This is a genomic window from Gracilimonas sp. (assembly GCF_031581265.1).
Classification (GTDB): Bacteria; Bacteroidota; Rhodothermia; order Balneolales; family Balneolaceae; genus Gracilimonas.
In genome coordinates this window covers 1-55,233 of the sequence record NZ_JAVLBQ010000019.1, presented here as the reverse complement: position 1 = coordinate 55,233, position 55,233 = coordinate 1, and the positions used below count along the sequence as shown (strand labels likewise).

The 55,233-nt window shown below is 38.1% G+C and carries 42 protein-coding genes and 1 pseudogene; 26 read left to right on the top strand and 17 right to left on the bottom strand.

Annotated elements, in window-relative coordinates:
• Positions 1-75 precede the first annotated feature (75 nt).
• Positions 76-1,434 (bottom strand): carboxypeptidase regulatory-like domain-containing protein, encoded by a 1,359-nt coding sequence (locus RI561_RS08385; protein ID WP_395079780.1) that lies wholly within the window; start codon positions 1,432-1,434, stop codon positions 76-78.
• Here RI561_RS08385 and RI561_RS08380 point away from each other — a divergent pair.
• From RI561_RS08380 to RI561_RS08355, 6 genes are all read left to right on the top strand, one after another.
• The gene (locus tag RI561_RS08380) at positions 1,421-2,185 is read left to right on the top strand and encodes a type IV pilus twitching motility protein PilT (protein ID WP_395079783.1); all 765 of its coding nucleotides are present in this window, start codon (positions 1,421-1,423) and stop codon (positions 2,183-2,185) included. The two genes, RI561_RS08385 and RI561_RS08380, sit on opposite strands and share 14 nt — an antisense overlap.
• A 10-nt stretch (positions 2,186-2,195) precedes the next feature.
• Positions 2,196-2,492: a hypothetical protein gene (locus RI561_RS08375; protein WP_395079779.1), complete on the top strand. Its 297-nt coding sequence runs from the start codon at positions 2,196-2,198 to the stop codon at positions 2,490-2,492.
• Between the two features lie 68 nt (positions 2,493-2,560).
• Positions 2,561-3,952, top strand: a complete 1,392-nt coding sequence (locus RI561_RS08370; RefSeq protein ID WP_395079778.1) for a PilN domain-containing protein — start codon at positions 2,561-2,563, stop codon at positions 3,950-3,952.
• Between the two features lie 91 nt (positions 3,953-4,043).
• Complete coding sequence (locus tag RI561_RS08365) at positions 4,044-4,823, top strand: hypothetical protein (RefSeq protein WP_395079777.1); 780 nt, start codon at positions 4,044-4,046, stop codon at positions 4,821-4,823.
• A gap of 17 nt (positions 4,824-4,840) precedes the next feature.
• Positions 4,841-6,235 carry a type II secretion system protein GspD gene (locus tag RI561_RS08360; protein ID WP_395079776.1) on the top strand — a complete coding sequence of 465 codons (1,395 nt, stop codon included), beginning with the start codon at positions 4,841-4,843 and terminating at the stop codon, positions 6,233-6,235.
• A 57-nt stretch (positions 6,236-6,292) separates the two neighbouring features.
• The gene (locus tag RI561_RS08355; RefSeq protein WP_395079775.1) at positions 6,293-6,643 is read left to right on the top strand and encodes an SPOR domain-containing protein; all 351 of its coding nucleotides are present in this window, start codon (positions 6,293-6,295) and stop codon (positions 6,641-6,643) included.
• 3 nt (positions 6,644-6,646) lie between these two features.
• On the opposite strand, the gene RI561_RS08350 is transcribed toward RI561_RS08355, so the two are convergent.
• The gene (locus RI561_RS08350) at positions 6,647-7,429 is read right to left on the bottom strand and encodes an alpha/beta fold hydrolase (protein ID WP_395079774.1); all 783 of its coding nucleotides are present in this window, start codon (positions 7,427-7,429) and stop codon (positions 6,647-6,649) included.
• 139 nt (positions 7,430-7,568) lie between these two features.
• Between RI561_RS08350 and RI561_RS08345 the strand changes: the two genes are divergently transcribed.
• The 3 genes from RI561_RS08345 to RI561_RS08335 are packed head-to-tail and all read left to right on the top strand — an operon-like array spanning position 7,569 to position 9,978.
• Positions 7,569-8,351: a GNAT family N-acetyltransferase gene (locus tag RI561_RS08345; protein WP_395079773.1), complete on the top strand. Its 783-nt coding sequence runs from the start codon at positions 7,569-7,571 to the stop codon at positions 8,349-8,351.
• A 19-nt stretch (positions 8,352-8,370) separates the two neighbouring features.
• Positions 8,371-9,177, top strand: a complete 807-nt coding sequence (locus RI561_RS08340) for a lysophospholipid acyltransferase family protein (RefSeq protein ID WP_395079772.1) — start codon at positions 8,371-8,373, stop codon at positions 9,175-9,177.
• 57 nt (positions 9,178-9,234) lie between these two features.
• Positions 9,235-9,978 (top strand): DedA family protein, encoded by a 744-nt coding sequence (locus tag RI561_RS08335; RefSeq protein ID WP_395079771.1) that lies wholly within the window; start codon positions 9,235-9,237, stop codon positions 9,976-9,978.
• Positions 9,979-10,030: 52 nt separating this feature from the next.
• Here RI561_RS08335 and RI561_RS08330 read toward each other — a convergent pair whose 3' ends face one another.
• Positions 10,031-12,259 carry an NADP-dependent isocitrate dehydrogenase gene (locus tag RI561_RS08330; protein WP_395079770.1) on the bottom strand — a complete coding sequence of 743 codons (2,229 nt, stop codon included), beginning with the start codon at positions 12,257-12,259 and terminating at the stop codon, positions 10,031-10,033.
• A gap of 471 nt (positions 12,260-12,730) precedes the next feature.
• On the opposite strand from RI561_RS08330, the gene mutL reads away from it, so the two are divergent.
• Complete coding sequence (mutL, locus tag RI561_RS08325; RefSeq protein WP_395079769.1) at positions 12,731-14,581, top strand: DNA mismatch repair endonuclease MutL; 1,851 nt, start codon at positions 12,731-12,733, stop codon at positions 14,579-14,581.
• A 217-nt stretch (positions 14,582-14,798) separates the two neighbouring features.
• Here the strand turns inward: mutL and RI561_RS08320 are convergent, their stop codons facing one another.
• Together RI561_RS08320 and RI561_RS08315 are read right to left on the bottom strand one after the other, a co-directional pair.
• Positions 14,799-16,508, bottom strand: coding sequence for a SulP family inorganic anion transporter (locus RI561_RS08320; protein WP_395079768.1), 1,710 nt, complete (start codon positions 16,506-16,508; stop codon positions 14,799-14,801).
• 32 nt (positions 16,509-16,540) lie between these two features.
• Positions 16,541-18,328, bottom strand: coding sequence for an SLC13 family permease (locus RI561_RS08315; protein WP_395079767.1), 1,788 nt, complete (start codon positions 18,326-18,328; stop codon positions 16,541-16,543).
• A gap of 235 nt (positions 18,329-18,563) precedes the next feature.
• On the opposite strand from RI561_RS08315, the gene greA reads away from it, so the two are divergent.
• The 8 genes from greA to RI561_RS08275 all read left to right on the top strand — a co-directional run bounded on the left by greA (position 18,564) and on the right by RI561_RS08275 (position 26,690).
• Positions 18,564-19,040, top strand: a complete 477-nt coding sequence (greA, locus tag RI561_RS08310; protein ID WP_395079766.1) for a transcription elongation factor GreA — start codon at positions 18,564-18,566, stop codon at positions 19,038-19,040.
• Between the two features lie 15 nt (positions 19,041-19,055).
• Positions 19,056-19,511 (top strand): NUDIX pyrophosphatase, encoded by a 456-nt coding sequence (locus RI561_RS08305; protein ID WP_395079765.1) that lies wholly within the window; start codon positions 19,056-19,058, stop codon positions 19,509-19,511.
• Positions 19,409-20,719: a hypothetical protein gene (locus tag RI561_RS08300; protein WP_395079764.1), complete on the top strand. Its 1,311-nt coding sequence runs from the start codon at positions 19,409-19,411 to the stop codon at positions 20,717-20,719. The genes RI561_RS08305 and RI561_RS08300 overlap by 103 nt, the downstream gene beginning before the upstream one ends.
• Before the next feature lie 12 nt (positions 20,720-20,731).
• Positions 20,732-21,949, top strand: a complete 1,218-nt coding sequence (locus RI561_RS08295) for an acetate/propionate family kinase (protein WP_395079763.1) — start codon at positions 20,732-20,734, stop codon at positions 21,947-21,949.
• Positions 21,940-23,670, top strand: a complete 1,731-nt coding sequence (locus tag RI561_RS08290) for a caspase family protein (protein ID WP_395079762.1) — start codon at positions 21,940-21,942, stop codon at positions 23,668-23,670. The genes RI561_RS08295 and RI561_RS08290 overlap by 10 nt, the downstream gene beginning before the upstream one ends.
• Entirely contained in the window at positions 23,670-24,533 is an 864-nt protein-coding gene (locus RI561_RS08285; protein ID WP_395079761.1) for an EamA family transporter, read from the top strand. The genes RI561_RS08290 and RI561_RS08285 overlap by 1 nt, the downstream gene beginning before the upstream one ends.
• Positions 24,533-25,480 (top strand): phosphate acetyltransferase, encoded by a 948-nt coding sequence (gene pta / locus RI561_RS08280; RefSeq protein WP_395079760.1) that lies wholly within the window; start codon positions 24,533-24,535, stop codon positions 25,478-25,480. Before RI561_RS08285 ends, pta begins: the two co-directional genes overlap by 1 nt.
• A gap of 94 nt (positions 25,481-25,574) precedes the next feature.
• Positions 25,575-26,690: a DUF3524 domain-containing protein gene (locus RI561_RS08275; RefSeq protein WP_395079759.1), complete on the top strand. Its 1,116-nt coding sequence runs from the start codon at positions 25,575-25,577 to the stop codon at positions 26,688-26,690.
• A gap of 32 nt (positions 26,691-26,722) precedes the next feature.
• Here RI561_RS08275 and dnaB read toward each other — a convergent pair whose 3' ends face one another.
• On the bottom strand, positions 26,723-28,240 hold the full coding sequence (gene dnaB, locus RI561_RS08270) for a replicative DNA helicase (RefSeq protein WP_395079758.1): 1,518 nt from the start codon (positions 28,238-28,240) through the stop codon (positions 26,723-26,725).
• 192 nt (positions 28,241-28,432) lie between these two features.
• Here dnaB and tmk point away from each other — a divergent pair, with 192 nt between their 5' ends.
• Together tmk and RI561_RS08260 are read left to right on the top strand one after the other, a co-directional pair.
• Positions 28,433-29,038, top strand: coding sequence for a dTMP kinase (tmk, locus tag RI561_RS08265; RefSeq protein WP_395079757.1), 606 nt, complete (start codon positions 28,433-28,435; stop codon positions 29,036-29,038).
• A 209-nt stretch (positions 29,039-29,247) separates the two neighbouring features.
• Positions 29,248-29,724, top strand: a complete 477-nt coding sequence (locus tag RI561_RS08260; RefSeq protein ID WP_395079756.1) for an SRPBCC family protein — start codon at positions 29,248-29,250, stop codon at positions 29,722-29,724.
• Between the two features lie 126 nt (positions 29,725-29,850).
• Here RI561_RS08260 and galE read toward each other — a convergent pair whose 3' ends face one another.
• Genes galE through RI561_RS08245 form a run of 3 tightly spaced genes read right to left on the bottom strand, consistent with a single transcriptional unit; the run spans position 29,851 to position 31,605 of the window.
• Positions 29,851-30,864: a UDP-glucose 4-epimerase GalE gene (gene galE / locus RI561_RS08255; protein WP_395079755.1), complete on the bottom strand. Its 1,014-nt coding sequence runs from the start codon at positions 30,862-30,864 to the stop codon at positions 29,851-29,853.
• A 7-nt stretch (positions 30,865-30,871) separates the two neighbouring features.
• On the bottom strand, positions 30,872-31,225 hold the full coding sequence (locus tag RI561_RS08250; protein ID WP_395079754.1) for a taurine dioxygenase: 354 nt from the start codon (positions 31,223-31,225) through the stop codon (positions 30,872-30,874).
• Positions 31,226-31,233: 8 nt separating this feature from the next.
• Positions 31,234-31,605, bottom strand: a complete 372-nt coding sequence (locus tag RI561_RS08245) for an acyl-CoA thioesterase (protein ID WP_395079753.1) — start codon at positions 31,603-31,605, stop codon at positions 31,234-31,236.
• A gap of 177 nt (positions 31,606-31,782) precedes the next feature.
• Here RI561_RS08245 and RI561_RS08240 point away from each other — a divergent pair, with 177 nt between their 5' ends.
• The 4 genes from RI561_RS08240 (at position 31,783) to RI561_RS08225 (ending at position 41,794) form a co-directional block, all read left to right on the top strand.
• Entirely contained in the window at positions 31,783-34,860 is a 3,078-nt protein-coding gene (locus RI561_RS08240) for an exodeoxyribonuclease V subunit gamma (RefSeq protein ID WP_395079752.1), read from the top strand.
• Positions 34,853-38,356: an exodeoxyribonuclease V subunit beta gene (gene recB, locus RI561_RS08235; RefSeq protein ID WP_395079751.1), complete on the top strand. Its 3,504-nt coding sequence runs from the start codon at positions 34,853-34,855 to the stop codon at positions 38,354-38,356. The genes RI561_RS08240 and recB overlap by 8 nt, the downstream gene beginning before the upstream one ends.
• The gene (gene recD, locus RI561_RS08230) at positions 38,356-40,161 is read left to right on the top strand and encodes an exodeoxyribonuclease V subunit alpha (protein WP_395079750.1); all 1,806 of its coding nucleotides are present in this window, start codon (positions 38,356-38,358) and stop codon (positions 40,159-40,161) included. Before recB ends, recD begins: the two co-directional genes overlap by 1 nt.
• A 346-nt stretch (positions 40,162-40,507) precedes the next feature.
• A complete protein-coding gene (locus RI561_RS08225) occupies positions 40,508-41,794 on the top strand; it encodes a hypothetical protein (RefSeq protein ID WP_395079749.1) in 1,287 nt (428 codons plus the stop codon).
• A 75-nt stretch (positions 41,795-41,869) separates the two neighbouring features.
• On the opposite strand, the gene RI561_RS08220 is transcribed toward RI561_RS08225, so the two are convergent.
• Entirely contained in the window at positions 41,870-42,619 is a 750-nt protein-coding gene (locus RI561_RS08220) for an FKBP-type peptidyl-prolyl cis-trans isomerase (RefSeq protein ID WP_395079748.1), read from the bottom strand.
• Between the two features lie 141 nt (positions 42,620-42,760).
• On the opposite strand from RI561_RS08220, the gene RI561_RS08215 reads away from it, so the two are divergent.
• Entirely contained in the window at positions 42,761-44,293 is a 1,533-nt protein-coding gene (locus tag RI561_RS08215; RefSeq protein ID WP_395079747.1) for a DEAD/DEAH box helicase, read from the top strand.
• Positions 44,294-44,390: 97 nt separating this feature from the next.
• Positions 44,391-45,560: an alkaline phosphatase gene (locus RI561_RS08210; protein ID WP_395079746.1), complete on the top strand. Its 1,170-nt coding sequence runs from the start codon at positions 44,391-44,393 to the stop codon at positions 45,558-45,560.
• Positions 45,561-45,678: 118 nt separating this feature from the next.
• Here the strand turns inward: RI561_RS08210 and RI561_RS08205 are convergent, their stop codons facing one another.
• From RI561_RS08205 to RI561_RS08175, 7 genes and pseudogenes are all read right to left on the bottom strand, one after another.
• Positions 45,679-50,028, bottom strand: coding sequence for a PAS domain S-box protein (locus RI561_RS08205; protein ID WP_395079745.1), 4,350 nt, complete (start codon positions 50,026-50,028; stop codon positions 45,679-45,681).
• 8 nt (positions 50,029-50,036) lie between these two features.
• Positions 50,037-50,480 (bottom strand): response regulator, encoded by a 444-nt coding sequence (locus RI561_RS08200; protein ID WP_395079744.1) that lies wholly within the window; start codon positions 50,478-50,480, stop codon positions 50,037-50,039.
• A 70-nt stretch (positions 50,481-50,550) separates the two neighbouring features.
• A complete protein-coding gene (locus tag RI561_RS08195; protein ID WP_395079782.1) occupies positions 50,551-51,597 on the bottom strand; it encodes an ATP-binding protein in 1,047 nt (348 codons plus the stop codon).
• 72 nt (positions 51,598-51,669) lie between these two features.
• Positions 51,670-52,065 (bottom strand): PAS domain-containing protein, encoded by a 396-nt coding sequence (locus RI561_RS08190; RefSeq protein WP_395079781.1) that lies wholly within the window; start codon positions 52,063-52,065, stop codon positions 51,670-51,672.
• Positions 52,045-52,350 (bottom strand): annotated as a pseudogene (locus tag RI561_RS08185) (PAS domain S-box protein); the annotation flags it as partial. The gene RI561_RS08190 and the pseudogene RI561_RS08185, both read right to left, overlap by 21 nt.
• Before the next feature lie 11 nt (positions 52,351-52,361).
• Entirely contained in the window at positions 52,362-53,078 is a 717-nt protein-coding gene (locus tag RI561_RS08180; protein WP_395079743.1) for a PAS domain S-box protein, read from the bottom strand.
• 96 nt (positions 53,079-53,174) lie between these two features.
• On the bottom strand, positions 53,175-55,082 hold the full coding sequence (locus tag RI561_RS08175) for a PAS domain S-box protein (protein WP_395079742.1): 1,908 nt from the start codon (positions 55,080-55,082) through the stop codon (positions 53,175-53,177).
• Positions 55,083-55,233 lie beyond the last annotated feature (151 nt).

Here is a 55,233-nt window from a genome sequence, read left to right as displayed (position 1 = left end):
CGTTTATAATACTTGTTAACCATTGTATAGCAATATGTTACAAACAATCATAACATGCTATACTTCATAAGACCCTTAATTATTCCATTTTGCTCTTGTACCTGAATAAGAATCAGAGGCTTTATCACCAGCGGGAGTTTCAACTTTGATAGTGATTTGTGTGTTTTGTTCATTAGAATTTTCATCATCAGTATCAGCTACTGAAAAAGTGAAATCGGTAATACCTGATCCTCCAACTAAGGCGTTTGGAATCTCAATACCTCCACCTGTAACCTCAAGTCCATCCGCTACTTCAATTGTTACTGTAGTTCCTGCAGGTAAAGGATTTCCGTTTGTATCGGTTACTGTAAGATCAAAAGTTTCGCCTCCATTTGAGGGAATGGTAAATGTAGAAGGGGTTAAGGTTATATTAGGAGTAGAGGGTGGAGCTGAAAATAGCACGTCAGCTTGTTCCTGAATCTCATTGTTATTTTCATCAATAGTAGTAGCTGTGATGGTTGCGTAACCAAATCCCAAGGTTGGGTGATTAAGCAGTGACCTTTTCCCACCGGATATTAAATCAACACTTACTTCACCATCTGCGTCAGTGTGTCCTACACCGGAGCCTTGTATAATTCCCCCCGTGGTTTCGAAGTAAACAGCCGTGCCGGGTTTAACCGGGTTACTGAATTTATCACCAACAATTACAGAAATTTGATTTCTGACGCCATCTCTGGCAAAACCTTCAAAATTGAATGTTTGCACTGAAAGGCTAAAATGGTCAGGGTCAGGGAATCCACCATGAATGGTAATAGCTACTGGTTTTGAGCGTATAGTGAGCCCTATGTCTTCCCGTTCAATTTGAGCTTGAATTTGTACAACACCGGCTAAATTTCCACTAAAAAGATTTGAAGTAACGGTTCCTTCGGAATTGGTTTGAGCGGAAAGCGGGGTTATTCCTTCTCCGCCACCGGGACCTGAAATAATGGAAAACTCTACCTCTTCAGCATTGTTTAAGTCCAGATTTCTCCCGGCTGAGTCTTGTAAAGCAAAAGTAAAGCTTGTATTAACGGTACCTCCCGTTTCTGCAATGTTGATACTTTCATTGGTGATTCCACCAGGAGCCAAGACGATTGCTGCTGCTCCGCCTGCTGGTCCGGCAACTCCGCCACCACCATTTCCATCATCAACTTCCTCAGGTTCAAGCTGAAAATCGAAATCAGTAATATTATCACCCTCGGCTACTTGCACAGTTTTAGTGCTGGGATTGTAATCATTGGCATTTGAAGTGATAGAAAGTTCCGTCAAAGAGCTAACTTGAATATCTCCCAATGTGTATTGCCCTTCTGCATTAGTTCTGGTAAATGTATCTGAAAACTCTTCGGGAGAATTTATTTGAACCGTAGCGTTCTCAATGACATTACCGGTCTGACTATCTGTTATACGCCCATTCAAGAATTTAGGAGCCCATAAAGAGGTTGCAAAAGCATTAAGTCTTAAATACTATAAATATGGTCTCACGCTCATTACGGGTATCACCGGTTCCGGTAAATCTTCCACACTTGATACAATAATTGATGCAAATAACCGGACGGTAGAGTCTCATATAGTAATAATCGCTTCACCCGTCGAGCTTATTCATAAGCCTCATAAATCAGTAGTACGCCATCGTGAAGTGGGCAGGGATGTAGAATCCTTTAAAGAAGGGGCTATTCAAGCTTTACGGCAAGATCCTGATATAATAGTTATTGGAGAGCTTAGAGATCCCGAAACTATATTGACTGCGCTCGAAATAACAGATTCAGGCCATAAAACATTTGGTACTCTTCATACATCATCGGCGATGGAAAGTATTGAACGTATTTTAGGTGAAGTGCCAACGGAGGAACAAAACAGGGTTAGAACACGTCTTGCGGATGTTTTAACTTGTGTAATTAGTCAAAAATTAGTTCCAAGTCTGGATGGTAAACGTGCACTGGCAAAAGAAGTATTAATCGTAAATTCTTCTATTAAAGCAGCAATTAGGAACAATAATATCAGTGAGATTTACCAAATGTTGATGGAAGGAAGTGAAAAAGGTATGAATACTATGGAGCAAGACCTCAAAAGGCTGTATACTGATGGGGTAATTTCAAAAGAAAATGTATTCAATTATGCCAATAACAAGACCAAAATGAAGCAACTAATGAGTGAAGTTAATTATTAAATACCAATAGATGCTTCAAGATAAAACATATACCGGGATTGTAGTTGATGACGAGACTCTTAAAGTTGCCAGAGTTCAAGTGGAAGGCAATAAGTTAAAGCTCATCAGCCTGGATAAAGTGCGTCTGGTAGAACCACTGATAACTAACAGGACTGAGAGTAGTCAGGGGGAAGGTGATATATTCGGTAACGAAACTGATAATGAGAGTGGAGATGATGAAGATATTATATTTGGTTTGGAGATGATGCTGAAGGAGCATCCGCCGAAGAGGGAGATAAAAGTGAAGATGTTGATCTTGAGGGTTTAGACGATGATTTAGGTGACATCGATTTTGATGATTTAGATGATGAATCAGATGATCTGGTTGATACTGATATGGTGGATGAATCGGACGCACCGGCTTCGAATGAACTTCTATTTTATAACCTCCTTACCTCAACTGATTCAAAAAGAATCGATTTAGGTTTAAGTGTCCCTTCAGGCAATACCATTTTTCAGATATTGCAAGACAATGACTTTTCTGATACCAAGAAAAAGGATTTAGAAGTTATTGTTGAAGATCGTTTGGAAGCCCTTCACGGAACTGTGAAAGATAAGGACCAATATTCTTACTCAGTAAGGGATGACGGCGCTTTATTACTGGCTTCGATAGATGAAGAGCCTAATTTATTGAGCATCATTAACCGTACTCTTGAGCTGTTCAGCGGCAAGTTGTTTATTAGTGAAATTTTGCCGGATGAGATTAATTTGTTGGGACTTATAAGAGCCAATTATGATCTTGATATCAATACGGTAACCGGGGTAATACAATTTAATGAGCACACAACGCGGGTTATCTTTTTAAAAGGAAATCAGCTATGGATTGTTTCTCCAATAATCAACGAAGGGACCAAAGATCAGAGATTCCTAAATACAGTTTTCAGTAAAATACTGTTCCAACTTGATACCGGAGAAGTTCCGAACCTGGATCGACTCATATTATGCGATAATTCCCTTGGTGATGATGCCATTGACTTTTTTAAAGACCGATTTCAAGATGTAGATGTCTCAGAATTTCAGTTTTCTGAGGAAGTATTTGATTCAGGAAATATCAACAAAGATTCCATTTCTTCTTTTACTACAGCTATTGGATCAGCTTGGTCGGCTTCGGGATTTAAGGCTGATGAGTTTCCGAATATTTCTTTCTTACCTGAATATGTAAGTGATCGACAAAAAATATTCAAGCTTCAATGGCATGGGTTGTTATTGTTATTTTTAATTTTAATAACTCCAATAGTAGCTAACCATTTCTATACACAATATGCTTCAAAAATAGATCAGCTTACAAACGAGGTTAATTCTCTTGACTCTCAGATTACCTCATTAGAACCGACTGTGCAACGTTATAATGAAATCAATAACGAACTAAGTCAAATTCAATCAAAACTTACACTGTTGAATGAGTTAAATGTTGGCACACTGCGCTGGTCTACTAATTTAGGGCTAATTAATGAATCCACTGAAGAAATTAATTCTATATGGCTTACATCACTCAGGGAAAATGAAAACAGTACTGAGATTAATGGGTATGCATTAAGCAGAAATCGAATACCCCAATTAGCGAACACGTTTAATTCTGCTACGCTGATTAGAGTAACTGAAGCAAGTATCCGTGAACGAGAAGTGTATGAATTCAGGTATATAATCAGAGACTTTTTTGAGGATGAAGAAATTTATACCCCTGAAAGTGCGAAAGGTATTAATGAACTTGTAGGGGAGGAGGACTGATTTGTCGTACGCTGTAAGAAATACCATTATTTTGTTAGTAACGCTTGCGTTATTTATTGGAGCATCTTATTCCTATATCAAATTCTTCCAGATGTCTGAAATTGAGCGTTTAGAGCAAACAGTATCTGAAAAACAAGATGATCTGAATTCTAAAAAGGCTACCAGTGATGCCTTTCCCGCATTAAATGAAACGTATAATAAGGCGGTTTCTATAATCGAAAACTACGATAAAACACTATTTGATAATCCTAATCCGGACGATGTATTCGATTATCTTGACTACATAAGTAATAGCGACACTCTGACTAAAGTTTATTTCGATTTTAATTTCACCGATTCTACTGCTCAAGACCAATATGGAATGATGTATGCTGATATCAGTGGTTATAGTAAATTTGTGAATGTTTTAAATTTTATAAATAAGCTTGAAAATAGCCGACTCTTAAATAAAGTTACACAACTTTCACTTGTGCCGGCTACCGGTGGAGCTGAAGAATTAGATGAAATTACGTTCACATTTACCTTAGAAAGTTATTATGAAAGAGTACCCATTCAGGAAAACCCAAGAGTTACAAATAGTTTGGTACTCAATGAGGAAATTTCAACATATAATCCTTTTTATCCTTTAATACAGCCTACAGTTCCGCCCAATACTGAAAATCTTATTAATATTGAACAAAGCAGAATTATTGGATTAACTGGAACAAGAATTTTTATTGTAGATCAAAACGGAAATATCACTTCACTTAGTGAAGGAGACCAGGTATATCTTGGTGAATTAGAATCAATTGATTTGGAAAGCAAATCAGCCACATTCAACTTAAATAAAGGTGGTATTACAGAATCTGTCACCTTGGAGTTAGAGCGATGAAATTATTACATGCATTTTTGAAAAAAATCAGTTTGTTGTTCATATACATGTTTGTAGCAGTAGCTCCACTATTGCTACAAAGCAGCGTGCAAGCTCAGATTGTTGATCCGCTAAACGAATACACCAATCCTGACGAGATTGTAGCATTTGATAAAAGCACCTCTTATGCTGAAGCCATTGAGGTTATAGATACTTTTGCTCAAGAATATGAAGATAAATTTATAGTGGATAACACCGGTTACAGTGGTACAATTGGTGTGAATCTGCCGGCCATGCACTGGAAAGACGCTCTTGAATATATTATGAGATTCCAGGACTTGGAATTGACTGAATATGAAGACTTTTATGAAATTACTGTACCTGAGCCGGAGCAGGAAAGTACCAACCAAACTGCAACCGGGGGTGCCCAACAGACTACCGGAGAAGGCCAAATGCCTTTGCCGACCACTCAAACTCGTGAGATAAGGATTAATGCTACATTTTTCGAAGGAAATAGAAGAGCTTTACAAGAAATTGGGGTAGACTGGTCTACACTTACAAGTGATGCTCCGGAAGATCTTGGGAATTTTGTGGGAACTCAAGGTACAGAAACAGTTCCATCAGGAAATTTTGATGATCAATTTGTTTCAGTGAATTCTTTTAGTGCATCAAGTGTATCCCAGAATGCTTTTAACTCGTTGGTAAACCTCGGTGAGTTAGGGGCAGGAATAAGTGTGCAGGCATTATTCAGGGCTTTTGAAGCAGATAACCTTGGCAAAATTTTAGCTACTCCCTCAGTTAAAGTGGTAGATGGGGAAGAAGGTAATATTCAGGTTGGTCAGGATTTTTCTATCAAGCAGCGGGATATTGCAGGTAATGTTATTGACCAATTTGAAAGTACAGGAACTATTCTGAATGCGACTCCTCAAATAATAACACAGGATGACACTTCATTTATATATCTGGATTTACAAGTAGAAAGATCTACAGTACAACCCGACGTTGTAAGTACTATCATAAACAAACAAAATGCTACCACCTCCGCTATACTTTTAGACGGGGAATCAACGTACGTTGCCGGTTTATATAGAACGGAGGAGTCAACAGTAAGAAGAGGGGTTCCAATACTGAAGGATTTACCGGGTTGGTTTTTAGGACTTAGATATTTGTTTGGATATAACTCAAAAGATTTCTCTGAAAATGAACTTATTATCATTGTTCAGGCTGAATTGATTGATCCTGTTTCGGAGCGTATGAAGAGAAGAAGGCTTTCTACGAGGGAGGTTTTAAATGATACACGAGACCGAATGAGAACGGATTTAGACCGGGTATTTAGTGAAGAAGACCCTGAATTAATTGGGGGAGATCCACAAGTAGAACCCAATGGTACAACTCAAGTGGATACAACGGAATCGGAAGGTCAGAATAGTTAGAATACCATAAACGAAGAGATTTCAAAGGAAGAACCTGTAATTGACGAAGAGTTAACGATGCAGGTTCAAAAGCCTGAGTTAATGACGGTGGTACCAAAAGCTTTCAGCTTAGATGAATACCTCGATTATCAAGCCAATGGTCCTGATGAAACTTCTGAAGTGGTAGAACAAGAAATGAAATATTTTATAATCGGCGGCTCATTCTTAGTTCCGGGTAACGCAGAAAAATTCCAGGAAATGTTAGAAGAACAAGGGTATAACACACAGATTCTATTTAACCCGGAGACCCGATTTAATTACGTAGCTTACGAAGCATTTGCAGATTATAAACAAGCAGTAGATCGAACCTTAGAGATTCGAGATACATTCAACGAAAATGCATGGATTTTTGAGCTACAGTCTGAATAAAATTCAGGAATGTTGTTTTAAGTATGTAATTGCAGCCTGATTGAAAGCTCTTGGTCGTTCTACATTACACACATGCCCACAATTTTCTATGACCTTTAGTGCGGAGTGTTTATGCTTATTTACGATCTGTTTAACGGGTGGTAAGAACATGTGATCTTCACTTCCCATCACATATAACATAGGAGAATCCACTTCTTTTTCTTTAAAATACTTGAGTAGCGGGTTTACTTCGTTGGTTAGCTTAAACCAACGCAAGAATTCCTTTTGATATAATTTCTTGGCCTCTCTGATAAACAAATTGCGGGATTTTGCATGTCGCTTACGAGGCATGATTATCCATGCAAAAAACTTATACAACCACATATAAGGGATGAACCGCTTAAACATATGACCGATAAATACTAAAATTCTCGAACGCACATTTAATCGGGTAATAGCACCACAAAGTACCGAAGACTTAACACGCTCAGGAGCAATTTCAGCAATAGTTCTGATAATAATTGTTCCTAATGATACGCCGATAAAGTGCGCTTTTTGAATTTCAAGGTGATCAAGAACTTCTAAAATATCCCGACTAATAAATTCAAAGGAATAATCCTCTTCATAATATTTTTGGAGCATGTCTTTGGACTTTCCATGTCCTCGAAGGTCAATCAATAATACATTGAAATGCTCTTTAAAATCGCGAAGTTGATTAAACCATATAGATGAGCTCCCACCTGCACCATGCACAAATATTACCCAGTCTCGGTCATCGGAAGATTTAAATTCTTTGTAATAAAGCATGTACAGAGGGTATCAAATATTTCTCTTTAAATAAATAGTGATATCGTAAAATATTCAAACAATTAAACAACATTAACTAAACAAATTGATAATGAATAACCAATAGCTTTAGTGAAACCTATAATTAATTCATCATAAAATGACAGCTATCCTCAAAACGAATTCAAAGAACAGAAAGTTTGAATCGATAACACAATTTACCAGAAAATATACGGTAAGGTTAGCTCGGAACCAGGCAGAAATTGAAGAAGCATTAAAACTTCGTTTTCAGGTTTTTAATATTGAACTTGGGGAAGGGTTGGCAAGCTCATATACCAACAATATGGATGTAGACGAATTTGATGCCCAGTGCGATCATCTTATTGTGGTTGAAAATGAGACAGCTGAAGTTATAGGAACTTACCGTTTACAAGATAATAACATGGCTGAACAGGCAATGGGTTTTTATACCATGAGAGAGTTTCAGATAAACTTGTTGCCATCTGAAATCTTGTTAAATGCAGTAGAAGCTGGACGAGCGTGCATACGTAAGGACCATCGCAATTCTCGAACATTGTATTTGCTGTGGAAAGGAATCGCCAAATATTTGTCATATTCAGGCAGGCGACATCTATTTGGTTGCTGCTCTATACCCTCACAAGATGATTACGAAGGTTGGCAATATTACCGATATCTAAACAAGCATGATTTTGTGGATACGAATATGTTAATCCCGGTTCAACCTGACTACATCTGCAAAGACAAAATTTACATCAAAAAGAGTGATCCGATATTGCCTAACCTTTTTACATTGTACCTGAAATTAGGAGCAAAGGTATGTAGTGTTCCAGCGATCGATCAAGAATTTAAAACCATCGATTTCCTTATACTACTCGATCTGCAAAACTTATCTACCGAAACTAAACAACTGTTTTTCACATAGAATTTATTAATTTCAGCCCATGCAATATCTACGGGCTTTTATAAAATTAGGCATTTTTCTTTTGGTGACCATTCTGCTTTATAGCATGATCATGTTTTGTCTGGCGGGAAGTATTTTTGGATTGAATTACGAGAAATACAGAGGGTACTTGCTAAAAACCTGGGGGCGTTGGTCATGTTACGTACTCGGTATAAAAATTGAAGTAGATGGTCCTGTACCTGACCCACCTTTTATGCTTGTTTCCAATCATTTAAGCTATGCGGATGTATTTGTTTTATTCTCACAGCTTAGGGGGTTATTTGTAGCCAAGAGTGATGTTAAAGCTTGGCCTTTGATAGGATTTATTGTTAAAACATGTGGAATTCTGTTCATCGACCGAAATCGAAAGCGTGATGTTAAAAGAGTGAATGAGCTTATATCAAAGAATATTAATCAGAATCAGGGAGTTATCATATTTCCTGAGGGAACGACAAGCCCGGGAATCTCAATTTTAAACTTCAGAACTTCATTATTGGAATATCCTGCTTCTGTAAATTTACCCGTTTCATATGTCGCAATTTCATACCAAACTGACTCGCCTGTTGCTCCGGCTTATCAGTCAGTCTGCTGGTGGGGAGATGATTCTTTTTTTGGACACTTTTTAAAATTGCTAAAGTTAAAATCAATTTCATGTACATTGAATTATGGCGAACAAAAAATTGTCGATGATGACAGAAAAGAATTAGCTATCGAACTAAATAAAGCCGTTCAGCATGTATTTGAACCAGTTATATCAGTAGATGATTTTGAAGAAAAACATGGAACCTTCAAACCTCTGACCTTTTAAGAGCCTGGCGTGATAAAACCTTATTTACTCTCGATTTTTCTACTATGTACAAGTTCTATGCTTAGTGCCACTCAAGCTCATACAGGGTACCTTAGTCAAGATATATCTGTTCAGGATACTACAAACATCAGTAAAGATAGTCTTGATGAACTGGTTCCCTATTTGGATGAGGTTGAAGCCGATTCCCCTGAAGAGCGTTTAGGAGTGTACTCACTGGCAATAGCTATATCTACTTTTTTTAGTGAAGACCTGGCTGTAATTGGAGGGGGGATCATGTCTGCAAATGGATTGCTCCCATTTTGGTATGCAGTTTTAGGGGCCGTTTTGGGTATCTTCATTGGTGATTTTTCTCTCTACCTATTAGGTAGATATTTGGGTAAACCGGTTTTAAAGTATCCGCCATTTAAATGGTTTTTGTCTGAAGAAAGTATCAAAAATTCATCGGCTTGGTTCAATACTAAAGGTCCCTACATACTAATTATCAGCCGATTTATTCCCGGTAGCAGGATGCCGGTGTATATAAGTGCAGGAATGCTGGAAGTTCCATTTTGGAAATTTGCTCTTTATTTTGGAGGAACTGTACTTTTATGGACTCCTATATTTCTTTGGCTATCCATGAAAGCGGGAGAGGAGATTTTATACATTTATGAAGCGTACGACCAATTTGCTATTCCATTAATTCTGCTTTTTGTAATTATATTCTGGGGATTATATAAACTGCTACCGTTATTATTTACGGTATCCGGCCGAAGACATTTGTGGGATAAGGTTAGGAAATTATTCAAGAGTAAGAATAAATAAAAAAAGTCCGGATGTTAATCACCCGGACTTCTCAATAGATATAGAAATAAGTTTATACCGATTCTATAATTTTATTTAGCGTTTCACTTGGTCTCATTCGGTCAAAAACCTTATCGCGGTCAGGCCAGTAGTATCCATCTATGTCTTCTGGATTTCCCTGAGCTGAAATTAACTCCTTATTAATCGTTTGTTCGTTTTGCTTCAATTGTTCAGCTACCTTTCCAAAACGTTCAGCTAATTCGGTATCTTCAGATTGACTTGCCAAGGCCTCGGCCCAATACATAGCCAGGTAAAAATGACTACCACGGTTATCATGTTCATTTACTTTACGGGATGGCGATTTATCATTTTGCAGGTACTTTGTATTCGCTTCATCTAAAGCCTCTGAAAGAATTAAGGCACGCTTATTTTCAAAGGTCTTACCAAGATGTTCAAGTGAAACCGCAAGGGCTAAAAACTCACCCAGGGAATCCCATCTCAAGTGACCTTCTTTTAAAAACTGCTGAATATGTTTTGGAGCTGAACCCCCTGCACCGGTTTCAAATAATCCACCGCCATTCATAAGCGGAACAATGGAAAGCATTTTTGCACTGGTGCCTACCTCAAGAATAGGGAAGAGGTCGGTTAAGTAATCCCGTAATACATTCCCTGTTACTGATATGGTATCTTTACCCGCTTTAGTGCGTTTTAAGGTGTAGCGCATAGCCTTCATGGGAGACATAATCTGGATATCGAGCCCTTCTGTATCAAATTCTGGCAGGTAGTGGTTTACCTTCTCGATAAGTTCGGAATCATGTGCTCGGTTTTCATCCAACCAGAAAATAGCAGGATCTCCGGTTTCACGTGCTCGTCTTACTGCAAGACCAATCCAGTCTTTGATAGGAGCGTCTTTAGTTTGGCACATTCTCCAGATATCACCTTCTTCTACTTTATGTTCCAGAAGTGCTGAGCCGGATTTACTTACAACGCGAACTTTACCATCACCGGGAATTTCGAAAGTTTTATCATGTGAACCATATTCCTCTGCTTTTTTGGCCATTAACCCAACATTGGGAACACTCCCCATAGTAGTAGGATCAAAAGCCCCGTTTTCTTTACAAAAATCGATCACTTCCTGATAAATACCCGCATAACTGCTTTCCGGGATAACGGCTTTAGTGTCCTGAGTTTCATCTTTTTTATTCCACATTTGGCCTGAATTTCGAATCATAGCCGGCATAGAAGCGTCAATAATTACATCACTAGGAACATGAAGATTGGTTATACCTTTGTAGGAGTTAACCATTGCAAGATCAGGTCCCTTTTCGTAACATTTCTGAATATCAGCTTTGATCTCTTTTTGCTTATCTTCAGGGAGCTCTTCAATTTTTGACTCCAGGTCACCAAATCCATTATTAGGATCTACCCCAAGTTTTTCCAGTGTTTCCCCGTGCTTTTCAAAAACATCTCTAAAATAGGCTTTAACAGCGTGACCAAAAATAATTGGGTCAGAAACTTTCATCATCGTTGCCTTCATGTGCAGCGAAAAGAGAACATCTTTTTCTTTGGCGTCTGCAATCTGGTTTTCTAAGAAATTGACCAATGTTTTCTTGCTCATATTGGCAGCATCAATCACTTCTCCAGGCTGAAGGGGAGTGCTTTCTTTAAGTACTTTTTTGGTTCCGTTAGCGTCAATAAATTCAATTTTAACATCATCGGTATCTTCAACGGTAAGTGATTTTTCAGAATGAGCAAAGTCATTGTCATCCATTTTTGAAACGTGTGATTTTGAATCAGAACTCCAGTCACCCATAGAATGAGGATTGTTCTTGGCGTATTCTTTGACCGGTTTGGGAGCACGACGGTCTGAATTGCCTTCCCGAAGGACAGGGTTTACAGCACTACCTTTTGCAATATTATAGCGATCATGAATTTTTTGTTCCTCTTCATTTTGAGGCTCTTCCGGATAATCCGGGATGTTATAGCCTTTTTCCTGAAGCTCTTTAATTGCTGCAACTAACTGGGGCACAGAAGCACTGATGTTAGGTAGTTTTATGATATTTGCTTCCGGTCTTTTAGCCAATTCACCTAATTCCGATAAATCATCAGGCACTTTTTGATCATCCTCTAAATAATCCGGAAAGTTGGCGAGTATACGTCCGGCAAGTGAAATATCTTTGGTTTGAACATGTATGCCGGCTGCCTTTGTAAAGGACTCCAGAATAGGTAAAAAGGAATGGGTTCCTAAAAAAGGGCCTTCATCTGTAATGGTGTAAAAAATCTTGGCTTTATCCGTGCTCATTTTGAAAATAATTTGATGTTATAATTGTTGATTGAAAATCTTAAACATCGGCATTTAAGAAAATAAAAGGGGCATGGAGTTTACAAATTTTACGGGCAAAAGAACATCTGTTAGATGTGATTAAAAAGCCGAGTTCCACTGAATAATCAATTCATTATTCGATATTCACCTTTCACAATCACTATATTAAGCTGAGATCGTTTAATAATGGTCTTTAACTTCATAAAGCCCAAAAAATAAGGTGTAATTATGATTAAGCCTATGTTTGGCTTCCGCCCAAAGCCCAAAAAATTCGATTACCCATTCAGATATTATGATCCTGAAAAGGATGAAAAAGAAAAGCGTCGTAAGCGCATAAAATTTGAAACTCATACCCGAAGAAGACCTAAACAATTTTCTCGTGTACTTTTTTTTGCAGTTCTGTTGAGCATTGTCGTTTACCTAATTTCACTTTAAAACAGATTATATCCATTGAGCAATACGCATACCAGCGATTCTATAATACACCAGTTACCTCCCAAAATTAGTAATAAAATTGCCGCAGGAGAGGTGATCCAGCGTCCGGCTTCCGTCGTAAAAGAACTTTTAGATAATGCTATTGATGCCGGTGCCGATCAAATCAAAATACTTATTCAAAATGCGGGTAAAACCCTGATTCAGGTTTCTGACAATGGCTGTGGCATGAGCAAAGAAGATTTACCGCTTTGTTTTGAGCGGCATGCCACTTCTAAGATTAATTCTGTTGACGATCTATTCAAGATTCGCACTCTTGGCTTTAGAGGAGAGGCGATGGCATCTATTGCTTCGGTTTCACAAGTTACGGTTCGCACCAAAAGAGCGGAAGATGAAAACGGTTGGGAATTCGAAGTTTGGGGCGGAGATGAAAAAGAAGTAAAACCCGCTGCCGTTGATGATGGTACAACCATTGCAATTCGAAACCTGTTTTTTAATGTGCCGGCAAGACGCCAATTTTTGAAAACCGATGTAACGGAATTACGGCACATATTAAAAACGGTACAGTATGCTTCTTTAGCTAATACCGATGTGGCTTTTTATATAGAAGCTGATGGAGATATTATTAATGATTTACCTATTCAGGACTTGAAAGATCGGGTTACCCAGATATTTGGAAGTTCATATAAAGCAAGTCTGATAGAGTTCGAAGAAGAAACAAGCTATGTGAAAATTCATGGATTTGCTTCGGATCCTAAATTGGCAAAAAAAAGCAGGGGAGAACAATTTCTGTTTGTGAATGGGCGTCCATTTCAGCATCGGTACCTAACGCATGTAATATTGAGTTTATATGATGCCTGGACTCGCAATAACGAATACCCCTTTTATGCTCTGTTTTTTGATATCGATCCCTCTAAAGTGGATGTAAATGTTCATCCTACTAAAATGGAGGTTAAATTTGAAGATGAGAGAAGTGTTATTCAGCTTGCTCGTTCCGTGGTAAACAGGGCGCTAAACTCCCATTTTAAAGTTCCTGATATCCAAGAAGATAAAGATGCTTTTTTGAGTGATGATTACTCAAAAGGATTTGGTTCCAATTTTAGTTTCAACAGGCCGGAATCAAGCAGGAAGAGTGCCGGGGGATTTCAAATTCCATCCCGTATAAATACCCAGTCTAATCCTGTAAAAGGAAAGGGTGATGAGTTTGGAGAACAGCTATATGGCCGGGACTCGGGTTCCAGAAGGTCTATGGAGTTTGCGACCGGTGATGAGTCATCACAAAAAACTCATACCGGAAAGGTAACTCAGGATAAAGGATTTTGGCAGCTTCATAACAGTTATATACTCACCCAAACCCGCACCGGACTTACTGTTATTCATCAGCATTTGGCTCATAAGCGCATCATTTATGAAAAAGCGATCAATGCCACGGAGGAGGCGCTTCCAAGCACGCAACAACTCTTGTTTGCGCAAACACTGGAGTTATCTGCATCCGACTACACCTTGCTTAAAGAATTGCACGGTATTATTCAGCGTATGGGTTTTTCAGTGCAGTTGTTAAGTGGAAATACCGCTATGATTAATGGTGTTCCAGCCGATATTGAGATTGGAAATGAAGAAGAAGTTCTTGTTTCGATGCTTCATCAATACCAGGAATTGGGACAGAAGATAAAACTTGAAGCCCGGGAGAAACTTGCCATTGCTTTTGCTGCTAAAGCGGCTATACAGAGAGGTAAAAAACTTACGCAGGAAGAAATGGAATCTTTGGTAGATCAGCTGTTTGCTTGCGAGCAGCCCTATCTCGATCCACTTAAAAAACCAACGATTAGCTATATTCCCCTGGATGAAATTGAAGCTCGTTTTAGATAGTCATTGAACATTACTGTTGATGACTTATAAGAACGCTTTTACCGGACGAAAACATCGTACAGAGAACCTGCGAGCGTCCGTAGGTCCTCGCAGCGTTCGGCACTTCAGCTATATCCTCGTAACGCTCGCAGGACCTTCGGACGCTGCGAGGTTACTTTACTCAAAGACTGCTATAGGTTTATTTTTAACTGGTAAACTCGTTTATAAGAGTATTTGGCTAAGCACATATATCAAGATAGTCCTGAAGACGTGCTGTACCATCTTTGTCATCTTGTATTTTGAGAGCCGCTTTTACCCCATCGTGAACAGTGTTGAAAAAACGATTTGATTTCACAAAAGTGCTGATGTCAGATTTACGCAGTACATCTCGTACCGGACCTATCAAACCGGAAATGTAGAGTTCAATACCTTCCTTGTTCAGTGTTTCTATAATCATAAGGAGGGAATCCATGGCAGAAACGTCCATATCACCAATTGTTGTGCCATCGATAATTACATATCTCGGTGCGTCAGTTCCGTTCATGCTTTTGTTGAGAATATAGTTTTTGAAAAACTCGGCATTAACGAAAGAGAAGGGGGCATCAACACGAAGTATTAGAACACCTGGAATACTTTTTGCCTCAGAAAAACGATTTTTGTTTTTAAAGTCTCTGGTTCCGGGAATTAGACCCAATTCTGCTACTGTAGGATTACTCATTTTTAGAAGAAGGGCCAAAACAGATATCACCAATCCTATGATAATTCCTTCCTGAATACCAATTGCCAAAACGCTTACAAAAGTAATTGAAGCCACAATTGCATCGCGAGGCTTGGTCTGTATTAAAAATCGAATTTCTTTAATATCAATTAAACTACTTACCGATACTACGATAATTGCAGCAAGAAGAGGCTTAGGGAGAACTTCAAAAAGAGGAGTCAAAAACAGTAGTGTAAACAGTATTAAAATACCGGCAAAGTAGTTATGGATAGAAGTTTTACATCCGGCTTGTTCTGCTATAGCAGAGCGTGTAAAACTTGAAGAAATCGGCAACGATTGAAAGAAACTGCCAACCAGGTTACTACTTCCAATGGCTAATAATTCACGGTTGGGATTTACCGTATATCCATGTTTTCTTGCAAATGATTTGGAAAGCGATGCTACCGTCATAAACTGAATAAGTGCCAGCGTTAACGCATTGGGAGCAAGTTGTTTAAGTGTTTCTAAATTTAATGATGAAAGCCCCATTTCTGGTAATCCTCTTGGAATATTACCGACCTGTTCAATACCCCATTGTGAGATACTTATAAATGAAACTATCAGAATTGTGAGGGTAACAAGGATAACCGATTCCGGTAATTTTGAATAATAACGGCGCATCAGTACCAAAAATAATATGAAGAATACTGAGAGCACCAAGGTGGGGTAATGAAGGTTTCCTATTTGTTCCCCAACCTGAAATAGCATTTCATGAACAAATTGGGAATTTGGTACATCAATTTTGACTAAAGTCCCAATTTGGCTGGCAATTATTATAATGGGAGCAGCTATGGTGAAGCCGGAAATTACCGGCCGGGAGAATAAATTAAATACAAAACCAAGCTTCATAAATCCCATAGCCAATTGGAATATGCCGGTTAGGAAGGCAATCATAACTGCAAGAGTAACCTTTTCAGTGATATTATCACCGGCTAAGAACCCAAGTCCCGCAGCTAAGATTAGCATATCAATGGCCACCGGACCAATTGAAATATGACGGGACGTTCCGAGCAATGGATAAATAAATAAAGGTACAAGACCTGCATAAAGGCCATAAATGGGAGGGAGACCGGCAATAACGGCGTAGGCCATTCCCTGCGGAATCAGAACAATTCCAACAGTAGAACCGGAAATGATATCAGCTTTTAACTTTTGGACATCATAGTCTTTTAAGACTTGTATTATTGGCAAGTATCTTATCAAAAATTCCTTCATTGCAATATTTAAAATGGCCAAAAATAGGGGATTGCAAAGGTACCAATAATCCAGAATAAAATGTTGAGCGGAGTTCCTACTTTCACAAAATCAGTAAAAGTATATTGCCCGGGCCCAAATATCATGGTATTGGTTTGATATCCGATGGGAGTCATAAAGCTCAGGGAGGCTGCGAGTGTGACAGCAACCAACATAGGTGTAGGATTTACGCCAATAGATGACGCAGCTTCTATGGCAATGGGAGCCAGAAGAACGGCTGTTGCATTATTGGAGATGATATTAGTGAGCATCATGGAGAGAAAGAAGAAAGCGGAGAGTACAGCCCTGGGCCCCAATGACTCGAGTTGAGTAATTAGAACATCTACTAAAACCTGGGCTGCGCCGGTCTTTTGCATGGCTATGCCAAGGGGTAAAACGCCCCCTAACAAGAAAATGACTTTCCAGTTTATGGATTGATAGGCTTCCTCATTGGTAATACAACCGGATAGTATCATTAATATCACCCCACAAATAGCAGTAGCCACAATGGGAAGTATTCCAAAAGCAGCAAGCCCTACCACACCGGCTATGATTCCCAAGGCTACCGGGATTTTCTTGGTCTTATATTCAGGTACTTCAATTTCAGTAGCTAACACAAATTCTTCAGCTGTTTTAATATCATTGACCCGTTCTTTTTTAGCATAAAGGAGTAGCGAGGTGCCACTTTGTAGCCGTATTTCAGAAAGGTGTTCTTGCTGTACTTTTCCCTTTTGTCGAATAGCCAGTACCATTGCCTCATATTGATGAAACAGGTTAAGATCTTGGAGTTTTTTACCTTCAAAAGAGGACTCCGGAGCTAAAACAGCCTCAACCAGCTGGGCATTTCCAAGTTCAAAATCTTTATCCTCCCAGTGTTTGGAAGGTTTTATGAGAACATCTTCCCGGTTTAGGAGTTTGTTTAACTCTTTGACACTTCCGCGGATTCGAAGCACATCTTTAGCTTGCAGGTTGACAGAATACCGGTCTTGTTTTGTATTTCCTTTCGTATCAAATACTTCAACTATATCGAGATCGAGATCTTGAATGAGTTTGGTATCTTTTAATGGAGTATCTACAAATGGTGAGTTCGGTTGCAGTATCACATCTGTGAGGTAACTCTGCATTTTAAAAGTATCCGTTAGGGACTCATCTTTTCGCCGTTCCGGAATAAGGTTCATGCCCATCGTGAAAATGTAAATAAATCCAGCCGCAAAAAAGATGATCCCAACCGGGGCAAATTCAAACATTCCAAATCCCGCTAAATCATTATCTCTTGCAATTGAGTCAACCAGCAAATTGGTTGATGTTCCTATCAGCGTACAAACGCCTCCAAACATGGCTGCAAAAGACATGGGCATAAGCAATTTTGATGGGCTTTCATCTAAATCTCTGGATAAGCTTATTATGACGGGAATAAAAATTGCTACAGCTGCAGTGTTGTTTATAAAAGCCGAAATAACCCCAATAACCAGCATAATGATACATATAGCGAGTCGGTAGTTGAGCTTGCCTAATTCGAAAAAATAATCACCCACAATATCTAAAGCTCCGGTTTGCCGTAATCCTTCACTTAGAATAAACATACAAGCGATGGTAACCGTAGCAGGATTGCTAAACCCTGATAATCCCTCTTCAGGAGTCAAAATACCTGATACTACTAAAATAGCGAGAAGAATGAGGGAAGTTATATCAAAGGAAATTCTTTTGTTGACAAAAAGGATGATTGCCAACAGTATCAGTCCGTATACAAACCAAATTTCAGGGGTGATACCAAACATGCATTGACTTTATTCACTAAATATGACTTAACAAATATCCTAAGTATGATTGATTTATAAAAGTCATTTTCTTGTTAAGAAGTAAATAAAATAGCTGTAATCAAGTTTTGAAAACCGAGATGGAAAAACATTCAATTAGCCTTTATTTTTAAGTATATTCAAAGTTACTGTAAAAGCCATCTGCCATAGGTAGATTGCTTTTTTTATTTATAGAAACCGAACAAAATTGAGACATATGAGTAAAGTTCAATATCTGACACAAGAAGGTTATGATAAATTAGAAGCAGAATTGAGAGACCTTAAAACAAGAGGTCGTAAAGAAATAGCGGAGGATATTGCGGAAGCACGGGCAAAGGGTGATTTAAGTGAAAATGCAGAATATGATGCCGCCAAAGAAGCCCAAGGACATTTGGAAGATCGAATTACGAAACTGGAAGATGCACTTGCCAATGCCCGGGTATTGGATAAAAAAGACCTTGACCTGTCAAAAGTACGGGTGCTTACGACCGTAACTATTCTGAATAAGAAAATGGGTAAGGAAATGAAATACACTTTGGTTTCTCCAAATGAAGCTGATTTTAAAGCTGGAAAGATCTCTGTTGAATCTCCAATTGGACAAGCTTTAATGGGACAAGAAATTGGAGATACCGTAGAAGTAGAAGTGCCGGCAGGTACTCTTGAGCTTGAGGTGAAGAATATTGAAATCGATTGATTCCCATATAATTACATGAAACAGTTAATTGATGTATATCCCTATAGAATGGAAAGCGGAGTTCCGCTTTTTTTAATTTTTAAACGATCTTCGAATAAAATATATGCGAATCAGTGGCGCATGGTTGGTGGAAAGGTAAAAGAAGGAGAATCACATTGGGAAGCCGCGCTGCGTGAGTTGAAAGAAGAAACAGGGATTACGCCATCCAAATTTTGGACCATACCTTCAGTAAATCAGTTTTATGAGGCAGCATCTGATACGGTTCATACCATACCTGCATTTGCCGCTGAAATTGAAGGTAAAGCAGATGTTAAACTCGATGACGAACATTCCGAATATCGATGGATGAGAATCGAAGAAATTGAATCATGCATTCCCTGGCCGGAACAGCGCAGGCTGATGAAGCTGACGCATACCATATTGACCGACCAACTTCAAAACATCCTCCCGGAATGGCATATCGATATTTAGTAATCTTCTTGGTGTTGTGCCTGTTTCCATTGGCGGGATTCACACAATCAAATTCATATAATCTGAATGTGTATCCGGATATTTGGTACAACGATGTTGATGGTGTAAGAATAGGTGGTTTTGTTTTGGGGGAAATGGAAGGGGAATTCCAAAGTGGACCTCATCGTTTGGATGCCGGAGTTTGGCTTGGAACAAATTTACCTGACCTGCCGGTTTCGTATTATCTTTCTTTTACGGAACCTATCCTCAATAAAGATGACCGGCTAAATGAAGGCAATGTCCGCTTAATAAGTTCTGTGAGAACAGGTTTCAGTTTTCATGAATTGTCTGTTAACAAACGATGGCAAATCGGTTTTGATGAATATACATTTAGAGAATTGAATCTAAGTTTTACTCGGCAAAAAATGTTTGATGGTGCCTATCGTCCTTATCCACAACTGTGGAGTGACAATTGGAAATCATTGGCTGAAATTGATTTTAAGATCGGGAGAAACTTTGAAGTTGGTCGTTTCTTGTTTGAATCTGGAGTCACGCAAAAATTTGGGACTAATTCTTTTACCAAAATAGATCTTGAAATAAATCAGCAGTTTAAACTTCCCAAAGGATTTGAAATAAAACTGAGAGGATTTTCCGGGTATATTTCTGACCGGGCAGCACCGGAATTTTATTATGGAAAAAGCTATCGTCCTGCTGTTGAATGGCTACAAAAGGGAATCAGCAGGGCAGAGGGAACCATACCCCAAAATTTACTTGATGAAGGGTTGATCCATCTCACCGGTGGAGCAAACATGAGGGGATATGCAATTCAAGAATTGAAGGAACTAAATTCAAATCCAAACCCATTAAATTATCAGTTTGTGGGAGTTGTTAATACTGAAGTTGAATTTCCGAATCCTGTTAACTTGCTTTATAGAGAAAGCATTGTTGGTGATTTCATTAGATTTCGATCCTATTTGTTTGCTGATGCCGGTATTTTTTACCGTGATAATTACCAAGGCACACCTGATATAATACTGGATGAAGTAAATCAAAGTGCAGAAGCAGGTCTCGGATTCCAGTTTTCAGTAAATATTCCCGATTATTTAGGTAAAGACCGCGGATTTGCCCTGCGCTATGAAATTCCATTTTGGCTGTCCGATCCTGCTCCGGGCGATGAAAAGTTCAAATTTCGTAACTTGATCGGCATTGGCGCGGTAATCTCACTTTAAACCTCACTCACTATGAAAATTCTCGTCATCAACTGTGGAAGTTCTTCCATAAAATATCAGCTCATCAATACGGAAAGTCAGGATCGGCTTTGTAAGGGACTGGTTGAACGTATTGGTGCAGTAACCTCCATCATCAAACAAGAATTTAAGGGTGAAAAACCGTTTAAAAAGACCATGGTGATAGAAAATCATGCAGCCGCCTTAAAAACCATTATGGAATTACTATTGGAGGCCGATAATGATTATCTGCAATCGCTGGATGAAATTGAAGCTGTAGGGCACCGGGTGGTACATGGGGGAGAAACGTTCAAGGATTCGGTTTTGATTGATGAAGATGTAGAAGAAGCCATTCAGCAGGCATTTGATATTGCACCATTGCATAATCCCCCCAATCTTGATGGAATCAGAGCAGCAAAGAAGCATTTACCTGATGTGCCGCATGTAGCCGTTTTTGATACCGCATTTCACCATTCAATCCCTAAACATGCCTTTTTATATGGGATTCCAAACCGGTTATACCGGCGATACAAAATTAGAAAATATGGGTTCCACGGGACTTCCCATTACTACGTGAGCCGACAATATTTTAAAACATCCGGTACACCTAAGGAGGGTTCAAAAGTAATTACTTGTCATTTGGGCAATGGTTGCTCAGTTGCGGCTATAAAAGATGGTAATTCCTACGACACAAGCATGGGCTTTTCGCCCCTTGAAGGATTAATAATGGGAACACGAAGTGGAGATATTGATCCCTCTATTTTGTTTTATCTGATAGAGAAAGAAGAATTATCTCTTGCTAATGTCCACGCCTTGTTGAATAAACATAGTGGTTTGTTAGGATTAAGTGGCTATGCGGCTGATATGCGAGACTTGATTGAAGAAGCGGAGAATGGAGATCGTAGGTGTAATGAAGCTATTGATGTGTTCTGCTATAGAGTAAGAAAATACATCGGATCTTATATTGCCTCATTAAATGGAGTTGATGCAATTATATTCACAGGCGGAATAGGTGAAAATGCAGCACCTGTAAGAGAAATAATATTAAAAGACATGGATTATTTAGGAATTCAGATAGATTCCAAAAGAAATGAAAACGTTAATGGTGATACTGTAATCAGTTCGGATGACTCAAAGGTTGAAGTACATGTGATTCCGACCAATGAAGAATTAGTAATTGCCATTGATGCTGCAAAAATTGCAACAGCTTCCAAGCAAACACCATGGGCTTAAATTTTCGTCTTACCATAGTATATCTAAGTTTAGCGTTACTGCTTATACAAGGCTGTTCCGTAACAAGCTGGACAGTGGTTGATGACGGAGCTACAGATACTTCCGATTTTGAAATTATTGATACTCGATATTATCTCGAAGAGGGTAATAATGTAAGCCCGGAACAGCCGGTTATTAATTTCAAAATTAAGGCGGTTAATTATTATGAATACACCCAAAGAGTTAAAGCAGAGCGATATATTCAGCAGTACAGACCCAGGTTAGGATATGTGATGCTCGGGGCAGCCGCAGCCGGAATATCCTATTATGCGGCCTTTTCTGATCAACTATTATCTGAACCAACCAATCCTCAGCGATATGCGTTGGTTGGGGCAGGGACCATGCTTACAGGACTTTCCTTTTTGAACATGAAACCCATTGATGAGCCTTCACCCACAGGAGAAAGTAAACTTTTGAGAAGAACGGGAACTATTGTAGATGCAGATACCTCAGATGCTCGACCCTATGATGAATCGATCCAACCAATGATGAGCATTAATTATGGTGATACCGTACTTACCAGAAACGAAGCTCGTTCATTTAATAATGGTAGTATTAGCATAAATCTTGCAGATGAAATTGATGCAAGTATTTTTCCCGAGAATCCGTCGGATAGCATTTTTATAGAGATCAGATACGACTCACTTACAACCTCCAAAGAAGTTCAGGTATCTTCTGTTTTTGAACAGTTTGTTATTGTAGATGCCCAAATCACAGCATTAAGGAATGAGCCTGAAATTGACAATAATAATGTTTTAACAGATCTGGCTGCAGGAAGTCAATTGGAGTTTTTAGAAAAAGTGGGTGACTGGTACAAAGTACTATATGGACTTTCGGAAACTTGGGTTTCTGCAAATGATGTTCGGACTGTTTGGCGGCCTTCTGCATTTGCTTCCGATCTCTCCGTTATTACTATTCCCAACGTTCCTTTCGGCTCTGTTGATGTGGAACAAAATATACCTGAGATTCTGCAGGTTAACAGGAATTCAACAGCAGTCATTATTTCAAATAGCCAGTATGAAGGAGATTATACGGAACGAATTTATGGGGATCGGGATGCTGAATTGATGGAAGCCTATTTTACACAGGCCTTAGGAGTCAGACAAAGTAATATGTTAAAAGCTATAGATATCAATTCTATGCTCGATCTAAACAGAACCTATTCTCGCTTGGCCAATAACATTCAGGACAGTTTACACAGTGCGGCAATTTACATAAATGGGTATGCTGAAATTGAAGACTCTACCGTGTTTCTTATAGGTAGCAATTTGGGAAGAGAGATAAACAAATTAAATTTAAATACTTACTTTTCTCAACTTGCAGAGTTGGATTTACATTCACTTACCATTATTGCCGATCTGGATTTCATTGAGAATCAAAGTTATGAGGGAGTGCTTATAAGGCTGGCCGATTCTGTAATCTCAAATAATATCAATAGCGCTGTGTTATTTTCTTCGCAACCGGGGCAGAGGTCGGGAATATATTCTTCGAGTTTTGGAGATCAGAACCGACATAGCATTTTTACATATTTTCTGGCAGATGCACTAAAACAAAACAAGCTTTTAGTTAGAGAACTATTCGATCACCTTGAACGGAATGTTTCATTTACTTCTCGTAGTATTTATGATCTTCCTCAAACCCCACTGCTTTTTGGTAATCCTGAAATTGAGCTGCTGAGATAATGGGCTTAGCATACATTTTCTTAAGCATTTGTTGTTCTCTTGCCATTCCTCAGATCCTGAAACTTGCAGAAACCAATAAGCTAAATGTGCTTAAGATCTTAGTCTGTAATTACCTTGCCGGCTTCATAATCAGTCTGTTTAATTCGGAAGAGTTTTCGGTGTTACCGAATATATATACTCAGTTTGACGGGTGGTTATTAGTCATTGCTATAATTTTAGGTATCATTTTTATTGCCAACATGGTTGTGTACAGCAAATCCATAGACAGGGTGGGTATGGGAGTAAGTATTGCTGCCATGCGAATGTCTTTGATTTTCCCAATAGCGGTAAGCTTGTTTGTTTTTGGAGAACAAATTGGTGGGCTAAAATATGCCGGTATAGTTTTGGCGTTAGGTTCTCTTTTATTGATGGTACCAAGAATTCATACAAAAGGGCTTTCGGGTATTTCTGATGCCTGGCTGCCCGTACTAATTTTTTTAATGACCGGATTAGCTGATACCGGTTTAAAGGTGTATGAAAGGCTTTATTCAACCCAAATATCCGAAGATCTTTTTGTTTCAGGGATATTCTTTATTTCGTTTTTGGTAGGTATTGTTATTCTGTTAAAAAGGGAGAAGCTAAGGTTTACATTCAAAGAAGTTGGATATGGAATTGCAACCGGTATTGTTAATTTATATTCGTCAATATTTTTGATCTATGCATTGAAACTAATGCCGGGCTCTATTGTGTTTCCTCTTGTAAATGTGAGCTTGGTTGTATTTGGTACTTTTATAGGTATCTGGTTTTGGAAAGACCGGCCGTCGATTAAACAGTGGACAGGCTTGGCAATTGCAATAATTTCAATCTTTTTACTATTAGGCTAATGGATTTCATAGAAGAAATAAGAGAAAGAGCTAAATCATTTAATAAAACCATTGTTTATCCACGGTCTTCGGATTCTCGGGTTATAAAAGCAGCTCGATTTTTGAAAGATGAAAACCTTGCTTATCCCGTGCTAATTAAAGACAAAGCGGATGCTGCTATCCCCAAAGATCTTGATTTTATAGACCCGGTTTCCGATCAGAAATTAAAGCAATATGCTCAACGTTTTTATGAACGCCGCAAGCATAAAGGGATATCAGAATCAGAAGCACTGGATATTGTAAAGGAACCCCTCTTTTTTGGAGCATCCATGGTGGCCACAGGAGACGCCGACGGCTGTGTTGCAGGATCAGTTTCTACTACGGGAGATGTATTACGAGCCGCTATTCAAACCATTGGCCTGAAGCCTGGATCAAATGTGGTATCAAGTATTTTTCTGATGAGCTTTGATGATGGTCGGGTTTATACCTACGGAGATTGCGCAGTAGTACCTTATCCAAATGAAGAACAACTTGCTACCATTGCAATAGATTCAGCTCATACCCATCAAAAAGTAACGGGAGAAGCACCAAAAGTAGCAATGCTTTCATTTTCCACTAAAGGCAGTGCGGCTCACGAACGTATTGAATTGGTGCAAAATGCATTGGAAATAGTAAAAAGTCATAACCTCGATTTTGCCGTTGACGGTGAATTGCAATTTGATGCTGCTATCATTCCTGAAATCGCACAACGTAAAGCTCCTAATTCCGAGGTAGCAGGTCAGGCCATCGTATTTATCTACCCCAATCTTGATGCCGGAAATATTGCTTATAAGATCACCGAAAGGTTAGCCGGAGCTACTGCAACAGGTCCTATTATTCAGGGATTGGCTAAACCTATGATGGACCTTTCGAGAGGATGTTCTTGGGAAGATATTGTAAACACCGCTTGTGTATGCGCATTAATGTAAATAACACCCGGTGTTGTCTTGTACCTAAAGTTAAGTTCATACTTAAATTTCTTATACTTATCCCTTCAATAAATGTCTATAGCAAGTAGTACCTATGAATATATTAGCCGTTGAGCCTTTTTATAGTGGTTCTCACAAAGCTTTTCTTAAGGGATTAGAAGAGAACTCTTCTCATAACATCATCCCCATAAAATTGAATTATAAGGGATGGAAATGGCGCATGCACGGAGATTCGGTTACTTTGACAGAAATGACAAACAGGGTAGAGGAGGACATTGATCTTCTCCTAACGAGCAGTATGACGAACCTACCGGCTTTCATGGCGCTAACGAATCCGCGTTTCAGCCATACCCTGATTATCATGTATATGCATGACAATCAATTCACACGTCCCATTCCGGAAGGAGAGAGTAGAGATCTAACCTACTGCTACATTAACTTTTTAAGTATGCTGGTAGCAGATAAGCTTATTTTTTCTTCTCAGTTTCACTTGGACGATTTACTGAATGCTTTGCCCGGTTTTTTGGAAAACTTTCCTGACGGAAAACAATATGGTACTATTGATAAGATAGCTCAAAAAAGTGTTGTAATGCACCCGGGACTTGATCTTGGAAGTTTTGACAAGCAGCCTGACACCAGGTCACAAAATGAAAATCCGGTGATCGTATGGAATCAGCGCTGGCAGTTTGATAGAAATCCAGCCATGTTCTTTAGAGTGCTGAACCGGTTAAATGATATAGATTTAAAATTCGACCTGATACTTGCAGGGGACACCCAACATGAAAAACCGGAAGAATTTGAAAAAGCCTGGCAACGCTATGGACAACAAATTACTCACTTTGGATATGTAGATGACAAAGAAAATTATAGCAAACTGCTTCATTCCGGCGATATTGTAGTTTCGACGGCCAGCTATGAGTTTTTCTGCGTGGCTATTATGGAAGCGATCTATTGTGGGTGCCATCCTTTAGTGCCGAATCGGCTGCATTATCCGGAATTGATCCCTGAAAGTTTGCATAACCCATTACTCCACGCTCCGGTTTTATATGAAACTGAAGATGATCTTTTTCACTATATGAAAGATCTGTTGATCGGAGAGACAAAATCACTTCCAAAATCCTCTCTTCAAAATATCAATAAACACTTAGACTGGACTAAAAGAATTAAAGACTTTGATCGATTATTTGAAAAAACAGTAAAAGAAAAGTAAAAAAGAGATTGGGCTAATATAAGCCGAGAAATTTAAAATGGAGCATCTTCATCCGGTGCGGGATTATGGGGAAGAGGAGCTGCTCCACCATTTCCATTGTCAATAGATGATCCTCCATTGCCCTCAGGACCTGAATTTCTGGCTGCAGTAAGGTTCTCAAAGCGAGCATAATCTTTCACAAAATACATCATCTTACTTCCTACAGGACCATTCCGCTGCTTTCCAATAATGATTTCTGCAAGCCCGGCCGTTGATTGGCCTTCCTCAGTGGTAGTAATTCCATAATATTCCGGACGGTATAGAAACATTACGATATCAGCATCCTGTTCAATAGATCCTGATTCACGCAAGTCACTAAGTTGAGGTCGTTTATCTCCACCTCGTTGTTCAACCGCTCTTGAAAGCTGGGAAAGAGCAATAACAGGAACATCTAATTCCTTGGCAAGGCCTTTTAAACCACGCGAGATAGTTGCAATTTCCTGCTCACGATTCCCAATATCTTTTGAGTTGGCTTGCATAAGCTGAAGGTAATCGACTACAATCAAACCAATGCCTTTTTCACTTTTTAAACGACGACATTTTGTTCTAAGCTCCATCAAGCTGATGCCCGGGGTGTCATCAATATAAATTTCTGCACTAAAAAGGCGACTTGCTGCATCAATAAGGCGTCGGAAGTCTTCGTCTTTTAACGTTCCTTTCCGTGCTTCATCGGCTCGTACCCTTGCTTCCATAGTAAGAAGCCTCTGGACCAGTGATTGATTGGACATCTCCAGGCTGAAAAGAGCAATGGGTGTTCTTAGATTTTCATCCGGATGCATGGCAGCATTTCGTGCGGCAGTAAGTACAAAAGCTGTTTTCCCCATAGAAGGACGGGCAGCAATGATAACCAAATCACCATTTTGCCAACCTGCAGTCATATCATCAACAGCCAGCCCTGTCGGTACCCCGGTAATGCCATATTCTTTACCTCTTAGATCCTCAAGATAGGAAAGGGTATCTTTGAGTAATTTCTCAACAGGAACAGCGGTAGATCTGCTTTTTTGGTTCGATAAGTCGAAGATACTTTGTTCTGCATGATCCAGCACATCATAAGCATCAGAGGTGGTATCGTATGATTCCTTGATAATGCCGTTACTGGCTAAAATCAAATTTCGCTTTATGGCCTTTTCAATAATAATCTGGGCATGATACTCAATGTTCGCAGATGAACTCACCGAGCGTGTTAAATCTGAGAGATAAGTAGGCCCTCCGCACACTTCCAGCAAGTTATTATCCTTTAGTTCTGTCTCCACCGTAAGCAGGTCAAGCGGATTGTCACGCTCATACAAATTTGAAAGGGTCTCAAAAATATGGCGGTTGGCAGTTTTATAGAAATCAGTAGGTTTCAACATCTGCAGCGCAATAGTAGCTGCACCATGTTCAATTAACATGGCTCCCAAAACAGCCTCTTCGACTTCTACGGCCTGCGGAGGTACACGGCCGCCTTGTTCCAATTTCTCGGAATTGTTGGTCTTGTATTTATTATTGTATGAACCGGTCGATTTTGCCATTTTTTAAAGGTAGAAAATAAGAGGGTGCTGCTAATTTAGAACATCGAAAATAGGTATAAATTGAGAGGGAATTAAGAATCTTTTTAAACAAATTTTGAACATGGTTATCCACACCTGATGGAATGTCACTTTATCGGGTTAGAACTCGTATTTTATGCTCAACCATTTATAATTTCTTCTTAAATTTAATACATGCTTATAACATTTGAAGGTATAGACGGAAGCGGAAAGTCAACGCAGATATCGCTGTTAAAAAATGAATTGCAGGAACAGGGATATAGTGTTTATGTATTTCGAGAGCCTGGAGGAACGGATTTATCGGAAATGATCCGGGGCATATTATTAAATCCAGAAATAGATATAGACCCTGTGACAGAAGTTCTGCTTTTTTCTTCAGCCCGCTCTCAGTTGATAGCAGAGAAGGTAAAGCCACTGCTTGATAATAACGATGTTGTTATTTTGGACCGATTTTATGATTCAACCACTGCTTACCAGGGGTATGGGCGCCAAAGCTTAGCAATTGATCAAATTCATCAAATAAATAAAGCAGCTACCCATGGAGTGAAACCGGATGTCACGTTCTATTTAAGATTGAGTCCGCAGGTCGCAGCCGAAAGGACCAAGCATTTTGAAAAAGACCGGATGGAACTATCAGGGGAAACATTTTTTGAGCGTGTGTACAATGGATTTGAGCAATTGGCCAAAAATGAAGAAAGATTCAAAACTATTAATGCTGAAAAATCAATTGAAGAAATTCACCAAGATATTTTAAACTTCGTTAAAGAATTTTTGAGTTAATAAAGGGTTTTGAGAAGCATCAATTGCCAAATAGGGGATATAAAAAGCAATTATGGGTAATTTTCTAATTTTTATATGCCAATGGCATTGAGGGTTAGTCATTTTATCCGTAAATTTAGCACAATCTGGATGAGTCCTGCCTATTTACATGACAACCAGTTCATCAAAAGAATACAATTCTAACGATCATAACTACCAAGTAATAAATTATGGCGCACGAAAGAATCGAAATTGATTTACCTCTTGCCAAAACCTATGAACTCTTAAGCAATCCGGTTGATTTTCCAAAGTTCTTGGAACGCATAGATAAAGTGGAGAGGATTAACTCTCAAACTTTTGAATACAAAACCGAGATTGGTGATGAAGAAGAGTATCATTGGACAACTAACATAATCGATAATCTTCGCAATACACGTTTTGCCTGGATTACTATTAATGGTAATCTTAATCAAACCGGAACTATTCGATTCACTCCATTAGATAATGGTGAACGAACTCGGGTAGAATTCTCATTGGATTATCGAACATTTTTCGGTGAACCTGAAGAGGAATTAGCTTCTTTTATTGAAGATTCTCCTGCTCAATTAGCTAAAGATCTTAAAAAGTTCAAAGAATTAGCTGAAGGCGGAACCTTCAAAGAAGCTCCATTGGAGCCTAAAGAAGAAACCGAAGAAGTAACGGCATAAGGTTTAATCAAACTAAACTTTATTTATTTACTCTAATGCGCATCCGATGGATGCGCATTTTTTTTGTCTTTTTATAGAGTGATGACAAATAAAGAAAGTAGGTAGGAATTAATTTCTTAAGGAGGCTTAATCTTTGTATCCGTTTGGATTATTAGATTGCCAGCGCCAGGCATCTTCACACATTTGTTTAACTCCACGTGTTGCTTTCCAGCCTAACTCTTCTTCCGCTTTAGAAGGATCAGCATAGCAGGAAGCAATATCACCGGCTCGCCGGGACACAATTTGGTAGGGCACATCTTGTCCCGATGCTTTTTCAAAAGCTTTTACCATATCTAAAACACTGTATCCGTTTCCGGTGCCCAGGTTATATACTACTAATCCAGGCTTTTGGTTCAGCTTTTCGAGCGCTTTAAGGTGACCTAAGGCTAAATCTACAACGTGTATGTAGTCTCGTACACCGGTACCATCATGAGTTGGGTAATCATCCCCAAAAACAAATAGCTTTTCCAACTTTCCAACGGCAACTTGTGAAATGTAAGGCATGAGGTTATTTGGGATATCATTAGGGTCTTCACCTATTAATCCGCTTTTATGTGCTCCTACAGGATTAAAATAACGCAACAAGGCAATATTCCAACTGTCATCAGCAACATATAAATCTTTTAAGATGTATTCGATGAAAAGTTTTGTACGTCCATATGGATTGGTAGCAGAAAGTGGAAACTCCTCTGTAATTGGTACTTTATGAGGATCCCCATATACCGTTGCCGATGAGGAGAATACAATATTTTTAATATCATGTTCTCTCATAAGTTCACACAAGATGAGCGTACTTGTGATGTTATTATCGTAATACTCCAGTGGCTTATTTACCGACTCACCAACGGCTTTTAAACCGGCAAAGTGAATAACAGAATCTATTTTGTGAGTCGACAATATCTGACCTACAGCTTCTTTATTTAGCAGGTCTTCTTCATGAAAAGTGAGATCTTTTCCCGTAATCTTTTTAACCCTTTTTAGGGCTTCTTCACTACTATTTGAGAGATTATCGATTACAATAACCTCATGACCCTCTTCTAATAATTTAAGAACTGTGTGACTTCCAATATACCCAGCACCACCGGTAACAAGTACTTTCATAATAACTTTAGTTATCTATTTTCTCATTTAATTCTGTAATCACTCTATCGCAAAGACTTTCCATTTTTTGGATGGATTCCTCCAATTTGGCATCGGGTTCATTATCCCACAGTAAAGTTTTAGCATGTTCGTATTCATCAAGAATGGGATCTAAAGAGAGCATTTTTACTACAGGCTTTATTTTATGACCTGCTTTTCTGAAGTTTTCTTCATCTCTAACTTTTAAATACTTGGCATAATCCTCTGAAAATTGAGAGAAAGAATCTAAAGCAGCTTCTGCGAATTCTTTTATATAATCTTCCTCATCATAAAGCATTTCACTTAATCCGGAGAAGTCAATTAATTTATTCTTATCACTCAATGTAATTACTATTCGTTAACTGGTTCTGTAATGTGATGAGGAGTAGGCTTACCAAATTCATCTAAATGTACAAATACAATCTTATCTATGCTGATGATAGTTTCTTTATTGAACTTATTACGAACTACACACTTAACCGTTATTGATGTACGCCCAAATTTAACAGTTTCCATTCCAATCTCAATAACTTCTCCGAGTTTTGCAGAGTTTACAAAGTTGATCTCGGACATGTATTTTGTCACAATATTTCCCTTTCCAAGCTGACAAAGCACATAAATTGCTGCTTCTTCATCTACCCAGGAAATTACTGTACCACCGAACAGAGTGCCATGAGCGTTTAGGTCTTCCGGTTTTATTAATTTACGGCTGAAAAATCTCATCTTTACTATATTTTTAAGCTATTCAATGTTATTAACATGGATGATATTTTAGCTGTAATATAGGCAAGTAAGCAGAATTATTTTCAGCTTCATGTATAATTGTTCAATAAGATTTTCTTGAGTTCATTATTCATAAACAGTCATGCTTTTCTTATCATAGCGTACAACTAAAAATTTATGTTCCATTCGTATTACGCACATTCTTTGGCAGATCTCGCTCATCATTTTTGTGATGATTTAAAAGTAGATAACTCCAGCCCTCTTCAACCCACCTGGATAGTTGTACAGAACAATGAAATCAAAGAATGGCTTTCCCTGCAGTATGCTTCCAGAAAGGGGATTGCGGGTAATTTCAGGTTTATATTTCCCTCTGAGTTTTTATGGATGCTATACCGACTCAATAAGAAGCATGTTCCTAAAGTATTGCCGGGAGATTTAAACGCCCTTCAATGGACCCTGTTCTACCTATTTAATCAGAATGAGGATCTGCTTGCCAATATTCCTATTTACGATATGGAAAATGATGTAGCCTCAAAAAGATTTCATCTTTGTGCTCAGTTGGCGGATGTGTTTGATCAATATCAGGTGTATAGGCCGGAAATGTTATTGGATTGGTTAGATGGTAAACCAAGTACAAAGCATAAAGATGAAAAGTGGCAAGCCTATATTTGGAAAAAGCTTAATGAATATTGGAAACAGCATAAAGCGACAAAAGATATTCCAAGTAGGCCTGAAGCTTATAAAGAGCTTCTACAGTGGATGGATGATAAGTCCAACCCAGTCACAGAGCAAATTCCTGATAATCTATACGTGTTTGGACTTTCACAAGTAAACCAACCTTTTTTAACGATCTTGAATAAATATGCCCACCATAAAGAGGTCCATTTTTATCACCGAAAGTTAGATTTTGATTTTGTTGGCGAGGATTTAACTCAGCTTCTTTCAATGTGGAATGAACCGGCTGAAGATGAGCTTGAATTATCTAATCGGTTGCTGAGGGAATTCAATGTAGATTCAAAAGTCACTAAAGCTGACAGCAATTCAGCGACACAGTTTTCTTCCATAAGAGTACATTCTTGCCATAATAACCGAAGGGAGGTAGAGGTACTGAAGGATGAATTACTTCATTATTTGGATGAAAATACTGATGCAAATGCCCGGGATATTTTAATTCTTGTTCCTGATGCAGAAGAATATGCAACTGTTATAGAATCCGTATTTGAAGGAAATGAGAATGAGCCGTCTCTTCCGGTTTCCAAGATATTTCGGAATCAGAAATCAACGACACATACCTTGGGTTTGGTCCTTGACCTACTGCATTCTTCCTTTAAACCGAGTATGGTGTTGGAAATAGTAAACATGGAACCCATTCAGAATAAATTCTCAATCAATGATGAAGAAGTTGATACTATTGAGGAATGGGTACAACAAAATAAAATTCACCGGGGGGTAGGAGCCTCTTTTAACGCCCCATTTAGCTGGAAAAAAGGTATTAACCAACTTATGGCCGGTTTTGTGATGGAAACGGATGAGCTTGAGGTTTTTAGAGGGTTGGTTCCTTATGATGGTATTCACACATCGGATGATATGCTGTTGGCTGCCCGTTTTTCCAAGTTAATGCATCTTCTGTTTAGCTTTTCCGAAGAAACTGAAAAATCTAAAACTGTAACTGAATGGCTCAATTTTGTTGAAATAATCACCAAAGAATTGATTGTTGATGAATCTAAAGATGAGGCTTCTGCAACCAGGATATTTAACATTATTAGCAGGCTAAAAGAGCAGGCAGCATATACTGTAAATCAACAAGAAATTAACTACAGCTTAATGAAAAGCTGGTTCAAAACTCAGATAACCAGTAATGATTCTGCCTCCGGTCGATTTGGGCATGGAATAACAGTAAGCTCTTATATTCCTTACAGGTCGGTTCCTTTTCGATTTATAGCAATGTTAGGGTTGAACGAAGGAGTCTTTCCCAGGAAAGCTGTTCGCCCTGAATTTGATTTAATCTATGGCGAACCCAAACCGGGTGATCGTTTACAGAAAAGAGATGATACCTATCTTTTTCTTGAAACACTCTTCGCAGCTGAAGATCACTTTCATATATCCTATCACGGACAAGATCAGCACTCTGATACCAATAAGCTTCCTTCCATGCCGGCTCAACAACTTTTAGAGGTAATGAATAAAAGTCAGATAGTAAAACTGGAACATCCTCTGCATCCATTTAATACTCGCTACTTTAAGGAAGGAGGAATGCTGACTTCTTATTCGAAGGAAAATTTAGAGTTGTCCAAAAGCATAAGAGGTGACAGTAGTGCAGAGCCCGCATTTATTGATTCAGGCTTGCAGAAATTGATTCAAGAGAATAAAAGTGAAATAGAAATTAGAGACCTTATTATATTTTTTACTAATCCCTCTAAATATATTCTGAGTAATGAATTAAACGCATCAACAAGAAGCTATTATAATGAATTGAAAGATAGAGAATCATTTGACTTGGACTATTTAGAGTCGTTTAAGTTAGATGGACTTCTGTTTGACAAATTAAGCTCAGGTTTTTTAGATACAGATATTTTTGAGTATGTAAAAACGGCAGGATTAATCCCTGATAAACTTAAAGGTAAAAAAGTATTTGGCTCAGCTTTGGAGGAGGTTTCAGGTCTCCATCAAGAGATTCAGAAAGTGTCAAAGGCGAAAGAAAGAGAGATTAATATTGAGGTGAAAATATCCGGACTAACAATAATTGGGAAAATAAAGGGGATATATGGTAATGCTTTAGTCAGTAGCAGAATAGGTAAACGAAAACCTAAATACGAAATTGAACATTGGCTAAAGCATTTGATGCTTTTGGAGGCCGGTTATGCGATTGACAGAAGTATTTTTATATCCAAGGAAAAAGATGAGGTGGATATACTGGAAATTCAAAGTGATCATATTTCAAAAAAAACATTTAAATCATATATAGAATGGTTTGCAGGGAAATCAGCTCTGCCGGATACATTGGTATTCTTTCCCGAAACATCAAAAGCCTACGCCGAAGAATGGCTCAAAAAGAAGGATAAAAAAGAAGCTCTGTCTAAAGCCAAAAAAGCTTGGGAGCCAAAGCCTAATTATACCTTTGTTGAATCAAATGAATTCAGTAATAGGGTAGTTTGGAGAAATAGAGAGCCTTTAGAAATGGAGGCATTTCATGAGAATGCACTAACGTTTTGGGAACCTTTTATACAAGCAGTTGAAGGAGGCGATCATGAATAGCAAGCCCTTAAATGTATTTAAAGCCCCATTAAAAGGGATAAGCTTGGTTGAGGCCAGTGCCGGTACCGGAAAAACGTATAATATTACTTCACTGTACGTCAGAGCACTGCTGGAGCAAGACCTTGAACCGTCCCAGGTTTTGGTTATGACCTTCATGGAGGCTGCTACTGCAGAGTTAAAGTTTCGAATCAGGGAAAGGCTCAGGGAGTCACTAAATGCAATTGAAACCCAGAATGCCAATGGCGATTCATTTCTTGCCGAACTGATTAGTCAAAATTATGAGAATGCGGTATCTAAACTGAAAACAGCTATTGATACCTTTGATGAATGTGCAGTTTTTACTATTCATGGATTTTGTAATAAAATACTTGGTGAGTATAGCCTCTATTTTGATATACCGGTAAACTTTGAAGTTTTGACAGATCCAACGGAGATCCTACAGGAGTGTGTGGATGACTATTGGCGTTCTTTCATACATAAAGCCGATGAAGATGAGTTAAGCTGGTTTATTCTTGATTACCTGACAGATATTGGTTTTGGTCCCGATGAGCTCAGAAAAACAGTAGAGGAAGTATTTAAACATCCTCAAAGCACCGTTTTACCCGACAATATTACTACCGATCAGTTTGCAGAATCTCTTGAACAATTAGAAACTACTTTTCTGCAACTAAAGGATACCTGGAAACGAGAGAAGGATATTATTTCTGATATGTATCTAAATAAAAAACTGAGTGGCAGAACGTTTAAAGAGGGAAAAAAATGGAGACAAGACTGGAATAATTTGCTCAGCTTACTGGATTCGGAAAAGCCTAAAATTGGGGTACCTGAAAGAATGGAAAGGTTTGGGGGGTATATGAAGGAGAAAGGCTCTAAAAAAGACTTTACGGTTCCGGACCTGAATTTCTTCCCATTAATGGATACATATCTTGAGTTAACGAATAAACTTAAATTTATTAAACCGGCATTCATTAAAGAGTCTCTGGCTGAAATTAGAATTAAGTTTGAAGAGAAAAAGAGGGCAGGTAATGTACTCACCTATAATGATTTACTTGAAATCACAGAGTCAGGTTTGGAAAAAGATAAATCAGGTGATTTGGCGAGGAAGCTAAGTAAGAAATACCCGACTGCTCTTGTTGATGAATTTCAGGATACAGACCCGGTTCAATATGGAATATTAAAACAGATCTATTACAATCGTCCTGAAACCGGGCTATTTATGATTGGAGATCCAAAGCAAGCTATTTATGGATTCCGGGGGGCAGATATATTTACCTATTTGACGGCCAAAGAGGATGCCAACAAAGATCAGGCATATCATCTAACCGAGAATTATCGGTCACATAAAAACATGATAGCGGGTGTGAATAGTCTTTTCACTCAAAATGAAGATCCGTTTTTACTTAATAAACTCTCATTTAATGAAGTAGCTCCTCCAAGTAACAAAGAGGAAAAAAAATATATAAAATCAAAATTAGGCGGAACTACTAATTCATTGCAATTCATAGCGATGAATGAAAATAAATATTCCAATAAAGGTAATATTGAAGCTGATATTTATAGTATTCTTAATAATGAAATTACCAGATTATTATCAGGTGAATGCAGTTTGGGTGGAGAACCAATAAGAGAAAGGGACATCGCCATGTTAGTAAGAACGGGCAGGCAGGGAGAAGCTATTCAGGATAGCTTAAGAGAGATTGGAATAAGCAGTGTTTTACGATCTCGAACCAGTGTGTTTAAAACCGAAGAAGCTGACGAACTTTTTAAGGTTTTAAGTTCTGTACAGCGAATTTCGTATGAACCAGGAATAAGAATGGCATTGGCAACTTCATTATTAGGGTACAATGCAGCTGATCTGCTACAACTTAATGAGCAGGAAAGAGAATGGACTCAAATCATAGAAAAACTTGCCAGGGTAAAGCATGTTTGGGAAGAGAAAGGAATTGAATCGGCTATTGAGGTTCTATTTAACCTTTTTGAAATACGAAATCGAATATCTAAAACCAAAGCTGCTGAAAGAAAGATATCTAACTTACTTCACCTTACGGAGCTTTTAACGAAAACATCCCGGGAGAAGCGCCTTAATGGCAAAGCTTTACTGAAATGGTTTTTTGAGAAGATAAACGCTGATGACAATCAAGCTTCTTCTGAAGAAGAACAATTACGACTCGAAAGTGATGAAGGGTTGATTCAGATTACGACTATTCATTCTTCTAAAGGGCTTCAATACCCGATTGTATTTTGTCCTTTTTTATGGAGTTCAAAAGCCGATCCTGGAAAGAAGGACATTCTTAAATTTAATAATGAAGGTGAAAATTTTATTGATATCAGTCAGGTAGAAGAACATGCCGAGCGGATTAAATATAAAGAGCTTACTAAGCACCAAAATCAAGCTGAAGATGTAAGGCTTGCTTATGTGGCTTTGACAAGGGCAGTCTCTGCCTGTTATGTGATGTTTCCTAAGTATAATAAAATTCATGAATCGCCCATATCATATATTCTCACCGGCAATAACAAAGATCAAAAAGGCAACTTTGATCACTTGTTTAAAATATTGACTGAGGCAGATAATATAGATGTTAGAAACCCAATTGCTGCTCGAAAAGAAAATACCTTTAAAGACTCAGATTGGCATTCTGAAAAACTTTCAGCCAAAGAGTTTAAGCGACATGATCTTTTCAATTTTCCTCAAATCCTCAGTTACTCTTCTTTATCTGAAGGTAAAGAAAAGGCAGACTATGAAGCAGGGTACGATGAAGTTCATTTAACACCTACCAATGCAAGTGAATTGAGGGTTGACCGTTTTGGGTTTCCAAAAGGTGCCAACGCCGGGACATGTCTACATCAAATATTTGAAGATATTTCTTTTCAAGATTTGGGAAGTCTATCAAAAATAGTAAGTGATAATTTGGATTATTATGGTATAGATGAAAAATGGAATACCGTTGCACATCAATGGGTTAAAGAAGTCATTAAACATAAAATTGATAACTCAAACACCTCGCTGCAGGTACTAAGTCAGGACAAAGTACTTAAGGAGATGGAGTTCTTTTTTCCGGTGGAACATATAAAGGCAAATGTTCTTTGGGATAAAATCCGGAATGATCATCCAGACACGGCATTACAGGAATCTATTCATGGATTTATGAAGGGATACATAGATTTGATATTTGAGAAGGAGGGTAAGTTTTATATTCTAGATTATAAGTCAAATTACCTGGGAAATAGTTCTGACGATTATAACGAAAATGCACTAAAACAAGCCATCAAGGATTCCGGATACGACTTGCAATACCATATTTATACGTTGGCTTTACATCGCTATTTGGCAAGCCGGATGAAAGACTATTGTTATGAAGATCATTTTGGCGGGGTCTATTATTTATTCTTAAGAGGGGTGGTTAAAGATAAACCGGGAAGTGGAGTTTTTTATGACTGTCCTGATAAAGATATCATTGATCAGATAGATAAGTATTGTAGTAATGGGGGAATCTAATGAGTTATATAGACCGCTTAAGTAAATGGAAAAAAGCAGGTTATATCAATGACCTTATTACTGAATTTGTTCGGTTTCTAATACAAATTGATGAGAATATATCGGATGAAGTATTAACGGCGGCTACTTGTTGTATGTTCATGCAGCAAGATGGTCATATATGCTTAGACCTGAACAAGCCGGATTCCAACATCTTTTTATTTGAAGAAAAAGAAACAGGAGTCAGGCTTGATGCTAAAACTTTTAGTGCATGGAATTCAGCTCTTTTGGGCAGCGATATTGTGGGGAAAGCAGGCGAGACCAAACCTCTTATATTGGAAGAAAATCGCCTATATATACATCGTTACTGGACGTATGAAGAAGAACTTACGGAGTGGATAAATAAGCGCTCAAGCCAAACAAATGAATTGTCAAAGGAAGAAATTGATGTTCTCTCGAAATTTATTAATCCTTCTCAGGATCTATTTGAAGTTAACTGGCAGCAAATTGCCATTTGTTTAAGTTTTATAAAAGATTTTTTGGTGATTTCAGGAGGACCGGGAACCGGGAAAACCTATACCGTACTGAATATCATTGCTGCCCAAGCGTTAGCTAATGCCGATGATAATTATAGGATTGCTCTGGCAGCGCCGACCGGTAAAGCAGCCCGCCGTCTAATCAATTCAATAGAAAAAGGTAAAAATAATCTTTCAAAAGAGATTGTAGGTAAAATTAAACTACCTGAATCTGCATTAACCGTACATAAACTACTAGGTGCAAATTATTCAGGAAGTCGATTTAAGTACGGAAAGGAGAATCCACTGCCTTATGATCTCATTGTTATTGATGAAGCTTCCATGTTAGATATTACGATGTGGACGCGTCTTTTGAGGGCGGTAGGTTCTGATACAAAACTCATTGTTTTAGGGGATAAAGACCAATTAGCTTCTGTTGAGGCAGGTTCCATCCTTGGTGATTTATGTGGTGGAGAAAACTCCTTCTCAGCACATATTGTAGATAGAATATCAAAATTGACCGGTTTTAATATACCGAAAGAGGATAACCCCTCCATTGCTTCAATCAATGATTGTGTATTGTTCTTAACCAAGAGTTATAGATTTAATGAACACAGTGGCATAAAGAATCTCTCTGATGCGATCAAAAGGTCCGACTTTGAACAAGTCTGGTCATTATTAAACAGCACCGAGTACCCTGACATAGAGGTTGCTGAGCCTAATAGTGAAACTATGGGCCGGCTAATTGAGGAATATGCCGTTCGTCATCATCAGCAAGTGGTGGCATCAGATGAGAAACGGTTACCAGTGTCCAATGAAAAAAAGATTCTATGTGCGATGAGAAAATCAGAATTGGGAACAGAGAGAATTAATCTAAATGCTGAGAAACAGATTAAAAGAAATATAGGTGTATTGATTTCGGAAGACTGGTATGACGGCAGAACTGTTATGGCTACAAAAAACAATGGATTGCTTAGGATTAAAAATGGTGAACTTGGGATATTTAATAAAAACGATGGCCTCGTTCATTTTGAAGGGGAGAATGATATTCAGGTTTCCCCAGCGAGGCTTGTAGATTATGAGCCTGCATTTGCAATTACAATTCATAAAAGCCAGGGATCTGAATTTAACGATGTTGCAATTATACTTCCAAGTAAAGAAAATTCAATACTTTCGAAAGAGATTTTATATACAGCTGTAACAAGAGCCCGCCGAAACACTCTTGTAATTGCAAGTAAGGAGATATTAAAGAAAACTATTACACGTTCTATCTCAAGAAATAGTGGAGTCCGTCAGAAAATTTGGGGATAATTAATCAAGATTTCTGTATTAGAACTGAATGGAACAAATTGAGCTTTAATTAATTAAAGAAAATATTACTCAGGAAAAGAATTTGTACCCCAAAAGCCAACGTATCAGGGGGAAACAGTTGATAGCTGTTTCCCCTTATTTTTTGTCTATACAAATATGCATAACAGACTGATTAAAAACGTATAGATATTTTTAATATAGGATTAAAAGTTTCTAACCAATGAGAAATCTGTCAATTAATCTGTTGCCGGGTACTGAAATTAAAATTCGGAACAAATATCCTTTATAGGCTTTCAAGTAGGTGAACATGAACAACAATCAAAGAATCATGAACACTTTTACAAACTTGAAATATTTAACAATCGTATTAGCAATCTCATTAACTGGCTTTGCCTGTTCTTCTTCGAGCTCATCAGATGGAGAGAGTACAGCAACCATTAATGGATCTGTTGAGGAATCTCAACAGCAGAAACTAAAACAAAATAGTACAGCAGGTGTAATTGTTACTGCCGGTAGAGTTAATTCAAACGGATCAGTTGAAGCCATAAATGGGGTGCAGACTGAGACAAACGCATCCGGTAACTTCAGCTTGGAAGTAGATGCTGAATCTACACAACACCTCGTAATAATGGCTGAAAACCAAGGTACAACCTGGAAAGGATACCTGTCCGGTGAAATTGAAAATGGTAACAGTTATACACTCAAACCAATCAACTCTGAATCAAGTGCTGAGGCAGAGATTTTTGCCAATTTGGTAGCTTCAGGAGGTGCAGATATTGTCAATAAAGCTGATGTAGAGTCCACCGTATCAAGCGAAGTTGCTACAGAAATACAGGGAAATACCAGTACTGCAAGTACTATTGCTGCAGGACTAATAAATGCAGCAGAAGCCCGCGCTGAATTTTATTCTGAAATGATGAGCAGTAATGCTCAAGCAGCTTTAGAAGCTACTTCAGAAAGTATGTCAGAAGCTCAATTCAGATTAGAATCAGAGCTGGATGCTTCTACAAGCGCGGAGCAAAGAGCAGATGCTTACAATGTATTTGTTGAATCTGTTGTCAATGCTTATTTAAATGCAGGACTTGATGCTTCTTCTTCAGCTAAGGCAATAGAAGTTTGGAGCCGGACCTATGTAAATAGTACAGCTTCCACTTCCTCTGAAGTAAGAGAAAGCACAAGAAAGAACACATCACTTTTGGTAGCCTCAGCGATTGACGGTGCCATAAGAACTGAAGCAGAAGCAAGCGGAATGTCTGAAAGCTCAATACAAGCTATAGTTGATTCCGGAGTTCAGTTACGTTCTGAAATTAAAGCGAGTAGCGGAGTAGATAGTGAAATTAAAGCAGCATTTGAAACGTATCACGAAGAAGTAAGAACTACTATGGAAAACGACGGCTCTTTTGAAGCTTCAGTAATTGTAGAGATTGATTCAAAAATTAATGCAAGCGGTGGGGCAAAGGCCACATTTGAAACCGCCGTTTCAGCTTTGACGAATGCATCTATCGTAGTTAATGTATACCAGACATTTTATGCAGGTGTTCGCAGTACGGTAGAAACAATGCTATCAGGAGCAAGTGAAGCTGAAATTAATGCAGTTACTGAGTTAATGATACTTGCTAATGTAGCTTCTTAACTAAAATTCATAATCCCAAAAAAAGCCTCGCATATTTTCAATGCGAGGCTTTTTTAATGCAAATTGAAAAACAGCTTATTGAGCTTTTTTCACTTCAAGTAATTCAACTTCAAAAATTAAGGTTTCATTAGCACCAATGGCACTACCTTGTGGACCTTGAGGGCCATAAGCTAAATCAGATGGAATATAGAGCTCGTAAACGGCTCCTTCGCTCATAAGTTGAACACCCTCATTCCAGCCTTTAATAACACGGTTAAGCGGAAATTCAGCACCGTCATAAGGTTCCCTCTGTTGGCTGTAAATATCATTTTCCTGAGCTACTTCTTTTCTGCTGGTGTCAAATACAGTGCCATCAAGTAATCGACCTATATAATGAACAACAACGGTATCTTCAGCTTGTGGTGATACTCCTGAACCTTCTTCAATAACTTTATACTGTAAGCCTGATTCAGTTTCCATTACGCCTTCTTTTTCAATATTTTCTTCTAAGAAAGCCTGGCCTTCAGCGAGGTTGTCTTCTCCTTCCTTCGCATTAAGTTCAAATACATATCTGTTAATAGTAACATTAACTTCTTCCTGATTTAAAACCGGCTCAATGTCATCGTTAAGTCCGGCATTTAGCCCGGCTATGTAATTTTGTATATCAATATCAGTAATTCCCTGGCTGCTAAAAAAGTCACCATTTTGAAAACCGAGTGCATAACTTACACTATCAATATCTGCTTCTAAGCTGGGATTGTGTGTTCCGTCTAAATTTTGGGTACATGCTGAGAACAGTAAACCAAAACCGAGTACAGCGACAATACTTAATTTGTTTATTTTCATAATCTGTTATTGGAAATTGTATTTATTTGGAGGTTTATAATTTAGACTCGTAAAATAGGAGAAATCACACCAAAGTGGAATAAATAATCTTGTATCTGTGTATATTAAGAGCTATAAAATTTTTCATAACAGACAAATACATTGAAATTTAACGAATTTGACTTTAAAGAAGAGCTAATAGCGGGCTTGAGGGATATTGGATATACTGATCCTACTCCCATTCAAGAACAAACCATCCCGATAATTTTAGATAAAAAAGATATTATTGGGGCAGCTCAAACCGGTACTGGTAAAACAGGGGCCTTTGTTATTCCTGTTATTCAACAGATCTTAGAAAACCCATCAGAACAAACACAAGCTTTAATACTTTCTCCTACACGAGAGCTTGCCCAACAAATTGACGAACAGATTTTTGCACTTGGTTATCATACTGGTATCTCTTCAGCTACTATCATAGGGGGAGAAGATTTTGGGCAGCAAGCCAAAGCCATTCGCTCCGGGGTAGATATCATTGTTGCAACACCTGGTCGGCTGATTGACCAAACCAAGGTGCTGGATATTGATTTTAGTCATATCAAGTTTTTGGTATTAGATGAAGCTGACCGCATGCTTGATATGGGTTTTCTGCCGGATGTAACAAAAATCATCAAAAAGCTTCCTGAAAAAAGGCAGACTATGCTCTTTTCGGCGACAATGCCCAATGCGATTAAAGAACTCGCCAACCGGTTTATGGATAATCCTGAAAAGGTAGAAATTGCCATAGAAAAACCATCCGGGAGTATAACTCAGCAAGCTTATTTTGTAAATCAGAAAGAAAAACTGGCATTAGTTCAGGATGTACTTGATGATATGAAATGGGATTCCTGTATTATTTTTTGTGCTACCAAAAGGGGAGTGGATGAGCTCGAAAGATTACTACAAAAAAAAGGAATAAAAGCCGGCAGTATCCATGGAGACAGAGACCAGGATGAGCGAAATAAATCGCTTCATGAATTTAAGAGTGGGCAAGTACCGTTAATTGTAGCTACTGATGTTTTGGCTCGTGGAATTGATATTGCAAATGTTTCACTAATCATTAATTATGATGTGCCACGCGCTGTTGATGACTATGTGCACAGAATTGGAAGAACCGGTCGTTATGATAAAACCGGCACAGCTATTACATTTGTGAATAAGAAAGACCGAAGAGCTTTCAGTGCTATTCAGGATAAAGTTGGCGATCAACTTGAGATGTTGAAGGTAGAGGATAGCTCTGGTACCCAAAAACCCAATAGCAGTAAAGAAAAAGAAGTTAAGGAAAAGGAAAAGCAAAAAGAGCGGACTCACCAATCAGATCAAAAAAAGAAAAAGGAAACAAAATCTGATAAAACCATGAAGCAACTTTCGAAAAAAGAAATTGAGAAACGGAATAATAAAGTTCAGAATTTAGATTCTGTGGAAGTTATACTACGGGAAGATAAAATTGCTTCTAAAAAACATGAGTTAAACAGAAAAGAAAGAAAACAGTCTTCCAATAAAGATTCTTCTTCAAAATCCACGAATGATAAATCATCGTCAAAAAGGAATGAGCCTGTTATTCCTGCTGAGCGTATCAAAAAAGCAACTAAGAGAAATCAAAACGCACCCAAACCGGCAAAGGGGTTATGGGGTTTGATAAAGTCATTATTCTCTTAATTTAAAATTGATTTTACATACAGTTAACAAATATTCCTTCTTGTCGAGTTACATTAGATAAACCCTAAATCACAATTTATTCAACCTGAAGTTAATTATGAGATTTTTAGCCAAGATTATATTGCTCAGTCTTTTTGCGCTTTCCTGTCAACAGAATGATACGTACAAAACAGAAAATATATCTGTTGCCCAAAATCAGGATGAAATTCCCGAAAAATTACCTTTGGTTGAGGATACCGAAATTAAAAATATCATTTTAATGATTGGTGATGGTACAGGTTTGGCGCAAATATCGAGCGGACAAATAGCTTTAGTTGGCCCTGATGGAATGCTCCACATGCAAACACTTCCGGTGGCAGGATTTGTTAAAACACATTCATCAGATAATTTAATCACTGATTCAGCATCCGGAGCTACGGCATATTCATGTGGTATTAAAACATATAACGGTGCTATCGCTGTAAACCCAGACGTAGAAGTGTGCAAAACCATCTTGGAATTGGCAGAAGAGGCAGGACTTAGTACCGGTTTGGTAGCCACATCATCAATTACCCACGCTACTCCGGCCAGCTTTGCCGCTCATGTCGAGCAGCGTAGTATGGAAGAAGAAATTGCCTACGATTTTTTAGACTCCGGAGTGGAAGTATTTTTAGGCGGTGGAATGGAGTTTTTCTCTGCTGATACAAGGTCAGATTCTTTAGATTTACTCAGTGAATTTCAAAATGAAGGTTATCAACTACTGGTTAATGACAATGAATTGAATACTGCAGATAACAGTAAATTGTTAGGACTTTTTGCTAACGGAGGCTTTGAAAGGACAGAGGGAGAACCATCCACCACAATGATGACAAAGAAAGCTATAGAAGTTTTAAGTATGAATGAGGAGGGCTTCTTCTTGATGGTTGAAGGAAGTCAAATTGATTGGGGCGGTCACGGCAATGATTCGGATTATGTAATTAATGAAGTTCAGGATTTTGATGATGCGGTAAAGGCAGCACTCGATTTTGCTCAACAAGATGGTGAAACATTAGTGATTGTAACTGCCGATCATGAAACCGGTGGAATGACATTACAAAGACAAACAGCGGAAGGTGATTCTTTAGAAATATTTTGGACATCAGGTTACCATACTGGAGTTCCGGTTCCTATAGCTGCTTATGGTCCTTACGCAACCGAGTTTATGGGTTGGCAAGACAATACTGAAGTAGGTCAAAAAATGTCCGAGCTTTTGGGCGTAGGATCATTGCCCATTTATTTAGAAAAGTAATGATATAGAAATAGATAGGAGAGGCTTGTTCTGAGCCGGACTAATTTGATAATAACCTATCATAAGCCGGATTGAACCAGTTTTTTTATTCTAAGACTCACTCAAAAGTTTTGGTATTTCAGCTAAAGAGCGTATTCCCAATTCCTTTTTTGGCTTTCATTTTTTTAAAGGTTAAAGTAAAATTTGCCCCACCTCCTTCACTTTTGTATTCGCAAGTTCCCTGAATTTGATCGGTTAGTGCTGTAATAAGATGCATCCCTAAAGAGCCGGATTTTAGAGGGTTTGTAACATCAAATCCTACGCCGTTATCCTTAATATTGATTTTAATATTGTTGTCTTGCTCAGTTAGAGAAAATTTTATAGAGCCTTTATTCATATTTTTAAAAGCATGCTTATAGGCATTGGTGATAACTTCGTTCACTATTAGTGATGCCGGTATAGCTTGATTGATGTTCAAGGTTAGTGGGTCACAATGTATATCAAGTAATATTTCTTCTTTAGGTTGAAGTGTTTCAGATACATTTTTGACTAACTTTCTTAAAGTTTCAGAGAATTCAAGTTCTGAGAAACTATTAGACTGATAAAGTAATTCGTGAACAGAAGCCATGGTTTTTATACGTACTACACTGTCATATAATTTAGCTTTGAGATCTTCATTTTCCGATTCAAAAGCTTGCAACTGCATCATCCCGGAAACTACTGCCAGGTTGTTTTTTACACGGTGGTGAATTTCAGCAAGTAATGTTTCCTTTTCAGTGAGGGAAGCTTTGATGGCTTTTTCATTTCTTTTTCGCTCGGTGATATCACGCCCAATTGCTACCCAATGCGTATAATTTCCTTCATTATCTTGTACAGGAACCATGGAAGTATTAATCCAAAACTTCTCCCCATTTTTTTTGTAATTAATGAATTCAACTTCAGTGGCTTCATAATTGTCCATCTCAGTTCGAAGGTGCTTACGAACCTGATCAGCAGTTTCAGGCCCATTCAAAAAATGTAATGTTTTTCCAAGAACTTCCTCCCTTGAGTATCCTGTAAGTTCTGTAAAGGCTTCATTTACAAACACAATTTCACGTCCAAACTGGCCGGGTTCTGCATCTAAAATAACGACAGATTCGGAGGTATTGGTAATTACAGATTCCAACAATTTCAGACGTTCTTCCTCTTCCCGTTTTTGCGTTATGTCTTGCATTGCACCAATCATACGAATGGAGTTACCTTCGTCATCTTTGATGACAAATGCTCTGTCTAAGATGTATTTATAAGTGCCGTCAGCAGCCTTAAACCTATATTCTAATTGAAACCGGTCTTTATTCTCTTCTTGAACATTAGAAAGTTCTTGATCAACTTTTGAGAGGTCTTCAGGATGTATTTTATCTCTCCACCAATTTCCAACATTCTCCACTTCTTTTTTATGATACCCAAACATCGTATAAATATTATCATTGTAGACCATTCGATCGGTTTTAATATCTAAATCCCATATAGTATCGCTGGTGGCTTTATTTACAATGTTGTAGCGCTCTAAACTTTCCTGAAGTTCCTTTTCTTTTTCAATTTTTTCAGTTACATCTCTTTCTATGGCTATGAAATGGGAACATTCTCCCGCATCAGTAAAAATGGGATCAATGCTCATATTAAGCCAGTAGGGGGTGCCATCTTTAGAGTAATTGAGAATGGTTGTTTCAATAGATTCATTATTCTCTATTGCAACTGAAATATTCTGAACCGTTTGTGGATTGGTATCAGGCCCCTGTAAAAATGCACCCGGTATCTTGCCTATAATTTCTGTCAATTTGTATCCGGTGAGTTCCTTGAATCCATTGTTTACCCAAGTAATGAGCCCATCCGAGTCGGTGATTATAACAGCATCAGTTGTTTTAGCAGCCACCAGGGAGAGTTCTCTCAGCTTTTCCTCCCGTTCAATTTGTTGGGTTACATTTCTTGAATTGGCTACATAGCCGTTAACCGCAGGTTCATCCAGCAAGTTAGTTATGATGGTTTCTACCCAATAATAATTTCCGCTGAAGTCACGTAAACGATAGGATTCTAATACAACCCTTTTTTCATCTTTTAGCCGATTAAGAGAATATTCAATTCTATCGTAATCATCAGGATGAACTAAATCCAGGGCTTTCATTCCTACATATTCTTCAAAGGCACCACCAATAGACGGACTCACATATTTGAATCTTAAATCTTTATCTAATATGCCTATTAAATCAGAGCCTTCTTGAACGAGGGCTTTGAACCTTTTCTTACTGTGAGCTAATTGTTTTTCGGCTTGTTTTTTCTCTTCACTTTCAAAAAGAATACGTATTATTTGCGCAGCTCGCTCAACTGTATTTTGTTCATATTCAGTAGGGGTGGAAGGACTTTCATAATAGATTGCAAAAGTTGCAATAACCTTACCTTCAGAATTAATAATAGGTTCCGACCAACAAGCAGAAAAATTGAACTTTCCACCCAGCCATTTGTAGTCTTCCCACAATGGATCTTCAAAAATATTGGAACTAATAACTTGTTCTTTTCGGTAGGCAGCTGTTCCGCATGATCCTACTTTTTCTCCAATTTCAACTCCTTCCAACGATTCCAATAATTCTTTAGGAAGTGAGGGAGAGCTGAAATTGAAGAGCTTGCCATCTTTGACAAGGGTTACCGAGGTTTTAACGGCAGAGTGAAGTTTTTCTATTCCGGATAGGAAGTCGTAGGTAATTTCTTTACTTGAATATTCTCTTAAAGCATTTTTTTCTAAAACATCCCGTTCCAGTTTTTGTAATTCGTTATAGTACTTCTGTTCGGTGACATCAGAAGCAGTAACCAAGATTCCGTTAATTATATCGTCATCTAATAAATTGGTAGCTGATGATTTTAACCAATCCCAAGTTCCATTTTTATTTTGAAACCGAAAGGGACGAGGTCCTGCATGTTTGCTCCGCATTATTTTTGCGAAATCTTCTTTGGCTTTATTTACATCATTAGGGTGAATAAAATCAAATGCGTTTTTACCATTTAACTCATCTAAAGACCAGCCTAATATATTTGGTAAATTAGGGCTGATGAATTTGAAATTGCCTTCTTTGTCTAATATCTCAATTAAATCTCCGCCTTCTTCTACCATACTTTTGAACTTGTATTCACTAACTTTAAGTTCATCATTAGTATTTCTCAGTTTGATAGCACTTGAAACATTAGAAGTGAGCGTTTTTAAATATTGAATTTCTTCTTTATCCCATTTTCGTTCTTTTTGACAATCGTCAAAACCAATGAATCCATAGAACCGGGCATCTATAAAAATTGGTATTGTCAGTATAGAGATGATTCCTTGAGATTTTAAAAGCTCCTTAAGCTCGCTTTCAGGTAGTTCAGGTACAACAGCTTGGAAAACTTTGTCATTTAGAAGAGGATCCATGATATCTGGAAAAGCTGCATATTCGATATCTTGTAAATCAGGATTATCAATTTGAGGTTTAATAGTATCAGCACTCCACTCAATGCGTTGGCTCAACAAGTCTTTACCTTGTTCTTTATCGTAATGCGTTTCAAAATAATATACCCAATCTACTTCCACAGCTTTACCTACTACATCAAATGTTTCAGATAATGCTTCAAGCCAATTTTCATTTTTTATAAGGGCGCCGGTAACTTTAGCATTGGCAGCCAATAAGTCACTTTTTTGTTTAGCATTTTGTTCAGCTTCTAACTTTAATGTGATGTCTTCAGCTAAAACCATTCGATAGACTTTACCATCTTGTTTAAGTCTGCTGGTACTGATATCTGCAAAAAACCTTTCCCCTGATTTTTTCTGATGCTCTAAAACAGTTTTATAGAAAGTTTGTTTGGAGTTTTCTGCCTGTTCAATTTCCTTATTAAGTTTATAAACCTGGTCTTTAGGACGAATGTCCATTAAATTCAGCCCTACAAATTCCTCTCTTGAATATCCGTATTGATCTATGGCCGCTTTGTTTACGTCTACAATCTTTCGATCTACCATATCAACCAAATACATAGGCTGAGGGGAGAGATTAAATATGTCTCGATATTTCTTTTCTGATTTTTGGAGAGACTGACGAACTCGATTTCGCTCTATTCCATAGGTAATAACTTTACCAAGCATGAATGGTGTAAGCTCATCTTTTAAAACATAATCGACCACGCCCATATTCAGGGTTTTTAGCCCAAACTCTTGATTCTCATACCTGGTTAGTACTATTACGGGTACTCGGCCAGCCAGCGCAACTATTTTTTCTACCAAAGACTCACCGCTTAAATCAGGAAGTGTAAGGTCCATTAAAATGGCACTAAAGTTTGAAACCTGCTGTAAGATTGTTTTAGCCTTTCCAAATGTCTTAGCATGCTTAATGTCTACGGTTGCCAATATTTCAGCTAAATATTCTTCAATAAGTACCAAGTCCCCGGGGTTATCCTCGATGACCAATAGTTTTAAATTTTGCTGTAATGCTGTCATGCTACATCTTAATTTTCGGTTTTTGGAGGAAGCTGAAAAATTGAAATCCAAAAGTCTTCCAGGGTACTTATAACATCTATGAAATTGTTAATATCTACGGGTTTTGTAATATAACAGTTTGAGTGATTTTGGTATGATTTATAGATATCTACCTCATCAGAGGAGGTAGTAAGCATAATAACAGGAATATGTTTAAGGTGGTCATGGGTTTTGATGTGCTTCAATACTTTATGACCGTTCATTTTTGGAAGGTTAATGTCGAGCAATATCAAATCCGGTTCTGCAGCATCTTTATACCCATTTTTTTTCTCAAGATACTGAACAGCTTCCCATCCATCACGGACCACTGATATTGAGTTTTTAATTTTCCCTTCATCCAGTGCTTCTTTGGTGAGTACTATATCACCTTCATTATCTTCGACTAATAATATGTGAATTTCTTTGGGTTTCATGATTCGTTTTATCTGTGGTTCTTTTAACCATTATTTTGGGTTCTAAGACCTTTCCTTTGTTTTAACACATTTATTCTTTTGATATGGTAAAGTAAAATGTACTTCCTTTGCCTTCTTCAGAATCCAGCCAAATTTCACCACCATGCCGTTCTATTATTTTCTTGGAAATAGCCAAACCAATGCCTGTTCCTGAGTATTGATCTCGGGTATGTAATCGCTGAAAAATCTGAAATACAGTACTTTGAAATTCATTTTGAATACCAATACCATTGTGCTTTACCTCAAATTTCCAGTGCGTATCTGTTTCGCTGGAGGCTATTTCAATAATAGGAACTGTACCTGATTCCTGATATTTCAATCCGTTATTGATCAAGTTTTGGAAAACTTGCTTTATGGAACCCGGGGTAGCAAAAATAGTTGGTAAAGAACCTGCTTTAATCTTGGCTCCAGTTTCATCAATATGAGTACGTTCGAGGGCTTTTACATCTTCTAATATGATATTCAAATCAACTTCTTTTCGTTTACTTTTTTCCTGACTAAGTCGTGAGTAATTAAGCAGGTCCAAAATAATTTGCCGCATACGTTGGGCACCATCTACGGCAAAATTAATATACTGATTGGCTTTTTCATCCAATTTATCGGAATATTTTTTGTCAAGTTGACTCAGAAAGCTTTTCACCATGCGGAGGGATTCTTGCAGGTCGTGAGAAGCCACGTAGGCAAATTGCTCCAGTTCAGCATTAGATGTGGCCAGTTCCTGAGCACGTAATTCCAGTTCTTCATTTAATTGCTGCAAGGCTTCGCGAGCTTTTTTGCTTTCAGTGATATCTTTGAAGAACACAGAAATACCTTCTTCAGAAGGATAGGCGTTGATATCGAACCATTTGTCTATAGGTTCATAGTAATCTTCAAATGAAACTGGTTTTCGCTCATGCATTGCCCGGTGATAGTTGGTATAGGAGGGGAGGTCTACAGCATCATCGAAAATATCCCACAGGTTTTGATTTATTATTTCATGTTTTGGGGTATGCAGAAGCCGTTCAGCAGCTTTATTCCAATAGGTTACATTCCAGTCCTCATCCAGGGTAAAGAAACCGACACCAATACTATCTAAGATATTTTCTTTTTCCTTGAAGGTTTTTCTAAGCTCAATTTCTGCAGCTTTCTTTTCAGTAATATCTCTTATAGCTCAAATCATGCGGATGGGGGCTCCATCGTCATTTCGTACAATGTATCCATTTTCAATTACGTGGGCATAACTTCCGTCGTCTCTTTTAAAGCGGTATTCGTAAGCCCATTTATTCATGGATGAATCCTGCAGGGTAAACTTCAAATCATCAAAGGCCTCTTCGCGGTCTTCGGGATGTACTGATTGATGATATTTCTCAATGGTATATGTCCCTTCACCAGGTTCGTGTCCAAAAAGTTTTTTAAATCCTTCACCCCAGTGCAAATTATTATTCTCGATATCCCAGTCATAAATCGCATCACGGGTTGCTTTACTTACAAAGTCATAGCGTTCTAAACTCTCCCTAAGCTTTTCTTCATATTTTTTACGTTCAGTAATATCAGTAAGAGAGCCCACAATGCCGGTAACTTCTCCATTTTCAATGAGTGGAGCTTCGTGTATTTCTACCCAAATTATTCTATTGTCAGCTGTTCTAAGCTGTAGTTCATAGGGGAGCTGAACTTCACCGGTTTCTATAGCTTTTTGGGTGTGTTTTTCACCTTCTTTATTAATGGGATGGTCCGTAATGAAATCTGTCCAATTGCGCATGGCTTTTTCAGGGGAGTATCCAAGAAATTCTTCCGATTGTGGAACTACATAGTTTAATACCCCTTCAGTGTCATGTTGATAGAACATGTTGGTACTGTGTTCTACTACATTCCGATATTTTTTTCAGCCTCAGCTTTTTCTAATTGTGCTCTTTTTGTTTCCGTAATATTACGGGCAAAACAGGCCACACCGGTTATATTATCATCCTTAATTATTGGATTGAATGCTACTTCGTACCAAATTTCACTTTCCTCTTCTGGGTGAGGTTCTTCATTTTCAACAAAAAATGTTTCGCCATTTAAGGCTCGTCGATAATGTCTTTTCCATCGTCTGGTATATTCATCATCTGAAGAATTTCCTTGGAATATGGAATCTCCCGGATCAATACGTTGACCGGTTTGAAATTCAATAGATTTTTGAAATTCTTGATTTGCTGTTATTAAGCTATATTCCTTATCAATACTCCAGATAAGATCTTGAGTACTGTTTATCAGCGCTTGATTGTTTAAACGTTCAAACTCTTTTTCTTTTCGGCTAATTATTTGTTGGATCTTGGTTGCTATCTGTTCTCCAATGGCCTTTAACAAATCATGCTCTTCGCTTAAGAAAGGAGGTTTATCACCAAACGGTTCATTAGTGAGGTACACAATGGAAATTTTAATTTCCTGTTCTAATCGGCGTTTTATAGTTTTTGAAATTTCCCAATCAGTTTTCTGATAACCCTCCGTTTTAAATTGACTTCCGTTCCATGTAATACATACTTCTGTAATTTCTGGAAACTGCCATCCCTGAGGTATTAGCTGAACTGCTTTTTCTAACAATTTATTAGGGGTGAGATTCTGCTCTTTCAGCTTTGATATTTCATACAGGCATCGCTGCTCTTTAACGCGTTCAGCAAGTTGATGGAGGGTGTTATCTCAAGCTAATTCCGCTTCTTTACGCTCTGTAATATCTTGGGTGCTTCCATAAATTCGAATGCACGTGTCACCAATAAATTCAGGTTCACCTACCGCTCTAACCCAACGTTCATTGCCCTTATAAGTTACTATGATCAGTTCAACGTCAAAAGGAATACCGGTTTCAATAGTTTTATTGACTTCTTCAGTGATACTCTCTCGGCTCCAGCCTTCTTTATAAAAGTTAATAGCCGAGTCTAAATCAGGTTTATAGTCTAAATCTACCTCATGCAGTTTTTTTACATAATCAGACCAATGCAATTTTTCATTTTGAAGATCCAGCTCCCAGGTTCCGATTTTGGCCAAATCATAGGCCGATTCTAATTTTGATTCCAGTTCTTTTTCCTGGGTAATGTCAATCATTAAGCCCCGCAATGAAACCGGCTTTCCATCTTCTTTAACAACTGTGACTACATCCTGTAACCAAATATACTCGCGATTGGCTTTGCGCATTCGGTATTCAAAACTGTGGTTTCGTCCTTCTTTAGTTTCATTTTGGGAGTACTGAACTGTTTTTTCACGGTCTTCAGGGTGAATTTTGTTCTTCCAGAATTCGGGGGTACCGACCCATTTTTCAGGATCATACCCTAAAATAGATTTAGCTTGAGGGCTTACATAATTGAAGACAAAAGTATCTGCATCCGACTCCCAGACAATACCGTTAATAGTTTGCACCAAGGATTGGTATTGCTCTTTAGCTTGCTGAATTTCTTTTTCAGCTTCAATTCGTTCGGTTACCTCTTTAAAATTGTCTACAATCCCCCCAATAGCCGGTTCATGCAACATATTTGTTATAGTACCCTCGAACCAGTGCCATTTTCCTTCTTTGTCTTTAAGCCGGGCTGGCGGAACCTCTATGGGTTCACCGGGCTTATCCAGGCATTTTTTTATCTCCTTTTCAATCATGGGTATATCATCAGGATGAGCCTTTTCAAAGAAGTCCATTTCAATAATCTCTTCGGGAGTGTATCCCAACACATGTTTTACAGACGGAGAGGAGTAGGTTGGGTTACCGTCCTTATTTAGGATGAATAAGATGTCACTGCCATTTTCGACCAAAGCCCTGAAGCGAGCTTCTTTTTCTTCTAACTGATCCCAGGCCTTTTTCTCATTTGTTATTTCAATCAGAGATATGAATGATCCTATAATTTCATCATGATCATTAGTAGCGGGTTTATATTTTATGGTGAAATGTCTTGTTTCTCCATCAACGGTAGGAAGTGGGAGTTCATTGGAAATCGTTTCACCATTAAAAACGCGATCATAAATACCTTTTACAGTTTCTCTACGCTCCGGCTGAGCATAGTCTAAAATTGAATCTCCCTTTTTTATTTTTTTGTCAAAAATATCAAAATAGTTCTCGGCAAATTGATCATTGAAATTCAGAATTTTTAAAATTTTGTCAATCAGAATGAAACTATCTTCTGAATTATTCAACATTAATTTCTTTTCGAGATCACTGCGATATTTTTCGGTGATGTTAGTTGCGGAGTTTATAATAAATTCAACTTCACCTTTTTCATCTAACACAGGGGTGTTTACTATTTTCCAATAGAGCTGTTTGTACTTACCGTCATCAAGTATGATATCGTAGCGAATACCATACATTTCATCTTCACTTTTGGTATTAATAACCTTGATAAAAGAATTTCGTAATCTTTCAACGCCTGTGGGTTTTTCTTCTTCAGGGTTTTCAGGGAATGCCTCAAATAGTGATTTACCAATCAGCTCAGATTCTGAGCTTTGTGTCATTTCTACATAAGCGTCGTTAACATTTATAAAGGTAAAATGAGGTTGATTGGCTTTAACGATAGAAGTTGGGGTAGGGGAAGCCTTAAATATCTTTATTATTTTTTTTCTATCAACCATGTAACATACCCAGTTCAAAAAATTTAATTAATACACCAACATAAGCTCAGAAATGTACCCTTAGTGTATTAAAAAAGGGTCTTATGAAGTATAGCATGTTATGATTGTTTGTAACATATTGCTATACAATGGTTAACAAGTATTATAAACG

What these genes read in the sequence shown, in the direction of transcription:
- RI561_RS08375 (WP_395079779.1), top strand. Translation starts at nt 2,196, where the DNA reads ATGCTTCAAGATAAAACATATACCGGGATTGTAGTTGATGACGAGACT.
- RI561_RS08370 (WP_395079778.1), top strand. Translation starts at nt 2,561, where the DNA reads ATGGTGGATGAATCGGACGCACCGGCTTCGAATGAACTTCTATTTTAT.
- RI561_RS08365 (WP_395079777.1), top strand. Translation starts at nt 4,044, where the DNA reads ATGTCTGAAATTGAGCGTTTAGAGCAAACAGTATCTGAAAAACAAGAT.
- RI561_RS08355 (WP_395079775.1), top strand. Translation starts at nt 6,293, where the DNA reads ATGCAGGTTCAAAAGCCTGAGTTAATGACGGTGGTACCAAAAGCTTTC.
- RI561_RS08350 (WP_395079774.1), bottom strand. Translation starts at nt 7,429, where the DNA reads ATGCTTTATTACAAAGAATTTAAATCTTCCGATGACCGAGACTGGGTA.
- RI561_RS08345 (WP_395079773.1), top strand. Translation starts at nt 7,569, where the DNA reads ATGACAGCTATCCTCAAAACGAATTCAAAGAACAGAAAGTTTGAATCG.
- RI561_RS08340 (WP_395079772.1), top strand. Translation starts at nt 8,371, where the DNA reads ATGCAATATCTACGGGCTTTTATAAAATTAGGCATTTTTCTTTTGGTG.
- RI561_RS08335 (WP_395079771.1), top strand. Translation starts at nt 9,235, where the DNA reads ATGCTTAGTGCCACTCAAGCTCATACAGGGTACCTTAGTCAAGATATA.
- RI561_RS08330 (WP_395079770.1), bottom strand. Translation starts at nt 12,259, where the DNA reads ATGAGCACGGATAAAGCCAAGATTTTTTACACCATTACAGATGAAGGC.
- RI561_RS08315 (WP_395079767.1), bottom strand. Translation starts at nt 18,328, where the DNA reads ATGTTTGGTATCACCCCTGAAATTTGGTTTGTATACGGACTGATACTG.
- greA (WP_395079766.1), top strand. Translation starts at nt 18,564, where the DNA reads ATGAGTAAAGTTCAATATCTGACACAAGAAGGTTATGATAAATTAGAA.
- RI561_RS08305 (WP_395079765.1), top strand. Translation starts at nt 19,056, where the DNA reads ATGAAACAGTTAATTGATGTATATCCCTATAGAATGGAAAGCGGAGTT.
- RI561_RS08300 (WP_395079764.1), top strand. Translation starts at nt 19,409, where the DNA reads ATGCATTCCCTGGCCGGAACAGCGCAGGCTGATGAAGCTGACGCATAC.
- RI561_RS08295 (WP_395079763.1), top strand. Translation starts at nt 20,732, where the DNA reads ATGAAAATTCTCGTCATCAACTGTGGAAGTTCTTCCATAAAATATCAG.
- RI561_RS08290 (WP_395079762.1), top strand. Translation starts at nt 21,940, where the DNA reads ATGGGCTTAAATTTTCGTCTTACCATAGTATATCTAAGTTTAGCGTTA.
- RI561_RS08285 (WP_395079761.1), top strand. Translation starts at nt 23,670, where the DNA reads ATGGGCTTAGCATACATTTTCTTAAGCATTTGTTGTTCTCTTGCCATT.
- pta (WP_395079760.1), top strand. Translation starts at nt 24,533, where the DNA reads ATGGATTTCATAGAAGAAATAAGAGAAAGAGCTAAATCATTTAATAAA.
- RI561_RS08275 (WP_395079759.1), top strand. Translation starts at nt 25,575, where the DNA reads ATGAATATATTAGCCGTTGAGCCTTTTTATAGTGGTTCTCACAAAGCT.
- dnaB (WP_395079758.1), bottom strand. Translation starts at nt 28,240, where the DNA reads ATGGCAAAATCGACCGGTTCATACAATAATAAATACAAGACCAACAAT.
- tmk (WP_395079757.1), top strand. Translation starts at nt 28,433, where the DNA reads ATGCTTATAACATTTGAAGGTATAGACGGAAGCGGAAAGTCAACGCAG.
- RI561_RS08260 (WP_395079756.1), top strand. Translation starts at nt 29,248, where the DNA reads ATGGCGCACGAAAGAATCGAAATTGATTTACCTCTTGCCAAAACCTAT.
- galE (WP_395079755.1), bottom strand. Translation starts at nt 30,864, where the DNA reads ATGAAAGTACTTGTTACCGGTGGTGCTGGGTATATTGGAAGTCACACA.
- RI561_RS08245 (WP_395079753.1), bottom strand. Translation starts at nt 31,605, where the DNA reads ATGAGATTTTTCAGCCGTAAATTAATAAAACCGGAAGACCTAAACGCT.
- RI561_RS08240 (WP_395079752.1), top strand. Translation starts at nt 31,783, where the DNA reads ATGTTCCATTCGTATTACGCACATTCTTTGGCAGATCTCGCTCATCAT.
- recB (WP_395079751.1), top strand. Translation starts at nt 34,853, where the DNA reads ATGAATAGCAAGCCCTTAAATGTATTTAAAGCCCCATTAAAAGGGATA.
- recD (WP_395079750.1), top strand. Translation starts at nt 38,356, where the DNA reads ATGAGTTATATAGACCGCTTAAGTAAATGGAAAAAAGCAGGTTATATC.
- RI561_RS08220 (WP_395079748.1), bottom strand. Translation starts at nt 42,619, where the DNA reads ATGAAAATAAACAAATTAAGTATTGTCGCTGTACTCGGTTTTGGTTTA.
- RI561_RS08210 (WP_395079746.1), top strand. Translation starts at nt 44,391, where the DNA reads ATGAGATTTTTAGCCAAGATTATATTGCTCAGTCTTTTTGCGCTTTCC.
- RI561_RS08205 (WP_395079745.1), bottom strand. Translation starts at nt 50,028, where the DNA reads ATGACAGCATTACAGCAAAATTTAAAACTATTGGTCATCGAGGATAAC.
- RI561_RS08200 (WP_395079744.1), bottom strand. Translation starts at nt 50,480, where the DNA reads ATGAAACCCAAAGAAATTCACATATTATTAGTCGAAGATAATGAAGGT.
- RI561_RS08175 (WP_395079742.1), bottom strand. Translation starts at nt 55,082, where the DNA reads ATGGTTGATAGAAAAAAAATAATAAAGATATTTAAGGCTTCCCCTACC.